The organism is Nocardia asteroides (assembly GCF_900637185.1).
Taxonomy (GTDB): Bacteria; Actinomycetota; Actinomycetes; order Mycobacteriales; family Mycobacteriaceae; genus Nocardia; species Nocardia asteroides.
In genome coordinates this window covers 57,672-111,621 of the sequence record NZ_LR134352.1, presented here as the reverse complement: position 1 = coordinate 111,621, position 53,950 = coordinate 57,672, and the positions used below count along the sequence as shown (strand labels likewise).

Genomic DNA, 53,950 nt, shown 5'->3' with positions numbered 1-53,950 from the left:
TTCGATCGCGCCGCTCCCGTCACCCGTAAAAGGATTCCGGTGGGTCTTTTCACCGCGAATTCACAGCGATTCCGGTAGCTGTGACAACGATCATCGCCGCAGGTAGCCAGCGCTGTTGTGTGGATGGTGGTTTGGTGTGCGGCACCGACGTGATACGACTGTGATTGTGCTCGAGGAGCAGAGAGTTCGAACACACAGGCACGTGGAAAATCTTCTGGTAATCGTCACAATGTTTCGATGAATTCGTGTGTAGCGTTCGGGAATGCCGTTTGATCGCAGAGGAAGTGGGTTCGGCGTCGAGATCGGAGTTCGATGATGATCGGTCGCGCAGTCTGCGCTCGAATCGCCGGAATAGTGCTGGCCGCGCTGGCAGGCACGCTGGTGGTGGCGCCGGCGGCGGGGGCGGACGCGGTGGCGCGCATCGAGGATCGGCGCGTCGAGCCCGATCGCACGATCGACGTGGGCGTCTACTCGCCCGCGATGGACACCGTGACGCGCGTGCGGATTCTGCGCGCGGCCGATCCCTCGGCGCCCGCGCCGACGCTGTATCTGCTCAACGGGGTCGGCGGCGGCGCCGACGGAAACTGGCTCGACCGCACCGATGTCGTGCAGTTCTTCCACGACAAGCAGGTCAACGTGGTGATCCCGTTCGGCGGCGCCGGCAGCTATTTCGCCGACTGGCGGGCCGACGATCCGGTGCTGGGCAAGCAGCGCTGGACCACCTTCCTCACCCGCGAACTGCCGCCGGTGATCGATGCCGAGTTCAACGGCACCGGCGCGAATGCCATTGCGGGACTGTCCATGGCGGGCACCTCGGTGTTCCAACTCGCGCTCGCCGAGCCCGGCCTGTACCGCGCCATCGGCTCCTACAGCGGCTGCGTGCGCACGAGTGACATTCGCGGACAGGCGATCGTGAGCGCCGTCGTCGGCAGCAGGCTCGGCAATGTCCGCAACATGTGGGGCCCGCCCACCGACCCGGCGTGGTCGGCGCACGACCCGTATCTGCACGCCGAAACCCTGCGCGGCACCGCGGTGTATCTGTCCTCGGGCAACGGCATTCCGGGCCCGTTCGACACCGTCGAACCGGGCGACGACCCGGTGCAGCGGACCCTCGAGATGCTCTTCGGCGCCTCGCTCGAGGCCGTCACCGCCACCTGCACCCAGCAGCTGCGCGACCGGTTGCAGACCCTCGGCATCCCGGCCACTGTCGACCTGCGCGCCAACGGCACCCACTCGTGGGGCTACTGGGAGCAGGATCTGCACAAGTCGTGGCCCCTGTTCGAGGCGGCGCTGCGGCGCTGAGCGCGGCCCGAGCGCGATGTCCGAAATTCGCTCGCGTCACCAGCGCGGATCGGGCAGGCTCGATCGCGACGAACACGTGAACTCACTCACGAACAGCCTGTGACGACCGTCACCGATCCCGGTAGGGATGTCGGCGGCGGCGTCGCGGCGTGCACACTGGAGGGTGTGAGTCAGCGTCGTCCGGAAATAGTGCCCCACCGTATCGCGGTGCTGTCGGTGCATACCTCGCCGCTGGCGCAACCCGGCACCGGCGACGCGGGCGGCATGAACGTCTACGTCCTGCAGACCGCGCTCGAGCTGGCCAAACGCGGCACCGAGGTGGAGATCTTCACCCGCGCGACCTCGTCCGATCTGCCGCCGGTCGCCGAAGCCGGACCCGGTGTGCTGGTGCGCCACGTGGTCGCCGGTCCGTTCGAGGGCCTGGACAAGAACGACCTGCCCACCCAGCTGTGCCCGTTCACCGCCGAGGTGCTGCGCCAGGAGGCGCGCCACCTGCCCGGCCACTACGACCTCGTGCACTCGCACTACTGGCTCTCCGGCCAGGTCGGCTGGCTGGCCAGGGACCGCTGGCGGGTGCCGCTGGTGCACACCGCGCACACCCTGGCCGCGGTCAAGAACGCCGCGCTCGCCGAGGGTGACGCCCCCGAACCGGAGACCAGGGTGATCGGCGAGAAGCAGGTCATCGCCGAGGCCGACCGGCTCGTCGCCAACACCGGCGACGAAGCGCGTCAGCTCGTCGACCTGTACGGCGCCTCGCCCGATCGCATCGATGTGGTGCCGCCCGGCGCCGACCTCACCCGCTACCACCCCGGCGACAAGCTCGCCGCCCGCGCTGAGCTGGGCCTGCGGGCCGACGAGCAGGTCGTGGCCTTCGTCGGCCGCATCCAGCCGCTCAAGGCCCCCGATGTGCTGGTCCGCGCGGCCGCGGCCCTGCTGCGCCGCGATCCGAGCCGCAAGCTGCGGGTGCTGATCGTCGGCGGACCCTCCGGCAGCGGCCTGGCCCGCCCGGACGCGCTGATCGAGCTCGCCGCCGACCTCGGCATCACCGAGCAGGTCACCTTCCTGCCGCCGCAGCCCGCCGACCGGCTCGTGCGGGTTTACCGCGCGGCCGACGTGGTCGCCGTGCCCAGCTACAACGAATCCTTCGGCCTGGTCGCCATCGAGGCCCAGGCCAGCGGCACCCCGGTGCTGGCCGCCGATGTGGGCGGCCTCGGCACCGCGGTGCGCCATCGCGAATCCGGCCTGCTGGTGCCCGGTCACCGCACCCAGGACTGGGCCGACGCGCTCGGCTCGCTGCTCGACGATCCCGCGCGGCTGGCGCGGATGGGCACGGCCGCGGTCGCGCACGCGAGCAGCTTCTCCTGGGCGCACACCGCCGAGGGCCTGCTCGACAGCTACGCTGCGGCGATGGCCGGATTCCGCGCCGAACGCGGTCGGATCGCCCTGCTCGCGGGTGAGACCGGCCAGGCCAGATCACGGGCGCTGTGGCGGCGCCGGACGGGAGTACGCAGGTGAGCGCCGTATCGCAGGTGATCGACGAGACGCTGCGCGATCGCGAGATCGAATACACCCGGCCCGCCGACGACACCTTCATCGTCGTGCTGCCGGGCGAGCGCAAGCTCAAGACCACGGTGATGCTCACCGTCGGCAAGCACGGCGTGCGCATCGAATCGTTCGTCTGCCGCAAGCCCGACGAGAACTTCCAGGGCGTCTACAAGTACCTGCTGCGCCGCAACCGCCGCCTCTACGGCGTGGCGTACACCCTGGACAACGTGGGCGACATCTACCTGGTGGGCCGCACCTCGGCCGAATCGGTCACCCCCGACGAGCTCGACCGGATCTTCGGCCAGATCCTGGAAGCCGTCGACAACGACTTCAACATGCTGCTCGAGCTGGGCTTCGCCGAATCCATCCGCAAGGAATGGAAGTGGCGCGTCTCGCGCGGCGAATCGCTCAAGAATCTGCGGGCCTTCGAGCACCTGATCGACGAGGCCGACCAGGTCTGAACGGCCCGGTGCTGGGCGTGAGCAGCGGATTCGCCCAGCACCGGTGTCACGTCAGCAGTTCGTCGGCACCGGTTCGCCGCGGAAGCGGGACTCCACGTACTTCCAGGCGTCCACGAAGCCGGCCGCCGCGGCCGTCATGTGCTCGGAGATCTCGATCGTGGTGAGCTGCACCGGGGCGCCCTTGCTGCAGAAGTGCGCGACCGACTCGGCGACCGGACCGTACGGGGTCAGGGTGTCGTACTTGCCCTGCCAGATGTAGGTCGGCGCGGTGGGGGCGCCGGTGAAGTGCACGAGGCTGTTCTCGCGCAGCACACCGCGGGCCACCTGGCTGGTCATCAGTTCCTTGGACGCCGCCATCTGCTCGGCGTTGCGGAAGACGCCGTGGAACAGCAGGAATCGGCGGCACGCGTCCTTGGTGAACTCACGGAACCACAGGCCGTTCTCGTTGAGCTGGTCCGACACCGGCACCTGCTCGGGGTACTCGCGCTCGATGCCCATGGCGGCGGCGAAGGCCAGCCCGAAGCCCGGGTGCGGGGCGAAGCCGAGCGCGTCGGCCATCAGTTCCAGGTCGGCGGGGATGCCGCCGGCGACCACGGCCGCGAGCTTCAGCTCGGGCGCGTAGGTGGGCTGCAGCGCACCGGCCCACGCGGTGGCCATGCCGCCGCCGGAGTAGCCGGCCAGCGCCACCGGCGAGTTGCCGACGCCCAGCTCGGCGACCTTCTGCACGGCGCGCACGCTGTCCAGGGTGACCATGCCACTGAGCTTGGCGGCGCCGTAGGCGACCGTCGGGCCCAGGTAGTCCGGCACCGAGATGGCCCAGCCGCGCTGCAGCGGCAGCATGGCGCCGGGCGCGTCCTGGAGCTCGCCGTTGAACAGCGACTGCGAGGGGTTGCAGCGGGTGCCGATGGAGTTGATCAGCGCCTGGTACGACACCAGCGGCGGGTTCTTCACGCCGATCGGCATGAGCACCGTGGTGACGCCCATGATCGCGTTGCCCTGCGAGTTGGTGGAGCGGAACGCGATCTGCCAGCCCTCGGTGCCGGGGTAGAGCATGGTGTCGATGCGACGGGTGCGGACGACGTCGCCGGGCGCCAGCGCCGCGATGTCACTCGGTGCCGTGAAGAACGGATCCGGATCGGGAGTCGGATACAACGGGTTCGCGCCCGCTGGTGCGGCGAGGAACCCCACCGACAGCAGGCTCAACACCAGTACAACGAATTTCGACACAGCTATCCTTCATCAAAGTAGTGCTGCCCAACTGACCAGACCCGACCCGCGTCGAAGTATCTAACGAAAACGGCCCGCGCGTACCGACCAGTAGTCAAAGTGTCGCGTGCCACAAACTGTGAATTTTCACATCATTCGGTCCGGGCAGCCCCGGCACGCTGGGTTGATAGCACAAACGCACGTCAGGAGGACGGACCGAGGATGACAGCGCTCGCGCTCGATATCGGGGCGACGAAATTCGCTGCGGCACTCGTCGATCCGGACTACACGCTTCGCGGGGTGCGGCAGGCGCCCTCGGCAACCGCCGAGCCATGGGCGGTGTGCCGGGATCTGCTGCTCGCTGTGGCGGGGGACAACCCGGTGCGCGCGGTGGGGATCGGGTCGGCCGGTCCGATCGACGTCCCGGCCGGGACCGCGGCCCCGCTGAACCTGCCGCCGTGGCGGGACGGGTTCGCCGTCGTCGCGCACGTGCAGGCGCTGTTCCCTTCCGCCGTAGTGCGTTTCGCGATCGACGGCGCCTGTCTGGTGCTGGCCGAGCATCGCGTCGGCGGGTTGCGTGGGGTGGCGAACGGCCTCGCGCTGACGGTGTCGTCCGGGGTCGGTGGCGGGATCGTCGCCGACGGGCGAGTCCTGGTGGGGCGCACCGGAAACGGCGGTCATCTCGGGCACATCGTCGTCCCCGGTGACGACACCCCGTGCGGCTGTGGCGGTTTCGGCTGCGTGGAAGCCGTCGCCAGCGGGATGTCGGCGGCGCGCTGGGCGCGGGCGCGGGGGTGGACCGGCGCCACCGGGGCCGAGCTGGCCGAGGCGGCGCTGCGGGGCGAGGCGGTGCCGCTGGCCGCCATGGCCCGCGCGGGCACCGCGCTCGGGCAGGCGGTGTCGTCGGCGGCCGCCCTGCTCGACGTCGACCGGGTGGTCATCGGCGGTGGTTTCGCCCGGTCCGGTCCGCCACTGTGGGACCCGCTGCGCGCGGCCGTCGCCCGGCACGCGCGGCTGGAATTCCTGCGTGAGCTCACCGTCGAGCCGTCGGCCCTGACCGACGGCGCCACCCTCGTCGGCGCCGGGGTGCTGGCCGTCGACGCCCGGTGACCTCCGGCGCCGACGCGACCCATCGGTCGTCGGGTTCGACGAGGTGGCCTGCGCCCCGGCCCCGGCGAAATGCCAGAATGACCCCATGACCTACACCCTCGTGCTGCTGCGCCACGGCGAGAGCGAATGGAATGCCCTCAACTTGTTCACCGGCTGGGTGGATGTGCACCTGACCGACAAGGGCATCGCCGAGGGCAAGCGGGCCGGCGAGCTGCTCGCCGAGCACGACGTGCTGCCCGACATCGTCTACACCTCGCTGCTGCGTCGCGCGATCAGCACCGCCAACAACGCGCTCGACGCCGCCGACCGGCACTGGATCCCGGTCATCCGCGACTGGCGCCTCAACGAGCGGCACTACGGCGACCTGCAGGGCAAGAACAAGGAGCAGGTCCGCGAGCAGTACGGCCAGGACCAGTTCATGCTGTGGCGGCGCAGCTACGACACCCCGCCGCCGCCGATCGCCGACGACAACGAGTACAGCCAGGAAGGCGACCCGCGCTACGCGGGCATCGAGGTCCCCAAGACCGAGTGCCTCAAGGATGTCGTCGCCCGGATGATCCCGTACTGGGAGACCACCATCGCCCCCGAGCTGCTGACCGGCAAGACCGTCCTGGTCGCCGCCCACGGCAACTCGCTGCGCGCGCTGGTGAAGCACCTCGACAACATCTCCGACGAGGACATCTCCAGCCTGAACATCCCCACCGGCATCCCGCTGCGCTACGAGCTGGACGAGAACCTGCGTCCGGTCAAGCCGGCCGAGTACCTGGACCCGGAGGCCGCCGCCGCCGGCGCCGCCGCCGTCGCCAACCAGGGCGGCAAGTAGTAGTTCCCCCGAACCGGCCCCGCATCGTGTCCACGGTGCGGGGCCGGTTTTCTAATCGCACAGCGCATGGGTCAGCAGCGCGCCGATATCCTGCGCGGACGGCGTCCCGGTGTAGGTGAACGTGACCGCCCGCCCGCCCTCGGTCGCCCCGGCCACGGTGGTGAACCCGCGGACCCCACCCACATGGCCGACGAACCGCGTCCCACACGGCAGCTGCGCGTACCCCACCCCGAGCCCGTAGGACATCCCGTCCCCGCTGCCCATATCGACACCGTCGAGCATCTGCCCCAGTTGCGCGAGCGGCACCACCCGGCCCGCCCGCAGCGCCGTGAAGAACCGATTGAGGTCGGCCCCGGTGCTGACCAGCGCACCCGACGCCCACGGCACCGACGGCTCCATCGAGGTCTCCTCCGCCACACCGGTGTAGCCCGACGGATGCGGCTCGCGCAGCCCGGTCTCGCCGGTGGCCGGGAGATAGGTCCCCGACAGCCCCAGCGGCGTGAAGATCCGGTCGCCCAGCTCGTCGCCGTACCTGTTCCCGGTCACCGCCTCGATCAGCATCCCGGCCACGAGATAGTTGGCATTCGTGTACTCGAAGCGCGCACCCGGGCTGAACCGCGCCGGGTTCCGCAGGACGAGCGCGATCTCCTCCGTGGGCGTGAAGGTGCGGCCCAGCTCGACCGCCGTGTGCTCGTCGATCCCGTCCGGCGCGGTCGGCTCCGGCAGCCCGCTCCGGTGCCCCAGCAGCTGACGGACGGTGATCATCCGCCCGTCGATGCCGTCACCGGTGAGCAGACCCGGTAGGTACGTGTCCACCGGCAAGTCCAGGTCGACCCGCCCCTCGGCCACCAGTTGCAGGACAACCGCCGCGGTGAACGTCTTGGTGACACTGCCGATCCGCACATGCTGCGCCGAACCCACCGGCATCGGCGTCCCCGTCGCGAGCTCGGCAACACCCGCGGCGAGGACCGAGGTGCCGCCGTCAGCGGTGAGCGTGGCGAGCGCGCCGACCGCCCCTGCACGGACCAGTTCGTCGAGATCGCCCTGAACGCTGTCCGCACGGTGCGAAGGTGCCGCGGTCACGCCGACCGTGCACGCGGGCAACAGCGCCGCCACGACACAGATCGCGAGAACCAGAACTCGAGTACGCATGCCCCGACGGTAGAAACCCCCGCCCGCCACCCGCATCGGTCCGCAGTACGGCCCCACCCCGAACCCCAGTACTACCGGCGCGGCGAATTACCGAGCGCCACCCCCGAATTCGACATCCCACCACACCGATGTCACACCCACCCCCGCTACATCGTCACCTCGGCAGACGCCACGAACACCGCGCCCGCCGAAGGAGCCCCACCATGAACATCGCCTACCTCATCGTCACCGTCATCGCCGCCCTCTGGGTCGGCTTCTCGGCCCTCTCACTCCTCCGCCGAGCCCCCTTCGTCGTCGACCCCCTCATCGACTACGGTGTCCCCCGAACCTGGTGGACCCCCCTCGGCCTGGCCAAGGCCGCAGGCGCCCTCGGCTTGATCATCGGCCTCTGGATCCCCCTCGTCGGCATCACCGCCGCCATCGCCCTGATCCTCTACTTCACCGGCGCGGTAATCACCGTCCTCCGAGCCCACTCCTACAAGACCGTAGCCTTCCCGATCCTCTACCTGGCCCCGGTAGCCACAGCCCTAGGTCTGGGCCTGATCGCTTGAGCAACCCTGGTCTGGCGATCCTGGACATCGCCAGACCAGGGGACAGCCCGTGTGGAGAACTCAACCCTCGGTCACAGCTATTTCTGTCCCATTACCATTTCGATGAGGTCGTCGCTCATCTCGGTCGCTCTGCGGCATGAATAGTCCTCGTCGGGCAGTGGCAGCAGGCCATCGCTGTAGTAGACCATCAGGCGGAGCTCGTTCAATTCAACCTTGGTTGAGCACAGGTACTTTCCGGCCTGCGCGGGCGCTTCCCGCCACCCCGATATCTCTGCCGGATAACCTGAAATAGCTACTTTTCTTGTCGGTGGAAGTCCTGCTTCGTTGGCTGATACCTCTGATGGATTGTAGAGGGCGACAAATACCTTCGAATGCTCCGCGACGGTTCTTTTGTATTCGCACCCCGGAATATTGTTGTATTCCATTGTCGGTCGGCCTGGAGTCCGCATTGAATATTGTTCAACGAAACCGGAAACCAGATCTGTACACGGGTCGAATGTTAAAGGAACATCGTTGCTTTTGACCGAAGTGGATTCGGTCACGCCACATGCCACCAGTCCACCCATCGCGGCGGTGACCAAGGCGGGGGCGATGCGGCGTGACATTGGTCCGTTGTCACCGCTACCGCTCGATCATTCGCACAAGGTCTTCACCCATTTTCGCGGCATTCCGGCAGGAATAGTCCTCGTCGGGCAGTTGCAGCAGTCCGTCGCTGTAGAAGATGTACAGGGAGTCGGTGGCCAACTGGATCTGGATCGAGCAGTTCGGCTTTCCGGCCTGTCCCGGTCTTTCGTGCCAGCTCAACATCTCGGCGGAGCGTCCGCCGATCGTCAGCTTGCGCCTGGGTGGATGTTCGAGCTCATCGGCGGAGCCGAGGCGGGCATCGTTGAGCGCGATGACTACTTCGGAGTACTCCGATACGCTTCGCTCGAACCGGCATCCGGCGGCGTCTCGAAGCGACATCAAAGGCTCTTTCACGGGGGTGCCCGGCGCCTTCAATTGGTACTCTTCGACAAATCTGGACCCCAGATCCGTACACGGGTCGAAATCCACTGAAATCGATACTGTCGTCGTGGGGGCCTCGCTGGATACGTCCGGGCTCGCTGAGCAACCCACGGACATAGCGCAGATCGGTACCGCCGCAAGGGCTACGCCGCTCCATCTCCATTTTCCGAGTGGTCGCTTCATGTCACCCCGCCTTTCCTGTGACATATGCCTTCACCTTGGCCGGGTCGGAAATCAAGCCGCTGTTCAGCTCGTTCGAATGTGATCGACCGTATTCGGTGACATATCCCGCCAGTCCACGGTCGGCCAGGGTGTTGTTCAGTGCGGTGACCGCTGCTCCCGACATGCCGCCGATATCGACGATGCGTCCGTTCGAATCGAGATAGTCGATGCGGTTTCCGTTGGCATCGACGCCGTATGCGGGCAAGGTTCCATCCTTCATCATCTCCTGGAGGATGACGCTCCGGACTTCGTTCTCGGAACGGGTGGTCAGCGCTTCGCGATTCGGCGGTACGATACCTTCCTTTTCGGGCTCCGGGTTCCACTTCTCCATCGCCGCGTTGTACCCCTCGTCCTTGATGACTCCGAATACTTCGTTTCCGATCACTCCGGCGGGGGATTTTCCTGGAATTTCCAGATTGTCCAGGGTGAGCGACTTCACGATATCCGCGGCTTGCTGTCGGTTCTCGAAAGTCTTCGTCTTCTCGTCGAAGCTCGTCTGCGCATTCTGCTCGTCCTGCCAGGTCAGGGCGTTGTTGATGGCATTCGTGTAACGACCGTCGAGCTCAGCCAACTTGGGCGCGTTGTTCTGCAGCCATTCGGATGGATTGCTGCCACCTTCGGTCAACGCGCGGCCGATCATATTGGCCTCATATTCTTGACGGCTCACCTCGAGCATGAGACGTCCGCCGTCGGATTGGCCGGCGAGGAACAACAGGCGATTCGCATCGGTCTCCGACAGCTCGGCCAGCCGATTGTTCACGCCGGGCACGCTCGGATCGTCGACAAGCTTGGTCTCCTCGGCATGGCCCGAGATATACGAGTCGATGTTGTTTCCCATGATGTGTGCCATGGAATCGGCGAGCTTCGGGTTGGTGTTGAAGGCATCCACGCTTCGGTTGAAGACCGTCTTGCCGTCTTCATCCTTCAGCTCCGGACGCTCCGACGCGGATCCGTCGGGCGCGTCGCCGGTCGGTGCGAAGTAGTCGGGTAGCGCGGCCAGCGCCTCGTTCGCCCGCAGCCCCTCCTCGCCGGGCTTCTTGGTGTCCTCGGCGATCCAGTCGAGCAATCCTGATGCGGCCTGGCCGTCGTCCGGCCAATTGCTCCGGAAGACGGTGTTGCGGAATTCTTCCGCGTCGAACGGGCGGTCGTTCTTGTACTCGGAGCCGATGTCCGGGGTGGCGGGCAGGTCGTTGCCGGTCAGCAGGGAGTAGCTCACGTCGTCGTTGCGGGTAGCGACGTCGAGGAAACGCTGTGCGCCCTCTTTCATCTCGTCTTTGGAGCCGTCGGGGAAGCCGGGCGGCATCTGGCCGCTCATGTTCTTGTCGACGTTGTTGAGGTAGGACATCATGCTTTCGCTCTGGCGGCCCAGTTCGACGCCGAGCTGCTTGCCGGGCTGCATCCCTTGGTCGGACTGGCCGAGCAGCTCGCTGAACTGGCCCAATTCCTGATACCGACCAACCAGCTGATTGTCGCCGTTGTAGGCGCCGGTGAAGTCCTCGGCTCGGCCGGAGATGAGATTCTGCATGTCGGGCGGCAGGTTGGCGTAGGAGCCCTTGGACCCGTTGCTGGTGCCCACCTTCTCGTTGGTCATCGCGAGAATGGTGTTGGCGAGGTTGTTGCGCTGGCCCGCGGCGGTGGTGTCGCCGGCGTTCTCTCGTGCCAGGAGCTGTTCGTTCAGGCCGAGAATGCCGTCCTTGCCCGCGGATTGGAAGAAGGACTTGTAATAGTCCTGCGTGCTCTGCGGGAGCGTGTTGACTTCGTTGCCCGCCGCCAGCTGATCGACCTCGAACTGGGTCAGCGCGGGCTGCGGCATCTGGGCGAGGATCTCGTCGATCTTCGCCTTGTCGTGGTTCTTGACCGCCTCGGCGAGTTCGGCGCCGTCGTCCTTGCCGAAGCGCCCGGCCTGAGTGTCGGCCGCGCTGACGTCGAGGCTCGAACCGAGCAGGTCGCCCGCCGATCTGATCTCGGTCGCCTGGCCGGTGATGGCCTGGACGGCTTTGGTGACCGCGTCCTCGAAGGGGTACAGCGCGTTGTTGATCAAGGTTTGATGGTCGCGGCGCACGTCGGCTTCGACGTTGTCGTAGTCCATCACCTTCCACACGTCGTCGACAGTCATCCCGAGGGCCTGGGCGTCGGCGACCTTGCCCAGCAGCGTCGTGCGATGCGAGATGACGTTGTTCACCTCGTCGTTGAGGACGGTGACGAGCTCGTCGACCTCGAGTGCGAGCTTCTCGACCTGGACTCGGTCGTCGGCGACACGGTCGTAGGCCGCCAGATAGGCCGCGCCCGACCAGCTGGCCTGCATGTCCCGCATGTGGGTCATGGTCGTGTCGGCGCACACCACCAAGGCCCCGCGCGCCGCAGCGACCTGGCCGGCCCAGGTCTTGACCGCCTCCAGGTCCCACTTCTCGACCGCCGAACGCTTATGCACTGTGGATGTCCAGTTCCGAGAGCTTCTTGCCGAACTCTTCGTCGGTCATCTGCAGGTTGTCGGCACAGGTGGTGCACAGGGTGGCCACCTGCTTGTAGCGCTCGGCAGCGCGCAGGAAGGCGCCCTCGACAGCCAGGGCCGCCTGGGCAGCCGCTTCGGGGATCAGGAAGGTCGCGTCGTTCGTGCCGTCCGGGAGAGAGGCATCCAGCGAGCTCGCGCCCGAGCGGACGTCCAGCGCGTCGATGCTTTCGCCCGCGTTGGTGAGTTTCACCGAGAGCGCGCGTATCTGGTCGATATCGGCCTTGAGCATGGGTCTCCCATAGTTGACGACTCTTCGACGGAAGGATCTAGCCGCGTGGCGTACCAGTGTCTTCAGCTGATCCGCGGTGCCAGGTCGGGGTGATCGAGCGGCGTGAAATCGCAGCGGATACCGGTCGACGTGGAACGCCACACCGAGTGGCTCCTGCTTCGTCGGCCGGTCGCGACATTATTTCCCCCGTCTCGATGTCCCCGGCGTGGAGGCTACCAGTCGGTGGGTGCGTCGTCGTGGGCAGGAACGGGCGCTGGGTCCAGAGGTGTCGGGCGCGGCGAACGACCTGTTCGGCGGGTTGGTGGCTGGTCGAACATGGGCAGTGTCGTGGGTGGGGATTGAGCGCTAGGATGCCGAGGTACATCGTTGGGAGGGGAGCCCAAGTGGCTATCGGACAGGATGCTGCCGCGCAGCTGTGGAATGCGTCGGCGTCGGGGCAGTTGACGATGTCGCCGGATGCTGCGCGGGAAGTGGCGCAGTCGTATCTGCTGTTCGCAGTAAAATGCGGTGAATGGTCCGACGAGGCTGGACGTTTGCAGGACATACACGGATTCGGTGGATTGAACTCCTCCAAGTCCCTGCAGCAAGGCTTTTCGGACAAGGCGGCCGCGGCGAGGCAAGTGCTCGAGCAGCTGGAATCTGCGGCAACGAAGATGGCAGAGGGTTACCTGCAAGCCGCAGGAATCCTGGCCGAATCCGACCAGCTCTACGCGGACGCGTTGAGCAAGAACGCTGGGCAGGCATGATGTTGAAATCCGTAACGGTCACCTGCTGTCTTCTTGTCGCGCTAACCGCGTCCGCGTGCAATTCGTCGACGGAACCCGATAAGAACGAGCCCTCGAGCGCCGGGAACACGGAGAGTTCGGCCATGACGCAGGCGGCGCGTCCGACGCTGACCGACGCGAAACTGCAGCCTCCCCAGCAAGACAACAAGTACACGCAGACCACTGGTCGGCCGAAGGTTGTCTTCGATCCGTGTACCTGGATCAGCGACGCCGATATCGAGTCCGTGGGCTTTCGCCCCGGATCCCGTAAGCGTGGCGACGACCTCATCGCCGAGTACACCTTCCTGACCTGCGACTTCCGTACGCCAGACAGCGCGATGTCGCTCGGTCTGGACTCCGGAAACATCACGTGGGAAGAAGACCTCCAGAAGAACGGGCGGGTCCTGGAGCCGACCACAGTGAACGGCCGCCAGGCAGGGCTGATCCGGGGCGAGCAAGGTGATGAATCGTTGTGCAGGGTGCACCTGCGGACCAAGGTCGGAGTCGTCTTCGTTCGCACCCACAGTCTCGGGCTCGGCCGGAGTCAAAACCTCGACCCTTGCGCCAACATCATGGAAATCGCCTCGGTTGTAGAGAAATCCATCGGCAAGGAGAACTGACCATGGCAGACGGGGGGTTGGCACAGAATCCGCTGGCGCCGCTCTTGGCGGGGTTACCGGGTATGGGGGAGCGGGTCAGCGGGCAGCAGCAGCAGGCCGGTGCCGAAAAACAACAGGAATCGCTCAGCCATGACGGTACAGATCCGGCGTACATCACTGAGTTCGAGCCCTACGAGGGGATGTCGCACGAGGACATCTACAACGCTGTCCAGCAGATGCAGCCGGGGGTTATGCAGCACTTCGGCGATAGATGGGTCGCGATGTTTGTGGAGATGTCCGGCGCTGCGACGGGCTTGATGGTGCAGACGGCGCGCGCTGCGGCGAGTTTGGAAGGTGCATTCGCATCGGCTGGGCAGGCAGCAGGTAGGCAGTTCAGCGCCGACGTAGCAGATGTGTACACCGTATTGTCGACGGTCGGCCATCGTGTGAAGGCCGCGGCCTATGGTGCGGAGGCGGTCAAAGCGGCCGTGCCCGCACCGGCTGCTGCGACCACCGCCGACACCTCACTGACGCCGGTGCTGATCCTGGCTGATCTCGCGGCGCCCGGGAACGCGGCAGAGGCGGGTCGGCAGAAGGAAGAGGCACGTCAGCAGGCGATAACAACGATGAACCTGACCTACATGCCGACCTATGGCCCCGCCGGCGAAAATGTGCCCACCTTCGTCGCACCCACCCAGCCCGGCGCCCTCGACACCACCGATCCCGGAACCGGCGGCAACGGCGGCTCGAACAACAACAACAACGGTGGCACCACGGGCGGGGGCACCGAGAACCCCACCGACGAGGGCGCTACCGAGAACCCGGGTACGACCGAGGAGTCCACGGATCCGGGGACGACCGACGAGGACGACACCACGGCGGCGGGCACCGATTCCGGGAACAGCAACGGCGCCAACAACTCTCAGGGGCAGAACGGCAGCACCACCAATCCGGCGAGTACCAATCCGTCCGGGACGTCGCCCGCGTCGACCGCGCTGGGGACCGGTGGCGGGTCGCGCGGAACCGGTGGCGGCGGTGGGGGATCCAATCCGGGCGGCAGTACGCCCGGTCAGGGGAGTCCTACCCCGGGTAAGGCGGCGGCGGGGCAAAACCTCGCGGCCGCAGGCGGATCCGGTGCGGGTGGATCGGCGGCAGGCCGTGCTTCGGGTATGCCCATGATGGGTGCGCCCGGTGCGCGCGGCGGTGGCAAGGGCGACGACGATGATGAGCACAAGGCCCCCGACTATCTGCGCGGGGTACAGCCCGAATTGTTCGGCGACGACGTGCTCGCGGTGCCGGGAGCGATCGGCTCCGACGCACCGTCGACGCGCCTCGCGGAGCAGCAGGACGGTTCGGCGGAGGCCCCGTGAGCTGGACTTTCACCGCCGACGAGTTCTACCACGTCTGGCAGGAGGAGACCGGTGAGGACCGGTATCCGTTCCCGCTGACGAAGTGGTCGGCGGCACCGACCCAGGGCGAATTCGAGCAGCTCGCCAGGGCCGCCGCCCAACGCTGGCCCACCGGCGCCGACCCGGACCTGACCGCGGTGCTCCGGCACGCGGCCGAGCCGGATACCGCGATGGCCGTCTTCGACGCCGTCGGGCCCCGTCTGCGTGCTTATGGCGCGCGGACGGGGGAGCGCGGGGTGGTGCTGCGGCAGTACGACGACAACAGTGTCGAGGTGTTCTCGGGGAGTGCGGGGATGGTGGCGCGGGCGTTCGCGTCGTTCCTCGGGGAGTTGCCCGCGGGGCAGGCCGGGCATCTGGTCGAGGATGTGGACCGGCTGGCCGCGCACTACGAATCCTGGCAGCGCTCAGCCGATTCCGTCGCCTCGCGCATGGATCGGCTGGCCAAGGCCGAGCGGGCCTCGTCCGGGTACATCGAGGCGAAGGTGGGTCTGCACGCTCCGCGCGCGACGCCCGCGCGGTATCTCACCTGGATCGATGTGGCCGAGGACGGGCGCTACCTCACCTACCGCCGCTACCAGGACCTGCACATCGAACCGGTGGGCAAACAGCGCCTGATTGATGCGATCGAGTCCATCGCCACGCCTGCCCGGCACGACGACTGATCTGGAAGGGTGCGTCGGCCCGCCTGTCAGCAGGAGGGCGGCCGGCCTGGACGACTCGAAGGCTCTCGCGGCGGTGTACCTGGACGCCGTGATGTCACGTCAGTCGTCGGTCACGGCGAAGGCTGCCGAGAGCGGGGGCAGCATGGCGCGGGCGTCGGCCCCGGCGAACCAGAGGCCGACGGTGAAGACCGAGGTGGCTTCCAGGTATCTCGCCCGGTGCAGGCCGCCCGCGGGGAACGGTTGCAGCGCGAGGTCTTCGGCCAGTTCCGCCACCGTGGCGACGGCGGCGGGGTCGTCGCCGCAGAGCGGGACGGCCAGCCGCGCCCCGTCGAAGACCCGTTCGGTGCCCGCCCATACCTCGGCCGCGAGCAGGTTGAAGGCCTTGACCACGTGGGCTTTCGGCGCGGCGGCGGCGATGCGTTCGGCGACGGCGTCCTCACTCAGGACGAAACCGGTGACACCGTCGGGGGCGGCCGTGTCGGGTTGGAAGGCATTGGTGCAGTCGATGACGACCTTGCCCGCCAGCGCGGGGCCGTGGGTGTCGAGCAGGTCGGTGAGGGCGGTGACGGGCACCGCCAACAGGACCACGTCGGCGCGGGTGATCGCCGTGGCGATATCGCCGGCGCAGACGGCGTGGCCGTCGGGCGGGCTGATGCGGGTCGCGAGTTCGCGTGCCGAGTCGGCGTCGCGGGCGCCGACGCGCACGTCGTGGCCCGCCGCCGCCCAGCCGCCGCCGAGCGCGGCCGCCATCGCGCCCGCGCCGATGATTCCGATTCGCATGTCTTCTCCCGTGCTTCGCAGGTGCCGTGGCCGTGCGGCCCCGACGGGATCGACGCTAGAAACTCCGATAGGCACCCGCGGGTGCCTATCGCCGGTGGCAGGCTGGTTCGCATGACCGCCGCACCGGCCGAACGGGCCGAGTACCCGCCCTACGGCGACTTCGAGGCCGACTGCCCGGCCAGGATGGGTGTCGACCTGTTCGGGAATTCCTGGCTGCCCGTGCTCGTGTACATGCTGCGCGACGGTCCGCTTCGTCACAGTGACCTCCGCACGGCCGCGGGCGGGATCAGCCAGAAGATGCTCACCCAGACGCTGCGGCGGATGGAACAGATGACACTCGTACGCAGGCATCGCTACGCCGAGGCGCCGCCGCGGGTGGAGTACGAACTCACCGCGGCGGGCCGGGATCTGCTGCAGCCGATTTATGCGCTCGGCGCATGGGTCGAGCGGCACGGGCCCGCGGTGACCACCGCGATGTACGGCGACCCGCCGGACTGACACGCCCGGGGCGGCCCCAGGTGCCCGCCGGGTGAACGGCGCGAGAACACCACGCCAAGGGCCTGTGACCTGCGCGAAACTTCGACGACCCGGCACCGGTACGTCGGTCGGCACTCGTACGATCAATGCTGTGAGTGTTCCGCAGGCCGTGCTGTTGGCAGTCCTCGCGGCTGTCGTCGGGCTGGCAGTCGGTGGCCTGCTGATCCCGTTCGTCAACGCCAGGCACGCCGCCCGCACGCAGGAAGACACCGGGCTGACGATGTCGCAGGTGCTCGATCTGATCGTGCTGGCGTCCGAGAGCGGCATCGCCGTGGTCGACGAGTACCGCGACGTGGTGCTGGTGAATCCACGCGCCGAGGAACTCGGCCTGGTTCGCAACCGGCTGCTCGACGAGCGGGCCTGGGCCGCGGTGGAGAAGGTGCTGGCCACCGGGGAGTCCGCCGAGTACGACCTCACCGCCAAGAACCCGCTGCCCGGCCGCGGCCGCATCGCCGTGCGTGGCGTGGCCCGCAAGCTCTCGCGCGAGGAGACCAGCTTCGTCGTGCTGTTCGCCGACGACGACTCCGAGCAGGCGCGCATGGAGGCCACCCGGCGCGATTTCGTCGCCAACGTCAGCCACGAGCTCAAGACCCCGGTCGGCGCGATGAGCCTGCTGGCGGAGGCGATGCTGGAATCGGCCGACGACCCGGAAGCGGTCCGGCACTTCGGCTCGCGCGTGCTCGCCGAGTCGCGGCGCCTGGGCAAGATGGTGACCGAGCTGATCGCGCTCTCGCGCCTGCAGGGCGCCGAGAAGCTGCCGGATCTGGCCGTCGTCGACGTGGACACGGTGGTGCAGCAGGCGGTCGACCGCTCGCGCACCGCCGCCGAGGCCGCGGGCATCACCGTCAGCACCGACCGGCCCAGCGGGCTGGAAGTGCTCGGCGACGAGACGTTGCTGGTGACCGCGCTGTCGAACCTGGTGGAGAACGCCATCGCGTACTCGCCGCAGGGCTCGCACGTGTCGGTGAGCCGGTCGCTGCGCGGCGATCACGTCGCCATGGCGGTCACCGACCGCGGCATCGGCATCGCCAAGGAAGACCAGGAGCGGGTGTTCGAGCGGTTCTTCCGCTCGGACAAGGCCCGGTCCCGGTCCACCGGCGGCACCGGACTCGGACTCGCCATCGTCAAGCACGTGGCGGCCAACCACAACGGTGAGATCACCCTGTGGAGCAAACTGGGCACCGGCTCGACGTTCACGCTGCGCATCCCCGCCCATCTGGAAACCGATGGGGACGAGGACGCGGAGCCGACGCCGGAGCTCGCCACGAGAGAAACCATCGCCCAGCGCCCCGCCGCTGGACGAACGAACGGTGTGGAGGCACGCAGATGACGAGTGTGTTGATCGTCGAAGACGAGGAGTCGCTGGCCGATCCGCTGGCGTTCCTGCTGCGCAAGGAAGGCTTCGACGTCACCGTCGTCGGTGACGGCCCGTCCGCGCTGGCCGAGTTCGACCGCTCCGGCGCCGACATCGTGCTGCTCGACCTGATGCTGCCCGGCATGAGCGGCACCGACGTGTGCAAGCAGCTGCGCACCCGCAGCGGCGTGCCGGTGATCATGGTGACCGCGCGCGACAGCGAGATCGACAAGGTCGTCGGCCTGGAACTGGGCGCCGACGACTACGTCACCAAGCCGTACTCGGCGCGCGAGCTGATCGCCCGCATCCGCGCCGTGCTGCGCCGCGGCGCCGGCGACGAACTGGACTCCGGCAGCGAGAACGGCGTGCTCGAGGCCGGTCCGGTGCGGATGGATGTGGACCGGCACACGGTGCACGTCAACGGCGGGCAGGTCACCCTGCCGCTCAAGGAGTTCGACCTGCTCGAATACCTGCTGCGCAACTCCGGTCGCGTGCTCACCCGCGGTCAGCTCATCGACCGCGTCTGGGGCGCCGACTACGTGGGCGACACCAAGACCCTCGACGTGCACGTCAAGCGCCTGCGCTCCAAGATCGAGGCCGACCCGGCCAAGCCGGAACACCTGGTGACCGTCCGCGGCCTGGGCTACAAACTGGAAGCCTGAGCACCAAAGACAGCGTCCCCGCCAGAAAGTGTGCGGGGACGCTGTCGTTCAAGTGACGGAACAACTGATCCGGCGAGAACATGGGTAACTCACCGGGTACGCCCAGAATCAGAGGCGCACGACACGTAAGACCTGCACGTGCCGTGAGTCGCACCCGAGTCCAGGCAAGAGTCGCGGGGAGGCGGGCTAGATCGCGCTCCAGGCGACGCCGAGCGGGGTGTCGATCTTCTTCAGCGGGATCCAGCCGTAGGCGTCTTCCTGCATGCAGTCGTAGATCGGCACGTCGGCGCCGTTGCCGCGGCAGGCGATGGTGGTGCTGGTGCCCTGCGCGCTGACGATGATGTACTTGCCGTTCTTGGCCGCGTCGACGGCCGCGAAATCGGTGTAGTTCACGAAGCTCGACGTGAAGTCGGCGTACTTGGCCGGATCACCGTTCGGTTCGGCGTGGGCCAGGCCGGTCATGGAGAGGGTGGCGCCGATCACGAGGGTCGCCAGGGAGAGCGCTTTCTTCGACATGAACAGCCACTTAACCCCATGTCGGTGAAGTCCGCATGACCCACAGATGAACCACCTGGTTACGAGGTTTTCACGCGGACTGATCCGAAATGTGAGCTTCGGGATGCAAGCGCTCGGCCTCGACGGTCGCCGGGTGCACCGCGATCAGGCCGAGGCCTTCCCGCCGCTTGCACAGCTTGGCCAGTTCCTCGTACGCGGGCGCGCCGAGCAGTTCGCGCAGCTCGGGGCCGTAGGACTGCCACACCGGCTTGCTGCCGACGTGCGCATCGGGGGAGCCGGTGCAGTACCAGTCGAGGTCAAGGCCACCGGGTCCCCAGCCGCGCCGGTCGTACTCGGTGACCACGGTGCGCAGGATCTGCTCGCCGTCGGGCCGTTCCACCCAGTCCTGGGTGCGGCGGATCGGCAGCTGCCAGCACACGTCGGGCTTCACCTCGAGCGGCTCGATGCCCTTGCGCACGGCCATGATGTGCAGCGCGCAGCCCGCGCCGCCGGCGAAACCGGGGCGGTTGAGGAAGATGCAGGCGCCGTCGAAGCGGCGGGTGCGCAGGGCAGGCTCGTCCTCGAGTTCGTCGAGCTCGAGGTAACCCTTCTTGACCACCTTGCCCTTCTCGGTGGCCTCACCCATCAGTTGCCAGTCCTGCGGTGTGAGCATCTTCACAGCACCGGCCAGGCGCTTGCGGTCGTCCTTGTCGGCGAGGAAGGCGCCGTGCGAGCAGCACCCGTCATCGGGACGGTCGGCGATGATGCCCTGACAGGCGGGGGTGCCGAACACGCAGGACCAGCGGGAGAGCAGCCAGGTCAGATCGGCGACGATCTGGTGCTCGTCGTTTGCTGGGTCGGTGAACTCGATCCATTCGCGTGGGAAGTCGAGCTCGACCTCCGGGCTCGGTTCGATCTTTCGCCCAGGTCGGAGCCCGGTCTCCGCGGTGCCAGATGCGCCTTCGGTCACAACTTGTGACGCTAACAGTTCAGTCGCCTGGCCTGTAGTACCGGATCACCAAGTACCGTATTCCTGTGCGGCTTGGTGTTCTCGATGTCGGAAGCAATACCGTTCACCTGCTCGTGGTGGACGCGCATCGTGGTGGTCACCCGATGCCGATGAGCTCGACGAAGTCGGCGTTACGCCTGTCCGAGAACATGGATGTCGACGGTCGCATCACCGACGCGGGCGAGGCCAGGCTGATCGCCACCATCGCCGAATTCGCCGATCTGGCGCGCAACTCCAAGTGTGTCGAGCTGATGCCGTTCGCCACCTCGGCCCTGCGCGAGGCCACCAATTCCGAGGAAGTGCTGGCCCGGGTGCGCGCCATGACCGGCGTCGACCTGCAGGTCCTCTCCGGTGACGACGAGGCTCGCCTGACCTTCCTTGCCGTGCGCCGCTGGTTCGGCTGGAGCGCGGGCCGCATCATCAACCTCGACATCGGCGGCGGCTCGCTGGAGATGTCCAACGGTGGTGACGAGGAGCCCGATGTGGCCTTGTCGCTGCAGCTCGGCGCGGGCAGGCTGACCAGGCAGTGGCTGAGCGACGACCCGCCGGGCAAGCGCAAGATCGCCGTCCTGCGCGACTGGCTCGACGCCGAACTCGTCGTCCCGACGAAGACCATGCTCGAGGCGGGCAAACCGGACCTGGCCGTCGGCACCTCGAAGACGTTCCGCTCGCTGGCCAGGCTGACCGGGGCGGCACCCTCGGCCGCCGGTCCGCGGGTGCGCCGTACACTGACCAGCTCCGGTTTGCGGCAGCTGATCGCGTTCATCTCCCGGATGACCGCGGCGGACCGTGCCGAGCTGGAAGGTGTGAGTTCGGACCGGTCCCAGCAGTTGGTGGCCGGCGCACTGGTCGCGGAGGCGAGTATGCGGGCGTTGTCGCTCGACAGCATCGAGATCTGCCCATGGGCGCTGCGTGAAGGCCTGATCCTGCGCAAGCTGGATACCGAGTCGAACGGAGGGCCGGTCGAGGTCCCGCCGGTCGCATCGGTGGCGAGAGCGGAGTCGGCATGAGTGGAGAAGATTCCAAACAGCTATCGGTCGCCGAGCTGCTGGCGCGCAATGCCGCGCAGGGCGCCACGCCGTCCAGCGGTGGCGGCGGCCGGCGCCGCCGCAGCGGGCGCGGGCTCTCGGTCAACGACCTGACGGGCGAGAACGCCGCCGTCCGCCCGAATTCGCACGCGGCCCCCGCGCCGGAGCCGCCCGCCTACCAGCCGCCGCTTGCGCCCGCTCCCAGCTACGAACCGCCCGCCGCGCCCGCGCCCTATCCGCCGCCCGGCCCGGCCGAGCCCGCCTTCTCGCCCATGTCGGGGCCGATCACCCGCTTCGACCCGCATTCGGGCTTCTCCGCTCCTGACCCGCACGATCCGCTCGGCGTGGCCGGGCAGCGTCCGGCCAACGATCCGTTCGGGCCCTTCCGCGCCGAGGCGCGCGACGCGGGGACCCGCAGCCCGGGCCGTCTCGGTGCGCCCGGTTCCGCGCAGCCGGTCGATCCCGGTATCGCGGAGATGTTCGGTTCCGGCGCGCAGCCCGCCGTCGGCGGTGGACGCAGGCGCAAGCCGGATCCGGAGGAGACGCCGGAACCACCGGCGGCGCCACCGGTCACCGGTGGCCGCGCCGCTCGGCGCCGGGCCGCCGAAGCCGCGGAGGCCGCCGAGGAAGCCGCCGCCGCCGATTCCGCGAGTTTCGCGCCGACCGGGTACGACGCGTTCGGCTCGGCTCCGGAGCCGCCGCGCGGCCCGAGCACCGCGTCGCCGTTCGGGCCCTATCAGCCCTTCGACGCGTCCGAGGTCGCCCCCAGCTATGGGCAGCGCCCGGATCCGGCGCCCGGTTTCGGCGGGCCCGGCTTCGGCCAGCGCCCGGACGACAACATCGCCCAGGCCTACGCGCCGATGCCGGGTGCCCCCGCACCACAGCGTGGCACCGGCTGGCCGCCCGCGCCCGAGTCCGATCAGCGTCCGTCGCTGGACCGCAGGCGCTCGGCGCCCGAGGCGGAGAAGTCCGGCGGGCTGCCCTCGTGGTCGGCGCGCAGGCACCGGCCCGACGCCGCGCCCGCAGCCCCGGAGAGCGGCGGATTCCCGACCGCGGCCTGGTCGCCGGTCAGCCAGGAGCAGCCGCTGATCGCGGGCCAGTCGGTGGCCGGTGACCTGCTGCGCCAGCGGGCCGACCAGGACGACAACGCCGACGCGCGCACCGAGGTCTACCGCGTCGGCGGCAAGCGCGGCGGCGCCGACCCGGACACCGACGACTACGCCGAGTCCGAGTACACCGACCGCGACTACGTCGACAACGACTACTCCGACAGCGACTACGCCGATGGCGAGTACGACACCGGCGACTTCGACGAATACGACGACGACTACGAACCCGAGCCCAAGCCGAGCCGGGCGAGCAGGCGGGCGGCCGCGACCAAGGCCGCCGCGTCCAAGATGGCGGGCCGGGCCCGCTCGCGCGCGGCGAGCCGGGTCGCGGCGAGCCGGGCGTCGGGTCGCGCGGGCAGCCGGATGTCGCGGCTGACGGCGGGCGCCGGCGACGACGCCAACCGCAGGCAGTGGATGATCCTGGCCGGCCAGAGCGTCGGCGCGGCGATCGCGGGAATGTTGCTGTTCAAGGGTTTCGAGACGATGTGGGAAACCCTGCCGTGGGTGGCGCTGGCGCTGGCCATGGTGGTGATCCTCGGGCTGGTGGCCCTGGTGCGGGTGCTGCGCCGCACCGACGACATCTTCAGCACTGTGATCGCCGTCGTCGTGGGCGTCTTCGTGACGCTGGGACCGCTAGCCTTTCTCCTCAGTACCAGCTGAACGCAGGGAGTGGCTGTGGGGAACGCGCGGGCGGACATCGCGATCGGACTGTCGACGGCATCGGTGTATCCGGAGAACACTCAGGCGGCGTTCCGGTACGCGGCCGAATTGGGTTACGACGGTGTCGAATTGATGGTCTGGGCCGAGCCGGCCAGCCAGGACATCGCGACCGTGCAGTCCTACGTGAAGCGCTACGGCGTACCGGTCCTCGCCGTGCACGCGCCGTGTCTGCTGATCTCCCAGCGGGTCTGGGGCGCCGACCCGGTGGCCAAGCTGGAGCGCAGCGTGCGTACCGCGCAGGCGCTCGGCGCCGACACCGTGGTGGTGCATCCGCCGTTCCGCTGGCAGCGCCGCTACGCCAAGGGTTTCGCCGACCAGGTGGGCGAGCTGGAAGCGCACTACCCGATCAAGGTCGCGGTGGAGAACATGTTCCCGATGCGGGCCGACACGCTGTTCCGGCAGGGCTCGGTGCGCAGGCTGGAACGCCGGGCCGGGCCGGGCGCGGCGGTGAGCGCGTTCAGCCCGTCGTTCGATCCGACCGACATCGGCTTCGAGCACTACACCCTCGACCTGTCGCACACCGCGACCGCCGGCGCCGACGCGCTGGAACTGGCCCGGCGGATGGGCGAGGGCCTGGTCCACCTGCACCTGGCCGACGGCCGTGGCGCGGCCCACGACGAGCACCTGGTCCCCGGCGAGGGCACCCAGCCGTGCGCGCAGCTGTGCGAGCACCTGGTGCACACCGGTTTCACCGGGCACGCGGTGGCCGAGATCAACACCCAGACCGCGCGCACCACCGCCGAGCGCTCGGCGCTGCTCGGCCGCACGCTGGATTTCGCGCGCAGGCACCTCACCGGCGCCACCCACGCCGACCGCAGCTGAGTCATCGGCTATGTCACACCGCCTGAGTATGGTGGTCTGCATAGCATGCTTGTACGCTGTACGAATCCGCACATGACCAGCGACCAGGAGTGACCATGACGCGAGAACTCGCGACCGACGCGCCGTTCAGCCAGGTGGTCGACCTGACCGAGCTCACCACCACCGACGCGGCCACCGGCCGCTACGTCGGCATCATCGCGCCGACCTGGACCATCGGTCCCAAGGTGCACGGCGGCACCATGGTCGCCGCCAGCGCCGCCGCGGCCACCCGGTGGCTCACCGAGGCCGACCCGGCCCTGGCGCAGATGGCCCCGATCGCGGGCAGCTCCGACTTCCTCGGCGCCCCCGACCCGGGCGAGGTGGAATACGCGGTCACCATCCGCAAGAAGGGCCGCCAGATCTGCCTGGCCGACGCGGAGCTGATCCAGGACGGGCGCACCCTCGTGCGCACCGCCTTCACCTTCGGTCACCTCGACGCGGACGGCACCCGCTGGAGCGACACCGCCACCGACATGCCCGCCGAGCCCGACGCCACCGCGCTCGAATACACCCCCGATTCGCCGATGGGCAAGATCGTGCACGTCGGCGAGGTGTCGCGGGTGTACCTCGACGCGAAGTGGGCCGACTTCGCCCGCGGCGAGACCGGCGAGCCGCGCGCCCGGCTGTGGATCCGCCCGCTCGACGGCGACGAGTCCGACCCGCGCGTGCGCGCCGCCTTCGCCATGATGGCCGCCGACATGAGCCCGCCGGTGCCGATCAACCTGGGCCAGTTCGGCTGGTCGCCGACCGTCCAGATGACCACCTACCTGCGCCGCGTCCCCGCCCCGGGCTGGCTGCGCGTCATCGCGACCGCCCGTGAGGTCGGTCAGCGGATGTTCGACGAGGATCAGCTGGTCATCGACTCCACCGGCGCCGTGGTCGCCCAGAGTCGCCAGTTGGCGCTGATCCCGGCGGCGCGCTGAGGAGTACCGCACCACTAACCTGGAGCCATGACGAGAATTGCGGTAATCGGTGGCGGGCGGATCGGTGAGGCGCTGGTCGCCGGATTGCTGGAATCCGGCAGGGCGACCAAGGATCTGGTCGTCGTCGAGTCGCAGCCCGCTCGTGCGGCGCAGCTGGCCGAGCGGTTCAAGATCCGGGTGACCGGTTCGGTGGCCGACGCGGTCGTCGGCGCCGACATCGTCGTCGTTGCGGTCAAGCCGGGCGATGTCGACGCGGTGCTCACCGAACTGTCCAAGGCTGATCTGGACAGCGGCCGCGAGCAGGTGCTGGTCTCGCTGGCCGCCGGTGTGTCCACCGCGCGCCTGGAGTCCAAGCTGCCCGCCGGTTTCCCGGTGGTCCGGGTCATGTCGAACACCCCGATGCTGGTCGGCCAGGGTATGAGCGCGCTCGCGCCCGGCCGCTACGCCGACCCGGAGCAGCTCGAGCTCGTCGGCGAGATGCTCGAGGCCGTCGGTAAGGTGGTGACGGTGGCCGAAACGCAGATGGACGCGGTCACCGCGGTGTCGGGCTCTGGACCGGCGTATTTCTTCCTCGTCGTCGAGGCGATGGTCGATGCCGGCGTGAGCCTGGGGCTGACGCGCGATGTGGCCACCCAGCTGGTCGTGCAGACCATGATCGGCTCGGCCGCGCTGCTGGACGAGACCGGGCAGAGCGCGGTCGATCTGCGGGCCGCGGTCACCTCGCCCGCGGGTACCACGGCGGCGGCCCTGCGGGTGCTCGAGCGGGGCGCGGTGCGCTCGGCGTTCCTGGAAGCGCTGCACGCATCGAAACAACGCTCCGCGGAACAGGGCGCGTCGAACGAATGACGATCGGGTACCCGGGATGAAAACCGATTTCTCACACCCGTCGCAGTAATCCCACTGGTCCCGCTAAGCTCGTAGAAGCACGTGCGTGTCTGTTCCGCCGGTGGGGAAGCCGGCGGCGCGGACGTGCCGGAGGTCAATGGTGCCATGATGGCTGCGAACAGAATGTCTAGCAATTCACCGGCGTCGGGCGGCGGATCGGGTTCTTCCGCTCCGCGGGTCGGCTCCACGCAGGGACAACCGGTGATCGGCGGTGGCACTCAGTTTCTCACCGTCGCCGAAGTCGCCGATCTCATGCGGGTGTCGAAGATGACGGTGTACCGGCTCGTGCACTCGGGTGAACTGCCCGCCGTGCGCGTCGGCCGATCGTTCCGGGTGCACGCGAAGGCGGTGCACGACTACCTGGAGACGTCGTACTTCGACGCCGGCTGACGTAGGCCGCTAGGTACAAGGGCGGTTTCGTCGCTGCTCGGGTGTCCCGGTAGCATGAACCCTCGGTTCGTGTCCGCCTGCCGGTGGCACCGCTTCGTGGTGTCCGGTGCGCGCCGGCGGCGCGGGCACCAGACGACGCACGCGACACCGCGTGTGTATGCCGAGTAGAGAAACGCGAGGAAACCCTATGGGTTCTGTGATCAAGAAGCGCCGCAAGCGTATGTCGAAGAAGAAGCACCGCAAGCTGCTTCGCCGCACGCGTGTGCAGCGGCGCAAACTCGGCAAGTAAGCCTGCGCGCCACGCGAGCCCGTCACCGTCGAGGTGGCGGGCTCGCGTTTTGAAATGGGCAGATTTGTGAATCTCGCCATGCGATGACGAGTCGTCCTCGTTAAAAGCTTGTTGATCGTGTCGGTGGGTGGCGCGAATGCGGCTACTCTGGTACGCGGGAAAACATGAGAAGCAGGGGGCTTTGAGTGGGGCCAGGTCCGAGTTCCGATACACGGGAGCGACACGTACCGAAGGTAGTGCTGGTGACCGGAGCCAGCCGCTTCTTCGGCGGTAACGTCGCGTCCCGGCTCGCCGCGGAACCGGGCGTCGAGCGCGTCATCGCGGTCGACACGATGACCCCCAGCCGGGAGCTGCGCCGCCGGATGGGCAGCGCCGAGTTCGTGCGCGCCGATATCAGGAATCCGCTGATCCGCAAGGTCGTGGAGAACAACGACGTGGACACCGTCGTGCACGCGGCCGTGCTCACCCGTCCGCCCGCCGGTGGCGGTCGCGCGGTGATGAAGGATCTCAACGTCCTCGGGGCGATGCAGTTGCTCGCCGTGTGCCAGAAGGCGCCGTCGGTGCGCCGCGTGGTCGTCCGGTCGTCCTCGGCGGTGTACGGCTGCAGTGCCAAGGACCCGGCGAAATTCACCGAGGAAATGGGCGCGCGTACCCCACCGTCCGGTTGGTTCGCGCGCGACATGATCGATATCGAGGCGCTGGTGCGCGGAATGGCGCGGCGCAGGCCTGATATTTCGGCGTCGATTCTGCGTTTCGCGCCGATCGTGGGTCCGCGGCTGGCTGATCGCGGCGTGCAATATCTGCGTTCGCCGATCACGCCCACCGTGCTCGGACGCGAAGCCAGACTGCAATTGCTGCACGAGGAAGACGCGGTCGCCGTGCTGGTGCACGCGGCATTTCGGGCACATGGCGGCACGGTGAATATCGCGGGCGACGGCGCACTGGCCATGTCGCAGGCGATCCGCCGCGCCGGGCGGATCGTGGCGCCGGTGCCGTTCTTCGTTTTCCGCACAGTCGGGCGCACGCTGATGGGCCCGGTCATGCGCGGATTCAGCGGTGAACAACCCGACTACTTCTACTTCGGTTGCGGGCTGGATACCACCCGCATGCGGACCGAACTCGGTTTCATCCCACGCTGGACCACGGTCCAGGCATTCGACGACTTCATCGCGGGCGCAGCGTTGCGGCCCGTCTTCGATCCGTCCTGGATCGACGCCGCGGAAACCAAACTGCTCGGCCTCATCGGGGCCGATTCGGGAGCGCATACATGAACGAGGGAGCGAAAGTCATTCGTCTCGACGTGAATGTCGAGACCCGGCAGCGACCACCCGCACGACGATGGCCCGACCAGCCCACGCAGGCCACCCCGGTCACCTCGCTGAGCGATCGCAGGCCCGGTATGCCGACCAGGCCGCCCAAGACGCTGTCCGAGATCGTCCGCGACGCGGCGGCCGGGCAGGTCCGCAACGCCGCCGAATTCGCCCGGCGCAGGCTCACCGGCGACTACTCGGTCGACGAGTTCGGCTACGACGAGCACCTGCTCGAGTCGGTCATCCTGCCCGCCCTGCGGCCGCTGTCCGACATCTGGTTCCGGGTCGAGACCACGGGCATCGAGAACATCCCCGCCACCGGCGGCGCGCTGATCGTGGCCAACCACGCGGGCACCGTGCCGCTCGACGGCCTGATGCTGCAGCTGGCCATCCACGACAAGCACCCGAGCCACCGCGCCCTGCGCCTGCTGGCCGCCGATCTGATCTTCGAGCTGCCGCTGCTCGGCGCGCTCGCCCGCAAGGCCGGGCACACCCTGGCCTGCCATCCCGACGCCGAACGCCTGCTGCGCTCCGGCCAGATCGCCGGGGTGTTCCCCGAGGGCTTCAAGGGCGTCGGCAAGAACTACGCCGATCGCTACAAGCTGCAGCGCTTCGGCCGCGGCGGGTTCGTCTCGGCGGCGGTGCGCACCGGCGTGCCGATCATCCCGTGCTCGATCGTCGGTTCCGAGGAGATCTACCCGAAGCTGGCCGACATCAAGCCGCTGGCCCGCCTGCTCGGCCTGCCGTACTTCCCGGTGACCCCCACGTTCCCGCACCTGGGCCCGCTGGGCGCCGTCCCGCTGCCGTCGAAGTGGTACATCGAATTCGGCGAGCCCATCGCGACCACGGCATTCGAGCCCGAGGACGCCGACGACCCGATGACGATGTTCGAGGTCACCGACCAGGTCCGCGAGACCATCCAGCAGACCCTCTACAAGTTGCTGGCCAAGCGCCGCAACACCGTCCTGGGGTAGCTCAGCGCTCGCGGTGGCGGGCCACCGCCGCCGCGACCGCGCCACCGGCCGCGCCCAGCGCGAGCGCGGTGGGGACGCCGATCTTGGCGGCCTTGCGGCCGGTGCGGAAATCGCGGATCTCCCAGCCGCGGTTCTTGGCCACCTCGCGCAGGTCCGAATCCGGGTTGATCGCGACCGCGGTGCCGACCAGCGACAGCATCGGCACATCGTTGTGGCTGTCGGAGTAGGCCGTGCAGCGCTTGAGGTTGAGGCCCTCGCGGATGGCCAGGGTGCGCACCGCGTGCGCCTTGCCGAGGCCGTGCAGGATGTCGCCGACCAGCCGTCCGGTGAACTTGCCGTCGACACTTTCGGCCACCGTGCCCAGCGCGCCGGTGAGCCCGAGCCGCTTGGCGATGACATTGGCCAGCTCCACCGGCGTCGCGGTGACCAGCCACACCTGCTGGCCCGCGTCCAGGTGCATCTGGGCGAGCGCGCGGGTGCCGGGCCAGATCTTGTCGGCGATGATCTCGTCGTAGATCTCCTCGCCGAGCGCGGCGAGTTCGGCGGTCGGCCTGCCGGCGATGAAGCTGAGTGCCTTCTCCCGGCCCGAGGCCATGTCGGAGGAGTTCTCCTTGCCGGTGACCCGGAACTTCACCTGCTTCCAGGCGACGTCGACCAGGTCGGAGGTCTTGAAGTATTTGCGCGCGGCCAGGCCGCGGGCGAAGTGCACGATCGAGGCGCCCTGGACCAGGGTGTTGTCGACGTCGAAGAACGCCGCCGCCGTCAGGTCGCGGGGGACCTCGGGGCCCTCGGTCTCGCCCTGTTCGGCCAGTTCGGACTCGTGCAGGGTGAGCGCGGCGTCGGCACTGGCCTCACCGGCCAGATTGGCGCGCAGCTCCTCCTCGCTCGGCCCGAACGGGCTGCGGGGCAGCCGTGCGAACTGTTCCTGCAGTTCCTGGCCCAGGCGGCTGGGTTGCCACCGCGCAGGGAACTCCCCGAATCGCCCTGCGACGAATCCGGCCCTAGCCACCTTCGAACGTTCCGGCACCAGTACCCTCCGCTAGTCGCGCGAACCATGTCCACACTAACCGGATTCACCGACAAGCCGCTGCGGGCTCGGGGATTAAATAGGGCTCATGATCAATCCCACACCCACCGTGACCCTGTTGACGCGCGCCGGCTGCCATCTGTGCACCGTGGCACTGGCGCAATTGGAGACGATCTGTGGTGATTTCGGTCTCCCGGTTCGCACCCTCGACGTGGACGAAGCCGCGGCGACCGACCCCGGACTGCGCGCCGAATACGGCGATCGGCTGCCAGTGGTCCTGTTGGACGGCCGTGAACACAGCTATTTCGACGTCGATGAGCCCCGTTTGCGGGCAGACCTGAGTCGTTTCGCTGGTCGCGACGGAAAATGAGGCCAATTTCACCGACTTTGTGAACGCCTGCACAAGCGGTTACGGTGGTGGCACGCAATCCGCACCGCCGCACGCAGCAGCGGCGGTGACCGGGTTTGTACAGCCCCCCATGGCACGGTCGCTCTCGCGACGCAGTGACCCACACCGGTGAACGAACGACAGGAACCGGACCGCGATCAGGCCCGGCACGAGGAGCCGACGACGTGACAGAGCAGCATGAGACGCCAGGTGGCGTCTCCGGCAAGGCTCTTCAGAGGGACATCCCCCAGGCCACGGTGACTCGTCTTGCTACTTATCTCCGGGTTCTCGCCGGGTTGGCCGACGAGGGTGTAGCCATCGTATCGAGTGAGGAACTGGCTGTCGCGGCGGGTGTCAATTCGGCCAAGCTGCGCAAGGATCTTTCCTTCCTCGGACCCAACGGTGTGCGGGGTGTCGGCTATGACGTAGCCAAGTTGCGCACCAGGATCGAAGATGTGCTCGGTCTGTCGCAGGGACATCGGGTGGTGCTGATCGGTGCGGGCAATCTGGGCCGCGCCCTGGTCGGCTACGGCGGTTTCGGGGTACGTGGCTTCACCGTGGTCGGGATCTTCGACAACGACTCCGCGGTGATCGGCCAGTCGTACGCCGGACTCGTCGTGCGCGATGTCGAGCACCTCACCGCGCAGATCCCGGCGCTCGCGCCGACCATCGCGGTCCTCGCCGTGCCCGACGAGGCCGCCCAGGACGTGTGCGACCGGCTCGTCGCGGTCGGCCTGCCGTCCATCCTGAGCTTCGCCCCGTGTGAACTGCGCGCGCCCGCCCACGTGGAGGTCCGCCGCGTCGACCTGGCGATGGAGCTGCAGATGCTCTCCTTCGACGCCGCCCGCAACGACGCGCCGGCCCTGCCCGAGGTCGCGCAGGCCGGCTCCGGCCGGATCGCGCGCCGGGTGCCCGCGCCGAACCATCCCGCCCTCACGCACCCCGCGCCGGTCGAACCGGCGCGCGGCAGGCCCACGCGACGCACCGCGCCGCACTCGGCCACCCCGCATTCGGCAACGGAGCCAAGCACCAAGGGATCGGTGATCACGCCATGAGCGTCCTGCTCGTCGGAATTTCTCATCGGAGTGCGCCGGTCTCGGTGCTCGAGAAGGTCGCGATCAGTGAGGCCGACCGCCCCAAGCTGGTCGACCGGCTGCTCGCCTCCAGCCACGTGTCCGAGGCGATGATCGTCTCCACCTGCAACCGCGTCGAGGTCTACGCCGTGGTCGACGCCTTCCACGGCGGGCTCGGCGAGGTCAGCGAACTGCTCACCAAGCATTCCGGGCTGCCGCTGGGCGATCTGACTCGGCACGCCTACGTCCGCTACAGCGAGGCCGCCGCCGAGCATCTGTTCGCGGTCGCCAGCGGCCTGGACTCGATGGTCGTCGGCGAGCAGCAGGTGCTCAGCCAGATCCGCAGCGCCTACGCCAGCGCCGACGGGCAGCAGGCGGTCGGGCGCACCCTGCACGAGCTGGCCCAGCACGGGCTGCGGGTCGGCAAGCGGGTGCACTCCGAGACCGGGATCGACCGGGCCGGCGCATCGGTGGTGTCGGTGGCGCTGGACCGCGCGAGCGGCGTCGTCGGAGCGCTCGCGGGCCGGACCGCGGTGGTCGTGGGCGCGGGCGCCATGGGCGGCCTGGCCGTCGCGCATCTGTCGCGGGCCGGGATCGGCCGCATCGTGGTCGTCAACCGCACCCTCGATCGCGCGCAGCGGCTGGCCGAGACCGGGCGCAGCATGCACGGGGTCGACGCCGAGGCCGTCGAGATGTCACGGCTCACCGAGGCCATGGCGGGCGCCGATGTCGTCATCACCTGTACCGGCGCGGTGGGCGCGGTCGTCACCCTGGCCGACACCCATCGCGCGCTGGCCGGGCGGGCCAACACCGAGGCCGCCGACCGTCCGCTGGTCTTCTGCGACCTCGGGCTGCCCCGCGACGTGGAGCACGCCGTGGCAGGCCTGCCGGGCGTCGCCGTCATCGACATCGAATCGCTGCAGCGCGATCCGGCCGCGGGCGCCGCGGCCGACGACACCGCCGCCGCGCGTCAGATCGTCGCCGACGAACTCGCCAAATACCTTGCCGGGCAACGCATGGCGGAGGTCACCCCCACGGTGGCCGCACTGCGTCAGCGTGCCGCCGAAGTGGTGGAAGCCGAACTGCTCCGCCTGGATTCGCGGCTGCCCGACCTGGCCGATCCGGCTCGCGACGAGGTGGCGCGCACCGTGCGCCGCGTCGTCGACAAGCTGCTGCACGCGCCGACGGTGCGCGTGAAGCAGCTGGCTTCGACGCCGGGCGGCGACAGCTACGCCGAGGCGCTGCGTGAGCTGTTCGAACTGAAACCCGGTGCGGTGCAAGCGGTTGCCGCTCCCATGGAGGTCGCTGCGGCGGAGTCCGCGCTGGCCGACGACTTCACCGCAGGACACCTCGGCGATGGGCAGGACTCATGACCACGACAGTGCAGGAAGAGGACACCGTGACCGCAGGCAGCATTCGTGCGCCGTGGCGGATCGGCACGCGCGGCAGCCTGCTCGCGCTGACGCAGGCCGGCACCATCCGTGATGCGCTGATCGCAGCAGGCCAGCCCGCCGAACTTATCGTCATCAAGACGCCGGGCGACCTGTCGTCGGACCCGGTGCAGAAGATCGGCGTCGGCGTGTTCACCTCGGCGCTGCGGGACGAGCTCGCCGCGGGCGGCATCGACATCGCGGTGCACTCCTACAAGGACCTGCCCACCGCGCAGGATCCGCGCTTCACCATCGCCGCGATCCCGCCCCGCGAGGACCCGCGTGACGCGCTGGTCGCCCGCGACGGCCTGGTGTTGGGCGAGCTGCCCGCGGGCGCCAAGGTGGGCACCTCGGCGCCGCGCCGCGCCGCCCAGTTGCGCGCGCTCGGTCTCGGCCTGGACATCGTCCCGCTGCGCGGCAACATCGACTCCCGGCTGCGCAAGGTGAGCGAGGGCGAACTCGACGCCATCGTCATCGCCAGGGCCGGACTGTCCCGCATCGAACGGACCGACGCGATCACCGAGTCGCTCGAGCCGGTGCAGATGCTGCCCGCCCCCTCGCAGGGCGCCCTCGCGGTCGAATGCCGCAGCGACGACCCGGAACTGATCGAGATCCTGTCCGATCTGGACGACGCGTCGACCCGGGCCGCGGTCGTGGCCGAGCGGGCCCTGCTCGGCGAGCTCGAGGCTGGCTGCACCGCCCCGATCGGCGCGATCGCCGAGGTCGTCGAGTCGATCGACGAGGACGGGCGGATCTTCGAGGAACTGTCGCTGCGGGCCTGTGCCGCCGCGATCGACGGTTCCGACGTGCTGCGCGCCTCGATCGTCGGCGCGCCCGCCGATGCCGCCGAGCTCGGCCGCACGCTGGCGCGCGAACTGCTGGATCTGGGCGCTCGCGCACTGCTGAGCGTCGCGGACGAGCCGGAACCGGAGGTCGGTTCCCCCACACAGGCGGTGAACACCCCCGCCCCAGACTTCACCAATTCCAGCCCGATGGAGAACAACCGATGAGCAGCCGAGCCACCAAGAAGCAACCAGGGCGGATCCTTTTCGTCGGATCCGGCCCCGGCGACCCGGCCCTGCTGACCGTGCGCGCCCGTGAGGTGCTCGAGCGGGCGACGCTGGCGTTCACCGACCCCGATGTCGACAAGGGTGTGCTGGCCCTGATCGGCCTCGCCGTCGAACCGGGCGAGGACGGCGAGCGTCCGGTGGACGTGCGTCCGGCCCTCGGCGAGCCGGCCGAGGTGGCCAAGACGCTGATCGCCGAGGCCCGCGGCGGCCACGACGTGGTGCGCGTCGTCGCCGGTGATCCGCTGACCACCGATTCGGTGATCAACGAGGTCAACGCCGTCACCCGCTCGCACATGGTGTTCGAGGTGCTGCCGGGCCTGCCCAACGGCTCCGCCGTGCCCAGCTACGCGGGCATCGCTCTCGGTTCCGGGCACACCGAGGCCGATGTGCGCGGCGAGGTCGACTGGGCGGCGCTGGCCGCCGCGCCCGGCCCGCTGGTGCTCAACGCCACCTCCGGCCACCTGGCCGAGACCGCGAGCGCGCTGGTGGAGCACGGGCTGGCTCCGCAGACGCCGGTCGCGGTGACCGTGCGCGGCACCACCCGTCAGCAGCGCACCATCGAGGCCACCCTGGCCACCCTGAACAACGCCGCCTCCGAGCTGGTCGGGCCGCTGGTCGTGACGGTGGGCAAGGAAGTCGACAAGCGCTCGAAGATGTCGTGGTGGGAGTCGCGTGCCCTCTACGGCTGGACCGTGCTGGTGCCCCGCACCAAGGACCAGGCCGGCGAGATGAGCGAGCGGCTGGTGACCCACGGCGCCATCCCGATGGAGGTGCCGACCATCGCGGTCGAGCCGCCGCGCAGCCCCGCGCAGATGGAACGCGCGGTGAAGGGCCTGGTCGACGGCCGCTACCAGTGGGTGGTGTTCACCTCCACCAACGCGGTGCGCGCGGTGTGGGAGAAGTTCGCCGAGTTCGGTCTGGACGCGCGGGCGTTCTCCGGTGTGAAGATCGCCTGCGTGGGCGAGGCCACCGCGGAGAAGGTGCGCTCGTTCGGCATCAACCCGGAGCTGGTGCCGAGCGGGGAGCAGTCCTCCGAGGGCCTGCTCGCCGACTTCCCGCCCTATGACGACGTGTTCGACCCGGTCAACCGGGTGCTGCTGCCGCGCGCCGACATCGCCACCGAGACCCTGGCCGAGGGCCTGCGTGAGCGCGGCTGGGAGATCGACGACGTCACCGCCTACCGCACCGTGCGCGCGTCCCCGCCGCCCGCGGAGACCCGCGAGATGATCAAGACCGGCGGTTTCGACGCGGTACTGTTCACCTCGTCCTCCACGGTGCGCAACCTGGTGGGCATCGCGGGCAAGCCGCACGCGCGCACCATCGTGGCCTGCATCGGCCCGAAGACGGCCGAGACCGCCATCGAGTTCGGTCTGCGCGTGGACGTGCAGCCGGAGACCGCGCAGGTGGGTCCGCTGGTGGAGGCGCTGGCCGAGCACGCCTCGCGTCTGCGCGCCGAGGGCCTGCTGCCGCCGCCGCGGAAGAAGAGCCGCCGCAGCAGCAGCCGCTAGCCCACGAAGACCCGAAGGCCCGCCCGGTGTGGCGGGCCTTCGGTGTATCGAGATCACCGGCTGTAGCGCAGCAGCGTGCGCACCAGCCGGCAGGTGGCATCCGACGGCGGCCGCAGCTCGATCTGTTCGGCGGTGCGGCGGATGACGTCGTTGGTGGCCCGATTCGGCAGGTACACCCCGGAATCGAGCAACGCGATGGTCAAGCGCATGGCCTTGAGCCGCCGGTTGTGCGCGATGTACCAGCGGCGCGGGCGCCCCGCGGGCAGCCGCTTCTTCTCCAGTGGCACATACGGTGCGGTGATGAACCCGGACTTCGACGTTGCGGCAATGGCGTTCATGGCGTCCTCCCGTCGCGAATGGGTCCCGCCCCCGATCGTCGGGAACCCTCGAACACGCTTTCGATTATATCGAGGGGGTCCGACAAGTTTCGCCAATCTCTCGCGGAAGCCATTGGGCTCCAGTGGGATTCGATGTTATCCACAGGCTCGCCGCGGCCTGTCGCCGGGCGGCTGTCGGACCCCTGTGGTCTAGTGGGCTCTTTTCGATGACCAAGCCGATCACCGCGGTGGCGGCCTCGATCCTGATCGAGGACGGCCTGCTCGACCTCGCCGAACCCGTCGACCGGCTGCTGCCCGAACTCGCCGGCCGTCGCGTGCTGCGTCACCCCGCCGCCGACATCACCGACACCGTCCCGGCCCGGCGCCCGATCACGGTCGAGGACCTGCTCACCTTCCGGCTCGGCTGGGGCATGGACTTCGCCGACTTCTCGCCCAAGCCGTTCGACGCGGCCTGGGCCGAGCGCGGCCTCGGCTGGGGCCCGCCGACGCCGGCGGAACTGCCCGCGTCCGATATCTGGCTGGAGCGGCTCGGCACCCTGCCGCTGCAATATCAGCCGGGGGAGCGCTGGCTCTATCACGTCGGCGCCCCGATCCTCGGTTTCCTGGTGGCCAGGGCGGCGGGGATGCCGCTGTCGGCGGTGTTGTCCGAGCGCGTGTTCGGCCCGCTCGGGATGACCGATACCGGCTTCTCCGTTCCGGCGAACGAACTCGGCCGCTTCGGGCCGCATTTCACCGAGCGCGACGGCGCCCGCGTCGTCTTCGATCCCGCCGACGGACAGTGGAGTAGCCCACCGGCTTTCGAGGGCGGCGGTGACGGCCTGGTCTCCACCCTGGCCGACTATCACCGGTTCGCCCTGATGTTGCGCGGCGGCGGCGCGCTCGACGGCGTCCGGATCCTGTCCGAGCGTTCCGTGGCCGCGCTGACGGCCGATCACCTCACCGCCGAGCAACTCGCTCGCGGCGGACCGGCGCCGGGTGGCGACGCGGGCTGGGGTTACGGCGTCGGAGTCCAGCTCAGCGACCTGCCGGACGGTCCGCGCGCGGGCGCCTACGGCTGGTCCGGCGGCCTCGGGTCGACCTGGTCCAACGACGGTGCGGTGACCGGCATCCTGCTCACCAACCAGTCGTGGAGCTCGGCGGGACCGCTCCCGGTGTTTGCCACGTTCGAGTCGATCTTGGGCGAGCTCGGCCGTGCGAGCGGAGGGGCGTAGGCGCCGACGCGAGGCCGTGCGCACAGGCGTACTCTGCGGATTATGACCGCTTTCGACCGCCCGCGGCGGTTGCGCAGGACACCCGCTTTGCGTCGGCTCGTCGCCGAGACCACGCTCGAGCCGCGTCAGCTGGTGCTGCCGATGTTCGTCGCCGACGGCATCGACGAACCGCGTGAGATCAGCTCCATGCCCGGCGTCTACCAGCACTCGCTGGACTCGCTGCGCAAGGCGGCCGTCGAAGCGGTGACCGCGGGCGTCGGCGGCCTCATGCTGTTCGGTGTGCCGCTGCCGGAGGACAAGGACGCCACCGGCAGCCAGGCCAGCGATCCGCACGGCATCCTCAACCGTGGCCTGCGCACGCTCGCCGAGGAAGTCGGTGACGCGACCGTCGTCATGGCCGACACCTGTCTGGACGAGTTCACCGATCACGGGCACTGCGGCGTCCTCGGCGCCGACGGCTCGGTCGACAACGACGCCACCCTGCACCGCTACGTCGAGATGGCGCTGGCCCAGGCCGAGGCGGGCGCCGATCTGCTCGGTACCAGCGGCATGATGGACGGCCAGGTCGGCGCGATCCGGCGCGGCCTCGACGCGGTCGGCCACACCGACACCGCCATCCTCGCCTACGCCGCCAAGTACGCCTCCGCGTTCTACGGCCCGTTCCGGGAGGCCGTCGGCTCGTCGCTGGAAGGCGATCGCCGCACCTATCAGCAGGACCCGGCCAACCGCCGCGAATCGCTGCGCGAACTCGACCTCGACCTGGCCGAGGGCGCCGACATCGTGATGGTGAAGCCCGCGATGTCCTATCTCGACATCCTGCGCGACGTCGCCGACCGCTCCACCGTGCCGGTCGCCGCGTACCAGATCTCCGGTGAGTACGCGATGATCACCGCCGCCGCCGAGCGCGGCTGGATCGACCGCAAGGGCGCGATCCTGGAGTCGCTGATCGGCATCCGCCGGGCCGGTGCCGACATCGTGCTCACCTACTGGGCGACGGAGGCGGCACACTGGCTGTCGTGATCGTTCCACCGCACAAGCCCGAAACCCCGCCGATGCCCGAGGACGTCGGGACCGCACGCCAGCTGTGGTGGGCGGTGTCCGGACTCGGTGTCGTGTACACCGTCGCCGGTATCGCCACCATGACCGGCCGGCGCGACGAGCTGAGCAAGCAGTTCCTCGACGAGATGCACAAGACCGACCCCAACTTCCCCGCGTCGACGGTGGATCTGATGGTGCTGGTCGCGTTCGGCCTGACCGCGCTGGTCGGGCTGGCCCTGGTCGGGCTCACCGTACTGTTCGCCCAGCAGCTCGGGCGCGGCAAATCGTGGGCGCGCACCGTGCTGACGATCGTCGCGATCTGGCTCGGGCTCGGCGCGGTCGCCACCATGGTCGCGTTCACCGGTGACGCCGGGGTGGCCACGATGGTGGCCGGCGGCACCTCGATCGTGCAGGGTGTGCTCGCGGTCGGCGCGGCCTATCTGAGTTACCGGCCGGACTCCACCCGGTACTTCCAGATGAACCGTCGGTGAACCGGCGGTTGCCCGCCACCGTCATTGGCCCCTGACACCGCACAGTGTATGGTGAGCATGGTCACAGCGATTTGGGGTAATCCCTGTGAGGTAGCCGGTTGGAATCGGGGGATTCGGAGGCAATGATGCGCGTGGTGATCGAACAGCCACACAGCCTGCGGCGTGACCTTTTGGTCATCGGGCTGATGGTTCTGCTGGCAGTGGTCACCATCGCGCTCGTCCTGTTGCCGAGTCTGGTCGGCTGATCCACCGGCGCTGCGGCGTCGCGGTTCCCTCATGGTGCTGTTCTCCGAGTCCGGCGCGCACTGGCGCGCAGTCGTCTACGGCCCGCTGCTGTGCGCGGTCATCCTGCTGGTGGAGTGGCTGGCGGGCAGCACCGTCCACTGGTTCGCGCTGGCGTTCTGCGCGCTCGCGATCGGCGGCTTCACCGTGCTGCAGGTGATCGCGGGCCGCACGCACGCGCGCGTCGAGCTCACGCCGACCACCCTGCATCAGGGCGTGGAGTCGGTCCCGCTCGCCGAGATCGCGACCGTGCTGCCCGCCGATGACGACGACGCGCCGCAGGCCCGGGCGCTCGGCGCGCTGAGCGGGGTACCGCGCCGTCGCCGTGGCATCGGGTTGCGGCTGGTGGACGGGCGGATCGTGCAGGCCTGGGCGGTCGACCATCCCGGGCTGCGGGCCGCGCTGACCTCCGCCCTGGCAGGATCGCAGGGATGAGACGCTGGATCGCCACGGCGCTGTTCGAGCTCGGCCTGGCCGTGATCTGCCTGGCCGGCGCGGTGTACAGCTGGAGCCATGCCCGGCGGGTGACCGCCTTCGTCACCTCCGACGAGCACCCCGGATTCGAGGCGGTGCGCTATGCGCCGCCACTGCTCATCCTGGCCACGGCGCTGGTGGTGGTGGCCGGGGTGCTGGTCATCGACGTCGTCGCCAAGATCGCCCGCGGACCTGTAGCGCGGCAGGCGTCCGAACCGATGCAGTGAGTGAAGCCGAATCCCGATGTGCGCGTTGGGGTTCGGAACACATCTCGACCGCTCGCAGCGCGAGCAGCACGGAGGAACACCCGATGACCAAGCTCACCGCAGGATTCTGTACGGCGGCCGCGGCCGCGGCGGCGATCGCCCTGGCGGCGGCGCCCGCGCAGGCGGCGGGCCTGCCCCTGACCCCCATGACCGCCGAGCCGGCCGCCGGCGGCTTCGCCCCGGAGACCGGCTCGAGCGGTATCTACAACGGCATCATGTGCCAGCTGCACACGATGTCGGCCGATATCCCCTGCATGTACACCTAACCGGCCCACTGCTGGTAGACGTCGACGACGCGGCCGCCGCGCGTACCCGGCGCGTTCAGGTAGACGGACACGGTGCCGTCGGGATGGCTCGCCGCCTCCGTCACCACCTGACGCAGGGTCGCGTGGATGCCGCCGTCGGCGTCGCGGTAGAGCATGGTGTCGCCGTGCAGGCCGGCGCCGATCCGGTTGGCGGGCACGATCATCGCGGTGAGCGCGGGAATCGGCCCCGCGCCGAGTGCGACGGTCTCCTCGTGGCTGAGCTGGGCGCCGATCCGATCCGGGTGGATCTGGGGAGCGAGGGCGGTGGCCGGACCCGCGCCGAGGACCACTCCGGCCGCGACGATGCCCGTACCGAGGGCAGTGCTGGTGACGCCGAAACGCATGAAATACCCTTCCGCTGATTACCGATGTCGGACCACTGGGGTGCCAGAGCAGCCCGCAGCGTAGCCGCAGGCCAGGACGTCGTGATCGAATTCGTCCGCGCGCGAGGGCGGCGTGTCGGGCGTGTCGCCGGTGGGTCGCTGCGGTCTGGGTCACTGTGCTCCACCCTGTCGTCCGGCGCGCCGAGGCGAGCTGAGAGACTGGAATCCGTGAGTTCTTCTCCGCGCGCGACCAGGTCATCGGTGCCGGTTTCCGCCCAGCTCTTCGAGCGGGCTGCTTCGGTGATCCCGGGTGGTGTCAATTCCCCGGTCCGTGCGTTCAATTCGGTCGGCGGGACGCCCCGGTTCATCGCGTCGGCGAACGGCTACACCCTGGTCGACGCCGACGGCAACGAGTACGTGGATCTGGTCTGTTCGTGGGGCCCGATGATCCTGGGCCACGCGCATCCCGCCGTCGTCGAGGCGGTGCAGCGCGCGGCCACCGGCGGGCTGTCCTTCGGCGCGCCCACCGAGGCCGAGATCGAGCTGGCCGAGGCCATCGCGGCCCGGGTCGAGCCGGTCGAGCGGGTGCGGTTGGTGAACTCCGGCACCGAGGCCACGATGAGCGCGGTGCGGCTGGCGCGCGGCTTCACCGGCCGGTCCAAGATCGTGAAGTTCTCCGGCTGCTATCACGGCCACGTCGACGCCCTGCTGGCCGACGCGGGCTCGGGCGTGGCGACGCTGGGTCTGCCGACCTCGCCCGGTGTCACCGGCGCGCAGGCCGCCGACACCATCGTGCTGCCCTACAACGACCTCGCCGCCGTCGCGGCCGCCTTCGAGGCCAATCCCGGTCAGATCGCGTGCGTGATCACCGAGGCCGCCGCGGGCAATATGGGCGCGGTCGCGCCGCTGCCCGGTTTCAACGAGGGACTGCGCACGCTCGCGCACGACAACGGCGCGCTGCTGATCATGGACGAGGTGATGACCGGGTTCCGCGTCAGCGCGTCCGGTTGGTACGGCCGCGAAGGTGTCGCGGGTGACCTCTACACCTTCGGCAAGGTGATGAGCGGTGGCCTGCCCGCCGCCGCGTTCGGCGGTCGCGCCGAGATCATGAACAACCTGGCCCCGCTCGGCCCGGTCTACCAGGCGGGCACCCTGTCCGGTAACCCCGTCGCCGTCGCGGCGGGCCTGGCGACGCTGCGCGCGGCCGACGCCGAGGTGTACGCGGCGCTGGACCGCAACGCCGATCGGCTCGGCACGCTCTTCGCGAAAGCCCTGACCGAAGCCGGGGTCGAGCATCAAGTGCAGTTCGCAGGCAATATGGTGAGCGTGTTCTTCGCCGATCGCCCGGTGACCGACTACGCGGCCGCCAAGGCGAGTCAGACCTGGCGTTACCCAGCCTTCTTCCACGCCCTGCTCGACGCGGGCGTGTACGCGCCGCCGAGCGCGTTCGAGGCATGGTTCGTCTCCGCGGCGCTCGACGAGGACGCGTTCGACCGTATCGCCGCCGCTCTGCCCGCCGCCGCCCTCGCGGCCGCGGCCGCAACCCCCGAAGGATCGCAAGCGTGAGCTCCGACCAGCCCGACGCAGAATTCCCCACCCCGGTCGTGGAGGACGAGGCGCCGCATCCGGCGCCCGCCGCCGCGCCGCCCGCCATCGACGACGATCCCGCCACCGTCGAAACCATCGTGCACGTACTGCGCCACGGCGAGGTGCACAATCCCAACGGCATCCTGTACGGCCGCCTGCCCGGCTTCAGCCTCTCGGTGACCGGCCGGTCGCAGGCCGCCGCCGTGGCCCGCTCGCTGGCCGACCACGACGTCTCCCTGGTGATCGCCTCCCCGCTGCAGCGCGCCCAGGAGACCGCGGCCCCGATCGCCGCCGCGCACGACGTCATCGTGCGCACCGACGAGAACCTCATCGAGGCGGGCAACACCTTCGAGGGTCTGCGCGTCTCGGTCGGTGACGGCGCCCTGCGCAAGCCGCGGCACTGGTGGAAGCTGCGCGATCCGTTCACCCCGTCCTGGGGCGAGCCGTACCTGCAGATCGCGCACCGGATGCTGGCGGCGGTCAACAAGGCGCGCGTCGAGGGCGCCGGCCACGAGGTGGTGCTGGTCTCGCATCAGCTGCCCGTGTGGACGCTGCGCCGTTTCCTGCAGGGTCAGCGCCTGTGGCACGACCCGCGCAACCGGCAGTGCTCGCTGGCCTCGCTGACCTCGCTCGTCTACCACGGGGATACCCTGGTGGACATCGTGTACTCCGAACCAGCGGGCGCCTCCGACCCTTCGGTTCACGGCGCATGAGACGCTCCACCGCGTCGGTCACCGCCCGCAGCCACCGGCTGCGGGCGCTCACTGCCGTTCTGTCCGCGCTGTTCGTGATCGTCGCCGCCGCGGGCTGTTCGACCGGTACCGATGCGGTGGCAACCGGTGGTGGCACCTTCGAATTCGTCTCACCCGGTGGTAAAACCGATATCTACTACGATCCGCCCGCCAGTCGCGGAACGATCGGCAAGCTCTCGGGGCCCGATCTGATGCACGAGGGAAAGACCGTCTCGGTCGACGATTTCCCGAACCAGATCGTGGTCGTGAATCTGTGGGGACAGTGGTGCGGCCCGTGCCGCGCCGAGTCACCCGCGCTCGAAAAGGTCTACGCGGCGACCAAAGACAAGGGCGTCGCGTTCCTGGGTATCAACGTCCGCGATCACCAGCGCGACAAGGCCCAGGACTTCGTGGTGGACAACAAGATCGAATACCCGTCCATCTACGACCCGTCGATGCGAACCTTGCTCGCCCTCGGCGGAAACTTTCCCACCAGTGTCATTCCGACCACGTTGATCCTGGATCGTCAACACCGGGTCGCCGCGGTCTTCCTTCGCTCGCTATTGGCCGAAGATCTGCAGCCCGTGGTCGAGCGCATCGCCGCCGAGGAGAAGCAGTGAGCCGTCGTCGTCCCGGAAATCTGACCGCGTGTCGTCCCCGCCAGGGCGCGCGCCGTATGGGCGCGGGCTGGACCGTCGACGATCGTTGGGCGGGCATCGCGACCGTCCCGCGCAGCGTCGCCGGTGCCGGCCTGTTCGATTTCGGTCCGGCGGAGCCGGCCGAGACCGAGCGCACCCTGTCGTTGCCCCGCGACGAGCAGCGTGACGAGGACAGCACCGAGTGATGGTGCTCGCCGCAGTCGGGGATTCCTTCCAGCAGACCGCGGCATCGGGTCCGTTGCTGTTGGCGCTGGGTGCCTGCCTGCTCGCGGGCCTGGTGTCGTTCGCTTCACCGTGTGTCGTGCCGTTGGTGCCGGGGTACCTGTCCTATCTGGCCGGGTTGGTCGGGGCCGAGGCGCCACCGGCCACCGCCGCGCAGGCGAGCACGCTCACCGCCACGCGCAGGAGCGCGAAGATGCGGGTGGCCGGTGCCGCCGGATTGTTCGTCGCCGGGTTCACGGTGGTGTTCGTGCTGGCCACGGCCACCGTGTTCGGCGTGATCCAGACCCTCAACGTCAACCGGGAGTTGCTGCAGCGCATCGGCGGTGTGGTGACCATCCTGATGGGTCTGGTGTTCATCGGCCTGGTGCCCGCGCTGCAGCGCGACACCAGGATGGAGCCGCGCCGGTTCACCAGCATCGTCGGCGCGCCCCTGCTCGGCGGGGTGTTCGCGCTGGGCTGGACGCCGTGTCTGGGCCCGACGCTGTCCGGGGTGATGGCGGTGTCCGCGGGCACCGAGGGCACCACCGCGGTGCGCGGGGTGGTGCTGATCGTGGCGTACTGCCTGGGGCTGGGGCTGCCGTTCGTGGTGCTGGCGTTCGGGTCGGCCGGTGCGTTGCGCGGGGTGGGCTGGTTGCGGCGCAATTCGCGCACCATCCAGGTAATCGGGGGTGTTCTGCTCGTCGCCGTCGGCGTCGCGCTGGTCACGGGGGCATGGGACCAGTTCGTCGGCTGGGTGCGTGACGGGTTCGTCTCCGAGGTGACTCTCCCGATCTGATGACTGACACACTGACTACGCCGACCACCCCCACTCCGCCCGTCCGGCAGTCGCTGCCGGGCCGGGCCTGGGCCCTGGTCCGCAATACCTGGCGCGGCCTCACCAGCATGCGCACCGCCCTGGTGCTGCTGTTCCTGCTGGCCCTGGCCGCTATTCCCGGCGCGCTGCTGCCGCAGCGCAGCCTGAACACGCAGAAGGTCGAGCAGTACATCGCCGACCGCCCGACCCTCGGGCCGTGGATGGACCGGTTCGAGCTGTTCGACGTGTTCGGCAGCTTCTGGTTCACCGCCATCTACGTGCTGCTGTTCATCTCCCTGGTCGGCTGCATCCTGCCGCGCTGCTGGGACCACTACCGGGCCCTGCGCACGCCCCCGGTCGCCGCGCCGCGCAACCTCGGGCGGCTGCCGCACCACTTCAGCGAGACCGTCGACGACGACGCCGCGACCGTCGTCGAGCAGGCCCGCGGGCAGCTGCGCGGCTGGCGCACCGAGGTGCGGCCGGGCAAGCGCGACGGCGAGATCACGCTGTCGGCCGAGAAGGGCTACCTGCGCGAGTTCGGCAACCTGGTCTTCCACCTGTCGCTGGTCGGCCTGCTGGCCTCGATCGCGCTGGGCAAGCTGTTCGGTTACGAGGGCAATGTCATCGTGATCGCCGACAACGGGCCCGGTTTCTGCACCACCTCGCCCGCGGTGTTCGACTCGTTCCGCGCGGGCAATGTCAACGACGGCACCGGGATGACCCCGCTGTGCGTGCGGGTCAAGGACTTCAAGGCCGACTACCTGCCCAGCGGCCAGGCCGAGATGTTCACCTCGAACATCGAGTACCAGGCGGGCGAGGACCTGAGCACCGACACCTGGCGCAGCCAGGAACTGCGGGTGAACCATCCGCTGCGCGTCGCCGGTGACCGCGTCTACCTGCAGGGTCACGGGTTCGCGCCGACGTTTACCGTCACCTTCCCGAACGGGCAGACCCGCACCGAGACCATCCAGTGGCGTCCCGACGACGCCCGGACCTTCCTGTCCAGCGGCGTGCTGCGCATCGACCCGCCCGGCGGCATGTACGCCACCGACGAGGAACGCCGCCAGAACCAGATCGCCATCGAGGGCCTGTTCGCCCCGACGGCGCTGTTCCACGGCAGCCTGCTCACCTCGTCGTTCCCGACCATGGACGACCCGGCGGTCGCCGTCGACATCTACCGCGGCAACACCGGCCTCGACACCGGCCGCTCGCAGTCGCTGTTCGCGCTCGACCCGGAGATGATCAAGCAGGGCAGGCTCACCAAGGAGGCGCGGGTCAACCTGCGGCCCGGTGAGTCCACCACGCTGCCCAGCGGCGCGAAGGTCACCTTCGACGGTGCCAAGGAGTTCGTGAACCTCCAGGTCTCGCACGACCCGTGGCAGCAGTGGGTGCTGGTCAGTTCGCTCACGATGATGGCGGGCCTGCTGGTGTCGCTGCTGGTGAAACGGCGCCGGATCTGGATCCGGGCGTACCCGTCCGAGCCCGCGGCAGGTACCGTGGATCAACGACGGACCGTAGTAGAGATGGGCGGTCTGGCCAGAAGCGATCAGGCGGGCTGGGGCGGCGAATTCGACCGGCTGCGCGCGCGGGTACTGGACGCGGAAACGGAGAACTGATGCCGATCGACGAAACGCTGGCACGCTACAGCGACTTCGCCTTTATGTCGGCCATGGCGATCTACGCCCTGGCGCTGGTGTTGTTGCTGGTGCAGTACGCCTCGGCGCGGGCCAAGCAGGTCGCGGCGCGCGAACTGGTCACCGCGGGCGCGCCCGCCGACCCGTCGCTGCCCGGCCGCATCGAGACCCCGTCGTCGCGGCCGCTGGCCGAGCGGCTCGGCAACATGGCGTTCTCGGTGCTGCTGGTCGGCGCGGCGCTGCACGTGGGCTCGATCGTGCTGCGCGGTTTCGCCACGCACCGGTTCCCGCTGGGCAACATGTACGAGTTCACCACCATGGCCACCGCGGCCGCCGTGGTGATCGGCCTGTACTTCCTGCGCGACCAGCGCTACCGGTCCATGTGGGTCTTCCTGCTGGTGCCCGTGCTGATCCTGATGTTCCTGGCCGGCACCGTCCTCTACGCCGACGCCGCCCCGGTCGTCCCCGCGCTGCGGTCGTTCTGGCTGCCGATCCACGTCACCATCGTCAGCATCGGCAGCGGTGTCTTCCTGGTCTCCGGCGTCGCCAGCCTCCTGTACCTGTACCGCATGCGCCAGCCCGCGGGCGAGGAGTCGAGCTCCCTCTTCGGCACCATCGCCCGCCGCCTCCCCGACGCCCGCACCCTCGACCAGCTCGCCTACAAAACCACCATCATCGGCTTCCCCCTCTTCGGCGCGGGCGTCATCCTCGGCGCCATCTGGGCCGAAGCCGCCTGGGGCCGCTTCTGGGGCTGGGACCCCAAGGAAACCTGCTCCTTCATCGCCTGGGTCCTCTACGCCGCCTACCTCCACGCCCGAGCCACCTCGGGCTGGCGCGACACCAAAGCCGCCTGGATCAACATCGCCGGCTTCGTCGCCATGCTCTTCAACTTGTTCATCATCAACATGGTGATCTCGGGGTTGCACAGCTACGCCGGTCTGAACTGAACTACCCGACCAGGATTCGGGGCTTTCGACTTCCGCCGATCGGTGGTCGTGTGATGCGCGGGTTAGCGTGGTGCCGTGGGACGCAAGGTGATGACCAGGCTGATCCTTGAAGTCGAATCGGGGTTTTCCGAACTCGGGTATGTGCGGATCCCGGTGGAAGGGCTGTCGCGTGATTCGGATGAGGGCGAACGTATCGTCTTGGCGTGCGGTGACGTCGATGCGCTGAATCTGCGGCGCCAGATTCGGATCGCGGTGTTCAGGCGAAGTTCCGGCGCTCATCAAGTCTTCGGGCAGATCGCGCTGGTATGCGACGCGGTCGCCGACGTATTCGACTCCCTTCCCGATGCTGCCCGCCTGCACGCGAATCTAGGTTTCGAGGTGCCGGGCACCGTTGTGGAGACTTCACTGACCGACCTCATCGGTGTCGAGCGTCATTTCGCACCACAGATTTTCGACGTCGATGATGTCGCCCGCGTGGTGAGTGGCCTGGTCCGCGTCGTTTCGGAGCGTGGCAGTACGTGGTTCGCCGAGTGGTCGACGTTCGACAGCATTCTCTCCGCCGCCTGCCATCGACGGCGAGTGTCGTTCGCGCGGTGGAACATAGACCCCGTCGCCTTTCGCGCGGCGATCGTGCTCGGTGTGTGTAATGGCGAGTTTCAGGCTGTGTCGCGGGCGATGGATTGGTATCGCGGCCGATGGACCGGAATGAACAGTAGCGACTCGCGGGAACGGGCCAGGGCGCTGGATGAACACCTGCGGGAGATCAGCGTGGAATATCGGGAGTTCCGACGATCTCTGAGGGGATAGCCCTGCGCGGTCGGCGCCGAAACCGTTGTCGCACAAGCTTTGACCTCGACGCCCGGAGCATCGATAATGATCGGTTCGGCTCGAGGTGGGGCCGGTTATCGGGCGGAGGATTCCGGGTGGGAAAGCTTATTTCGGTGATGGTGGCTGTGGCGGGGATGGTTGTCGGGGGAGTTGGGGTCGCGGGGCGGAGGGGGGTGACGACGGGCTTCACGGGGTGATCGTCATGGATCGGGCGGATTCCTCGCACGTCGTGTCGGCGGTGAACTATCCGAGCTGGGAGGACGCGGAGGCGAGTGCGCGGGGGTTGTGTGACCGGCCGGATTGTGTGGTCGTCGCGCGGTTCGTCGATGAATGCGCGTCGCTGGCGGTGACCGGGCGGGACAAGCGTGGGCGCAGCGGCGACTATCGGGTGCGCATCGCGGCGACCGCTCAGGAGGCGGAAGCGGCGGCGGTCGCGGCGGCCAGGGAGCTCGGGCCGGGGCCGGTGCTGGCCAAGACGTACTGCACCGGCGAGCAGGGCTGAGCCGGGGACGCAGGCCCCGCGATCGGGGCCTGCGGACGGGTCAGCAGTAGTAGCAGATCTTGTTGGCCGGGAGTTCCACGTGGCAGTTCAGGCACACGGGCTTGCGGACCGGTTCCGGCTTGGGCACGGTGACGGTGCGGCGGGCGGCGGCGGTGCGCTTGGGCTTGACGGCGGCCTCGGCCGCTTCGGCGGCGGCGAGGTCCTGGGAGGTCTGGTGGCGCAGCGCCGCGACCTTCGGGGGGAGGGTGGGCAGGCCACCGTCGGCGGGGAGGTCGGTGGCGTAGTGCTGGTAGCACTGCCAGCGGGCGGCGGCGGCGTGCATCTCCAGATCGTCGGGGATGGGCAGGCCCGCGAGTTCGAGGATGTAGCGGTAGCCGGTGCCCACCGTCTGGTTCTTGCGCACGCACAGCGCGCTCAGCGGCGGCTCGTTGTTCTTGTGACAGTGCTCGGCGACCCGGTCCAGCACGACGGGCAGCCAGTGCTGCCATTTGACCTGCGTGCGGATCCCGGATTCCTCCTGGACCAGCTCGGCCAGCTCCGTGTTGACGATGAAGTTGTTGAACCTGGTCGCGGTGTCCGCGAGCACCTCGTGTGCCGCGCGAGTCCACGCCGACCGTGCCTCGGTGAACGTCACGGCGCTGCCGTCGGCCGCGCGCCAGGTGGTCGGAATGGAACTCTGCTGCACATCGATCACCGGAATACGTTATCTACCCGGGTTTTTCGCGGTGCATCGGGGGGTATGTGGGAAAGGTCACGTCCGAGCTACAGGTCGGACTGGCCGGAATCGTCGCGGTGCTGCTTGTTCAGGCGCCACAGGAATTCCGGGTCGTCGTCGGGGCCGAGGATCGGTCTACGCGAAGGGGGACCGGAATACGGGCGGGGCTTCTCCGGGCCGAACGCCTTCCAGCACAACACCGCGACGGCCACGATCGCGATGAGTGCCAACAGGTACGTCACGTCGCTCACCTCCTGCTATCGAGGGTAGCCGTGTCCGTGCCATGTGCACATCCGCAACAGAAGGGAAATTTCCGGCGAACGCGAGCCCGCGGACGGACTCGCGCCTGCCGGTCGGGTCAGCGCGGAGCTGCCTCGGTGGTGAGCGATTTGAGCAACTGCAGAACCTCGGACTCGCGGAATCGGCGATGCCCGCCCGGAGTGCGCAGCGAACCGAGCCTGCCCGCATGGGCCCACCGAGTGACGGTCTTGGGGTCTACGTGGAACATGGCGGCCACTTGGCCTGGTGTCAGCAGAGTGTCCTGGCCGCCGACGGTGATCGCAGTCATAGCTAACCTCTCCGTTCTCGACAGTTCCCTCATCAGATGGCGTCATCGTCGCACTGCGACCCCCACGTAGTCGAACCACCTACTGTTGGTAAAGGGGAAGTAATAGACAAAAGCCGCGAACGGGGCCGCATCGGGCCAGGCCGCGACGGGGTTAGGCTGTTGGGCGTGAGTGAAGCAACTGGTCAGCAAGGTTCTGGCGCGGGGAAGCGGCTGTTCCGCAATCTGGCGCTCTACACGCTGGCCCGCCTCGGGCTCGTCGTGGTGATCGCCGCGCTCATCATCGGCATCGCCAAGCTCATCGGCGTGGAGATCCCGATCATCGTAGCGGCGCTGTTCGCGCTGATCGTCGCGATGCCGCTGTCGCTGACCCTGTTCAAGAAACTGCGCACCAAGGTGAACGAGGACATCGCCGTCGTCGACGCGCGCCGCCGCCAGGACAAGGCGCAGCTGCGGGCCCGATTGCGGGGTGACGACGACGGGTCCGCTGCGTGAAATACCTCGATCGCAGCGCCCCGCGTGACTGGGTCGACAACGCCGTCCGGCTGATCGACGCGGATTCCCAGCGCTCGGCCGACACCCACCTGTTGCGGTATCCGCTGCCCGCCGCCTGGCCGGTGCAGCTGTACCTCAAGGACGAGTCGACCCACATCACCGGCAGCCTCAAGCACCGGCTGGCCCGTTCGCTATTTCTGTACGCGATCTGCAACGGCTGGGTCACCGAGGGCACCACGGTGATCGAGGCGTCGTCGGGGTCGACGGCGGTGAGCGAGGCCTATTTCGCGAACCTGCTCGGACTGGATTTCGTGGCGGTGATGCCGGCGAGCACCTCACCGCAGAAGATCGCGCTGATCGAGGCCCAGGGCGGCCGGTGCCATTTCGTGGAGCGCGGGCCGGAGATGTACACCGAGGCCAAGCGCCTGGCCGCCGAGACCGGCGGGCATTTCATGGACCAGTTCACCCACGCCGAGCGCGCGACCGACTGGCGCGGCAACAACAACATCGCCGAATCCATCTTCCAGCAGCTGGCGCTGGAGACCCACCCGATCCCGGAGTGGATCGTGGTCGGCGCGGGCACCGGCGGCACCAGCGCCACCATCGGCCGCTACATCCGCTATCGCAGGCATGCCACGCGGCTGGCCGTGGTGGACCCGGAGCACTCGGCGTTCTTCGGCGGGTACGAGACCGGGGACGCGGGCTACGAGACCGGGATGCCGTCGCGGATCGAGGGCATCGGCAGGCCGCGGGTGGAGCCGTCGTTCGTGGGGCAGGTGGTCGACCGGATGGTCGTCGTTCCCGACGCCGCCTCGGTGGCCACCGCCCGGCATGCCAGCGTGGCGCTCGGGCGTCGCGTGGGCGGGTCGACGGGGACGAACCTGTGGGGCGCGTTCCACCTGGTCTCCGAACTGCTCGCCGAGGGCCGCAGCGGCAGCGTGGTGACGCTGCTGTGCGACGGTGGCGACCGCTACGCGGGCACGTACTTCGACGACGCGTGGGTCGCCAGTCAGCACCTCGACCTCGCCGGGCCCACCGCCGTACTCACCGAATTCCTCGGCACCGGCCGCTGGCACGGCTGACGGCGAAACCTGACCGGAGATGTCAGGTTTCGCTGCCAGGATCGGTGGTCATGACGACCCGCTACTACACCGCCGCCAGTCTCGACGGCTACATCGCCGACCCCGACAACTCGCTGGACTGGCTGATGGCCGTGACCGATGCCGAGCCGGCCACCGGCGATATCGACGAGTTCCTGCGCGAGGTCGGTGTCCTGTGTCTGGGTGCGACGACCTACGAGTGGATGGCGGCCAACGATCCGCCCGGGCACTGGGGTGAGAACTACGGCGATCGGCCCGCCTGGGTGTTCACGCACCGTGAGCTGCCCGCGATTCCCGACGCGCGGGTGCGTTTCGTCCAGGGGCCGGTGGCGTCGATACATGCCGAGATGGTGGCCGCGGCGGGGGATCGCGACATCTGGATTCTGGGCGGTGGTGAGCTCGCCGGGCAGTTCGCCGACGCGGGCCTGCTCGACGAGGTGATCGTCGGCGTCACGCCGGTGACGCTGGGCGGTGGTGCGCCGTTGCTGCCGCGCCGAATCCTGGCCGATCGGCTGCGGCTGGTGGATGTCGCGCGGATGGGGCAGTTCGCGAAGCTGGTCTACCGGCTGAGCTGATTCGTCAATTTTTGTTGACAACTCGGGGGATCGTCAATCAAAATTGACGCCATGACCGATGCAACGACGCTCGCCTCGGCGGCGGGCAATCCCGATCCGGCGGTCGGCCTGCGGGCGGTACTCGCGCTGCGCAGGCTGGCCGACCGGCTCGAAACCATCCAGGTGGCCAATGCCAGAGCCAACGGCTGGTCCTGGCAGGCGATTGCCGAAGCGCTCGAGGTGAGCAAGCAGGCGGTGCATCAGAAACACAACCGGAAGGGCGGTACCCGCTGATGTTCGAGAAGTTCAGCCGAGATGCCAGGGTGGCGGTCGTGAGCGCCCAGGACGAGGCCAAAGACCTGGGCGCCGACCGGATCGGGCCGGAGCACGTGCTGCTCGGCGTCGTGTCGAACGCCGGCCCCGCCCTCCGGACCGTGCTCGACGCGCGCGGCATCACCGCCGACAGCGTGCGCGCCGTACTCGCCCGTGGCACCACCGCCACCCCGCTGGGCGCCGACGACGCCGCGGCGCTGCGTTCGATCGGCATCGACCTCGACGCGGTCCAGGCCAGCATCGCCGAGAACTTCGGGGCGGCGGCGTGGGAGCAGGCCGAACCGGAGAGCAAGCGCGGTGTTCTCGGGCGGATGCTCGGCGCCGGGCACATCCCGTTCACGCGGACGGCCAAGAAGACGCTCGAACTCGCGCTGCGCGAAGCCATTCACCGCAAGGATCGCGAGATCTCCACGACCTACCTGCTGCTCGGGATCCTGCGGGCCGCCGATCCGGCCACCACCGACCTGCTCGGCGGTCGCGACGGCGCCGCCGCGTTGCGCGCCGACCTCTACGGACTACTCGACCGGGCCGCGTGAATTCTGTACCGGGTGTGTGTCAGACCCGCCGCAATGTCCGTTTCCGGGCCTAGCATGGCTCTATGCAGCTAGCCATTCGACTGGTCATCAACGCCATTGCCATCTGGGCCGCGGCGGCGTGGATCGACAAGATCGACATCCTGGTCCCGGCCGACTGGGGAAACTGGGGCAAGGCCCTGGTGATCCTGATCGTCGCGGCGGTGTTCACCGCGGTGAACGCCCTCATCAAGCCGATCGTCAAACTCCTGTCCCTGCCGTTCGTGATCCTCACGCTCGGGCTGTTCCTGCTGCTGGTGAACGCGGGCATGCTGTGGCTGACCGCGAAGATCACCGAACTGTCCGACTACGGTCTGCGCGTCGACGGTTTCTGGGCGGCGTTCTGGGGCGGTGTGATCATCTCGCTGGTCAACTGGGTCCTCGGCATCATCGTCCCGGACGGCGACGACTAGCCGGTGCGCCGGCCGGGCTCAGCCGAGCCCGACCGCCAGCGCGCTCAGCGCCGACCAGGCCAGCAGTGCCAGCCCGGAATCGCGCAGGGCGGGAATCAGTTCCAGCCCGCCCTTGCCCGAGCGCACCGGCGCGTTGGCGCGGATCGCCAGCGGCAACGCCAGCAGTCCGGCCAGCGCGAACGGCGTGCGCGCCACCAGCGCCACGCTGATCACGAACGGCGCGGCCAGCAGCACCAGGTGCAGGGTGCGGGTGCGCGCGTCGCCGAGTTTCACCGCGAGGGTGACCTTTCCGGCCTCGGTGTCGGTGGGGATGTCGCGCAGGTTGTTGGCCACCAGGACGGCGCTGGAGAACGCGCCGACGCCGATCGCCAGCAACAGCCCCACCCAGTCGACCCGCAGCGCCTGCACGTACTGGGTGCCGAGGACCGCGACCAGGCCGAAGAACACGAACACCGCGATCTCACCGAAACCGCTGTAGCCGTACGGCTTGCTACCGCCGGTGTAGAACCAGGCGCCGGCCAGGCACAGCGCGCCGATCAGCACCAGCCACCAGGCGGTGGTCACGGCCAGCACCAGGCCGGCCACCGCGCCGATCGCCAGGCTGAGCACGGCGGCGGTGCGGACGGCCGTGGGGGAGGCCAGTTTGGAGCCGACCAGCCGCAGCGGGCCGACCCGCACGTCGTCGGTGCCGCGGATGCCGTCGGAGTAATCGTTGGCGTAGTTCACACCGACGATCAGGGCCAGCGAAACCAGCAGCGCCAGTATCGCTTTCCACCAGACGGCGCCGTCGATCGACGCGGCCGCGCCGGTGCCCGCGATGACCGGTGCGATCGCGTTGGGCAGCGTCCGCGGCCGGGCGCCCTCGATCCATTCCGCTGCTGTAGCCATGGATCGAAGCCTAGCCCCGGTGCCGAGACTAGGCGGATTCGGCGATCGTCTTCAGCCGGGCCAGGCCCTTGTCGAAGTCCTTGCCGATCAGGTTGTCGATCGGGAACACCTTGCCCAGCATGCCCATCAGGCCCGAGTGGGTGCCGGTCATCCGCCAGGTGACCTCGGTGCCGCCCGCGGTGGGCGTGAGGGTGAAGGTGACGAAGTTGGTGGCCTTGAACGGCTTCTCGAAGACCAGCTCGATGCCGATCTCGCGCTCGGCGTCGGCCTTGATCTCCATCGCGCCCGCGCCGGCCTTGCGGTTGCCGCG

65 protein-coding genes (1 of these 65 running past the window's edge) are annotated in these 53,950 nt (G+C 68.9%); 48 read left to right on the top strand and 17 right to left on the bottom strand.

Features of this window, described 5'->3' with window-relative positions; all coding sequences use genetic code 11:
* Window positions 1–312 precede the first annotated feature (312 nt).
* The 3 genes from EL493_RS00600 (at window position 313) to EL493_RS00590 (ending at window position 3,308) form a co-directional block, all read left to right on the top strand.
* Entirely contained in the window at window positions 313–1,302 is a 990-nt protein-coding gene (locus tag EL493_RS00600; protein WP_074965386.1) for an alpha/beta hydrolase, read from the top strand.
* A 156-nt stretch (window positions 1,303–1,458) separates the two neighbouring features.
* Complete coding sequence (gene mshA / locus EL493_RS00595; protein WP_030201245.1) at window positions 1,459–2,817, top strand: D-inositol-3-phosphate glycosyltransferase; 1,359 nt, start codon at window positions 1,459–1,461, stop codon at window positions 2,815–2,817.
* Window positions 2,814–3,308, top strand: coding sequence for a type III secretion system chaperone family protein (locus EL493_RS00590; protein WP_022566171.1), 495 nt, complete (start codon window positions 2,814–2,816; stop codon window positions 3,306–3,308). Before mshA ends, EL493_RS00590 begins: the two co-directional genes overlap by 4 nt.
* Before the next feature lie 51 nt (window positions 3,309–3,359).
* Here EL493_RS00590 and EL493_RS00585 read toward each other — a convergent pair whose 3' ends face one another.
* The gene (locus tag EL493_RS00585; RefSeq protein ID WP_019049488.1) at window positions 3,360–4,535 is read right to left on the bottom strand and encodes a lipase family protein; all 1,176 of its coding nucleotides are present in this window, start codon (window positions 4,533–4,535) and stop codon (window positions 3,360–3,362) included.
* Window positions 4,536–4,736: 201 nt separating this feature from the next.
* Here EL493_RS00585 and EL493_RS00580 point away from each other — a divergent pair, with 201 nt between their 5' ends.
* Window positions 4,737–5,624: an ROK family protein gene (locus EL493_RS00580; protein ID WP_019049487.1), complete on the top strand. Its 888-nt coding sequence runs from the start codon at window positions 4,737–4,739 to the stop codon at window positions 5,622–5,624.
* Window positions 5,625–5,709: 85 nt separating this feature from the next.
* Complete coding sequence (locus EL493_RS00575) at window positions 5,710–6,447, top strand: phosphoglyceromutase (RefSeq protein WP_019049486.1); 738 nt, start codon at window positions 5,710–5,712, stop codon at window positions 6,445–6,447.
* 51 nt (window positions 6,448–6,498) lie between these two features.
* Here EL493_RS00575 and EL493_RS00570 read toward each other — a convergent pair whose 3' ends face one another.
* On the bottom strand, window positions 6,499–7,599 hold the full coding sequence (locus EL493_RS00570; RefSeq protein ID WP_030201242.1) for a serine hydrolase domain-containing protein: 1,101 nt from the start codon (window positions 7,597–7,599) through the stop codon (window positions 6,499–6,501).
* A 203-nt stretch (window positions 7,600–7,802) separates the two neighbouring features.
* Here EL493_RS00570 and EL493_RS00565 point away from each other — a divergent pair, with 203 nt between their 5' ends.
* The gene (locus EL493_RS00565; RefSeq protein ID WP_019049484.1) at window positions 7,803–8,150 is read left to right on the top strand and encodes a DoxX family protein; all 348 of its coding nucleotides are present in this window, start codon (window positions 7,803–7,805) and stop codon (window positions 8,148–8,150) included.
* 77 nt (window positions 8,151–8,227) lie between these two features.
* Here EL493_RS00565 and EL493_RS00560 read toward each other — a convergent pair whose 3' ends face one another.
* The 4 genes from EL493_RS00560 to EL493_RS00545 form a co-directional block, all read right to left on the bottom strand.
* The gene (locus tag EL493_RS00560; protein WP_022566173.1) at window positions 8,228–8,755 is read right to left on the bottom strand and encodes a DUF3558 domain-containing protein; all 528 of its coding nucleotides are present in this window, start codon (window positions 8,753–8,755) and stop codon (window positions 8,228–8,230) included.
* 16 nt (window positions 8,756–8,771) lie between these two features.
* Window positions 8,772–9,272 carry a DUF3558 family protein gene (locus EL493_RS00555; RefSeq protein WP_074965387.1) on the bottom strand — a complete coding sequence of 167 codons (501 nt, stop codon included), beginning with the start codon at window positions 9,270–9,272 and terminating at the stop codon, window positions 8,772–8,774.
* Window positions 9,273–9,339: 67 nt separating this feature from the next.
* Window positions 9,340–11,808, bottom strand: a complete 2,469-nt coding sequence (locus EL493_RS00550) for a TPR repeat region-containing protein (protein ID WP_030201240.1) — start codon at window positions 11,806–11,808, stop codon at window positions 9,340–9,342.
* Window positions 11,801–12,118 carry a hypothetical protein gene (locus EL493_RS00545; protein WP_019049480.1) on the bottom strand — a complete coding sequence of 106 codons (318 nt, stop codon included), beginning with the start codon at window positions 12,116–12,118 and terminating at the stop codon, window positions 11,801–11,803. Before EL493_RS00545 ends, EL493_RS00550 begins: the two co-directional genes overlap by 8 nt.
* A 383-nt stretch (window positions 12,119–12,501) precedes the next feature.
* Between EL493_RS00545 and EL493_RS32125 the strand changes: the two genes are divergently transcribed.
* Genes EL493_RS32125 through EL493_RS00530 form a run of 4 tightly spaced genes read left to right on the top strand, consistent with a single transcriptional unit; the run spans window position 12,502 to window position 15,552 of the window.
* Complete coding sequence (locus EL493_RS32125) at window positions 12,502–12,864, top strand: hypothetical protein (protein WP_019049479.1); 363 nt, start codon at window positions 12,502–12,504, stop codon at window positions 12,862–12,864.
* Entirely contained in the window at window positions 12,861–13,502 is a 642-nt protein-coding gene (locus EL493_RS00540; RefSeq protein WP_074965389.1) for a DUF3558 domain-containing protein, read from the top strand. The genes EL493_RS32125 and EL493_RS00540 overlap by 4 nt, the downstream gene beginning before the upstream one ends.
* Window positions 13,503–13,504: 2 nt before the next feature.
* Window positions 13,505–14,851, top strand: a complete 1,347-nt coding sequence (locus tag EL493_RS00535; RefSeq protein WP_022566175.1) for a hypothetical protein — start codon at window positions 13,505–13,507, stop codon at window positions 14,849–14,851.
* Window positions 14,848–15,552, top strand: coding sequence for an ESX secretion-associated protein EspG (locus EL493_RS00530; RefSeq protein ID WP_019049476.1), 705 nt, complete (start codon window positions 14,848–14,850; stop codon window positions 15,550–15,552). Before EL493_RS00535 ends, EL493_RS00530 begins: the two co-directional genes overlap by 4 nt.
* A gap of 99 nt (window positions 15,553–15,651) precedes the next feature.
* Here EL493_RS00530 and EL493_RS00525 read toward each other — a convergent pair whose 3' ends face one another.
* Window positions 15,652–16,332: an NADPH-dependent F420 reductase gene (locus EL493_RS00525; protein WP_019049475.1), complete on the bottom strand. Its 681-nt coding sequence runs from the start codon at window positions 16,330–16,332 to the stop codon at window positions 15,652–15,654.
* Window positions 16,333–16,443: 111 nt separating this feature from the next.
* On the opposite strand from EL493_RS00525, the gene EL493_RS00520 reads away from it, so the two are divergent.
* From EL493_RS00520 to EL493_RS00510, 3 genes are all read left to right on the top strand, one after another.
* Window positions 16,444–16,830, top strand: a complete 387-nt coding sequence (locus tag EL493_RS00520; RefSeq protein ID WP_019049474.1) for a winged helix-turn-helix transcriptional regulator — start codon at window positions 16,444–16,446, stop codon at window positions 16,828–16,830.
* A gap of 130 nt (window positions 16,831–16,960) precedes the next feature.
* Complete coding sequence (locus tag EL493_RS00515; RefSeq protein ID WP_019049473.1) at window positions 16,961–18,199, top strand: sensor histidine kinase; 1,239 nt, start codon at window positions 16,961–16,963, stop codon at window positions 18,197–18,199.
* Window positions 18,196–18,885 (top strand): response regulator transcription factor, encoded by a 690-nt coding sequence (locus EL493_RS00510; protein ID WP_019049472.1) that lies wholly within the window; start codon window positions 18,196–18,198, stop codon window positions 18,883–18,885. Before EL493_RS00515 ends, EL493_RS00510 begins: the two co-directional genes overlap by 4 nt.
* Before the next feature lie 186 nt (window positions 18,886–19,071).
* Here the strand turns inward: EL493_RS00510 and EL493_RS00505 are convergent, their stop codons facing one another.
* Complete coding sequence (locus EL493_RS00505; RefSeq protein ID WP_019049471.1) at window positions 19,072–19,401, bottom strand: hypothetical protein; 330 nt, start codon at window positions 19,399–19,401, stop codon at window positions 19,072–19,074.
* 70 nt (window positions 19,402–19,471) lie between these two features.
* A complete protein-coding gene (locus EL493_RS00500) occupies window positions 19,472–20,350 on the bottom strand; it encodes a hypothetical protein (protein ID WP_019049470.1) in 879 nt (292 codons plus the stop codon).
* Between the two features lie 65 nt (window positions 20,351–20,415).
* Here EL493_RS00500 and EL493_RS00495 point away from each other — a divergent pair, with 65 nt between their 5' ends.
* From EL493_RS00495 to EL493_RS00455, 9 genes are all read left to right on the top strand, one after another.
* Complete coding sequence (locus tag EL493_RS00495) at window positions 20,416–21,399, top strand: Ppx/GppA phosphatase family protein (RefSeq protein WP_036835077.1); 984 nt, start codon at window positions 20,416–20,418, stop codon at window positions 21,397–21,399.
* The gene (locus EL493_RS00490) at window positions 21,396–23,186 is read left to right on the top strand and encodes a hypothetical protein (RefSeq protein WP_019049468.1); all 1,791 of its coding nucleotides are present in this window, start codon (window positions 21,396–21,398) and stop codon (window positions 23,184–23,186) included. The genes EL493_RS00495 and EL493_RS00490 overlap by 4 nt, the downstream gene beginning before the upstream one ends.
* A 15-nt stretch (window positions 23,187–23,201) precedes the next feature.
* The gene (locus EL493_RS00485) at window positions 23,202–24,068 is read left to right on the top strand and encodes a sugar phosphate isomerase/epimerase family protein (RefSeq protein ID WP_019049467.1); all 867 of its coding nucleotides are present in this window, start codon (window positions 23,202–23,204) and stop codon (window positions 24,066–24,068) included.
* A 95-nt stretch (window positions 24,069–24,163) separates the two neighbouring features.
* A complete protein-coding gene (locus EL493_RS00480) occupies window positions 24,164–25,030 on the top strand; it encodes a thioesterase family protein (protein WP_019049466.1) in 867 nt (288 codons plus the stop codon).
* A 27-nt stretch (window positions 25,031–25,057) separates the two neighbouring features.
* Window positions 25,058–25,876, top strand: a complete 819-nt coding sequence (gene proC, locus EL493_RS00475; protein ID WP_022566178.1) for a pyrroline-5-carboxylate reductase — start codon at window positions 25,058–25,060, stop codon at window positions 25,874–25,876.
* Between the two features lie 162 nt (window positions 25,877–26,038).
* The gene (locus EL493_RS00470) at window positions 26,039–26,305 is read left to right on the top strand and encodes a helix-turn-helix domain-containing protein (protein ID WP_198040853.1); all 267 of its coding nucleotides are present in this window, start codon (window positions 26,039–26,041) and stop codon (window positions 26,303–26,305) included.
* 187 nt (window positions 26,306–26,492) lie between these two features.
* On the top strand, window positions 26,493–26,594 hold the full coding sequence (locus EL493_RS00465; RefSeq protein WP_003402602.1) for a 30S ribosomal protein bS22: 102 nt from the start codon (window positions 26,493–26,495) through the stop codon (window positions 26,592–26,594).
* Between the two features lie 236 nt (window positions 26,595–26,830).
* Window positions 26,831–27,865 carry an NAD-dependent epimerase/dehydratase family protein gene (locus tag EL493_RS00460; RefSeq protein ID WP_019049463.1) on the top strand — a complete coding sequence of 345 codons (1,035 nt, stop codon included), beginning with the start codon at window positions 26,831–26,833 and terminating at the stop codon, window positions 27,863–27,865.
* Complete coding sequence (locus EL493_RS00455) at window positions 27,862–28,878, top strand: lysophospholipid acyltransferase family protein (RefSeq protein WP_019049462.1); 1,017 nt, start codon at window positions 27,862–27,864, stop codon at window positions 28,876–28,878. The genes EL493_RS00460 and EL493_RS00455 overlap by 4 nt, the downstream gene beginning before the upstream one ends.
* A gap of 1 nt (window position 28,879) precedes the next feature.
* On the opposite strand, the gene EL493_RS00450 is transcribed toward EL493_RS00455, so the two are convergent.
* The gene (locus tag EL493_RS00450) at window positions 28,880–29,821 is read right to left on the bottom strand and encodes an HAD family hydrolase (RefSeq protein ID WP_051719443.1); all 942 of its coding nucleotides are present in this window, start codon (window positions 29,819–29,821) and stop codon (window positions 28,880–28,882) included.
* 172 nt (window positions 29,822–29,993) lie between these two features.
* Here EL493_RS00450 and EL493_RS00445 point away from each other — a divergent pair, with 172 nt between their 5' ends.
* The 5 genes from EL493_RS00445 (at window position 29,994) to EL493_RS00425 (ending at window position 35,374) form a co-directional block, all read left to right on the top strand.
* Entirely contained in the window at window positions 29,994–30,275 is a 282-nt protein-coding gene (locus tag EL493_RS00445; protein WP_019049460.1) for a glutaredoxin family protein, read from the top strand.
* A 203-nt stretch (window positions 30,276–30,478) separates the two neighbouring features.
* Window positions 30,479–31,348 carry a redox-sensing transcriptional repressor Rex gene (locus EL493_RS00440; protein WP_022566182.1) on the top strand — a complete coding sequence of 290 codons (870 nt, stop codon included), beginning with the start codon at window positions 30,479–30,481 and terminating at the stop codon, window positions 31,346–31,348.
* Window positions 31,345–32,739, top strand: a complete 1,395-nt coding sequence (locus tag EL493_RS00435) for a glutamyl-tRNA reductase (RefSeq protein ID WP_022566183.1) — start codon at window positions 31,345–31,347, stop codon at window positions 32,737–32,739. Before EL493_RS00440 ends, EL493_RS00435 begins: the two co-directional genes overlap by 4 nt.
* Window positions 32,736–33,806, top strand: coding sequence for a hydroxymethylbilane synthase (hemC, locus tag EL493_RS00430; protein ID WP_019049457.1), 1,071 nt, complete (start codon window positions 32,736–32,738; stop codon window positions 33,804–33,806). The genes EL493_RS00435 and hemC overlap by 4 nt, the downstream gene beginning before the upstream one ends.
* On the top strand, window positions 33,803–35,374 hold the full coding sequence (locus EL493_RS00425; protein WP_019049456.1) for a bifunctional uroporphyrinogen-III C-methyltransferase/uroporphyrinogen-III synthase: 1,572 nt from the start codon (window positions 33,803–33,805) through the stop codon (window positions 35,372–35,374). Before hemC ends, EL493_RS00425 begins: the two co-directional genes overlap by 4 nt.
* A gap of 53 nt (window positions 35,375–35,427) precedes the next feature.
* Here EL493_RS00425 and EL493_RS00420 read toward each other — a convergent pair whose 3' ends face one another.
* On the bottom strand, window positions 35,428–35,712 hold the full coding sequence (locus EL493_RS00420; RefSeq protein WP_019049455.1) for a hypothetical protein: 285 nt from the start codon (window positions 35,710–35,712) through the stop codon (window positions 35,428–35,430).
* Between the two features lie 206 nt (window positions 35,713–35,918).
* Between EL493_RS00420 and EL493_RS00415 the strand changes: the two genes are divergently transcribed.
* The 6 genes from EL493_RS00415 to EL493_RS00390 all read left to right on the top strand — a co-directional run bounded on the left by EL493_RS00415 (window position 35,919) and on the right by EL493_RS00390 (window position 39,740).
* Window positions 35,919–36,923 carry a serine hydrolase domain-containing protein gene (locus EL493_RS00415; RefSeq protein ID WP_019049454.1) on the top strand — a complete coding sequence of 335 codons (1,005 nt, stop codon included), beginning with the start codon at window positions 35,919–35,921 and terminating at the stop codon, window positions 36,921–36,923.
* Between the two features lie 42 nt (window positions 36,924–36,965).
* The gene (hemB, locus tag EL493_RS00410; protein WP_030201223.1) at window positions 36,966–37,943 is read left to right on the top strand and encodes a porphobilinogen synthase; all 978 of its coding nucleotides are present in this window, start codon (window positions 36,966–36,968) and stop codon (window positions 37,941–37,943) included.
* Window positions 37,940–38,452, top strand: a complete 513-nt coding sequence (locus EL493_RS00405; RefSeq protein WP_022566184.1) for a hypothetical protein — start codon at window positions 37,940–37,942, stop codon at window positions 38,450–38,452. The genes hemB and EL493_RS00405 overlap by 4 nt, the downstream gene beginning before the upstream one ends.
* A 276-nt stretch (window positions 38,453–38,728) precedes the next feature.
* Window positions 38,729–39,169, top strand: a complete 441-nt coding sequence (locus EL493_RS00400) for a hypothetical protein (protein ID WP_019049450.1) — start codon at window positions 38,729–38,731, stop codon at window positions 39,167–39,169.
* Entirely contained in the window at window positions 39,166–39,435 is a 270-nt protein-coding gene (locus EL493_RS00395; RefSeq protein WP_019049449.1) for a hypothetical protein, read from the top strand. The genes EL493_RS00400 and EL493_RS00395 overlap by 4 nt, the downstream gene beginning before the upstream one ends.
* An 83-nt stretch (window positions 39,436–39,518) precedes the next feature.
* Complete coding sequence (locus EL493_RS00390; RefSeq protein ID WP_019049448.1) at window positions 39,519–39,740, top strand: hypothetical protein; 222 nt, start codon at window positions 39,519–39,521, stop codon at window positions 39,738–39,740.
* Here the strand turns inward: EL493_RS00390 and EL493_RS00385 are convergent.
* Window positions 39,737–40,123, bottom strand: coding sequence for a hypothetical protein (locus EL493_RS00385; protein ID WP_019049447.1), 387 nt, complete (start codon window positions 40,121–40,123; stop codon window positions 39,737–39,739). The two genes, EL493_RS00390 and EL493_RS00385, sit on opposite strands and share 4 nt — an antisense overlap.
* 207 nt (window positions 40,124–40,330) lie before the next feature.
* Between EL493_RS00385 and hemL the strand changes: the two genes are divergently transcribed.
* The 9 genes from hemL to EL493_RS00340 all read left to right on the top strand — a co-directional run bounded on the left by hemL (window position 40,331) and on the right by EL493_RS00340 (window position 48,005).
* Window positions 40,331–41,668 carry a glutamate-1-semialdehyde 2,1-aminomutase gene (gene hemL, locus EL493_RS00380; protein ID WP_030201218.1) on the top strand — a complete coding sequence of 446 codons (1,338 nt, stop codon included), beginning with the start codon at window positions 40,331–40,333 and terminating at the stop codon, window positions 41,666–41,668.
* Complete coding sequence (locus EL493_RS00375) at window positions 41,665–42,402, top strand: histidine phosphatase family protein (protein WP_019049445.1); 738 nt, start codon at window positions 41,665–41,667, stop codon at window positions 42,400–42,402. The genes hemL and EL493_RS00375 overlap by 4 nt, the downstream gene beginning before the upstream one ends.
* Window positions 42,399–43,040, top strand: a complete 642-nt coding sequence (locus EL493_RS00370) for a TlpA disulfide reductase family protein (protein WP_019049444.1) — start codon at window positions 42,399–42,401, stop codon at window positions 43,038–43,040. The genes EL493_RS00375 and EL493_RS00370 overlap by 4 nt, the downstream gene beginning before the upstream one ends.
* The gene (locus EL493_RS00365) at window positions 43,037–43,264 is read left to right on the top strand and encodes a hypothetical protein (protein WP_126405499.1); all 228 of its coding nucleotides are present in this window, start codon (window positions 43,037–43,039) and stop codon (window positions 43,262–43,264) included. The genes EL493_RS00370 and EL493_RS00365 overlap by 4 nt, the downstream gene beginning before the upstream one ends.
* Entirely contained in the window at window positions 43,264–44,076 is an 813-nt protein-coding gene (locus EL493_RS00360) for a cytochrome c biogenesis CcdA family protein (RefSeq protein ID WP_019049442.1), read from the top strand. Before EL493_RS00365 ends, EL493_RS00360 begins: the two co-directional genes overlap by 1 nt.
* The gene (gene resB, locus EL493_RS00355; protein ID WP_019049441.1) at window positions 44,076–45,710 is read left to right on the top strand and encodes a cytochrome c biogenesis protein ResB; all 1,635 of its coding nucleotides are present in this window, start codon (window positions 44,076–44,078) and stop codon (window positions 45,708–45,710) included. Before EL493_RS00360 ends, resB begins: the two co-directional genes overlap by 1 nt.
* Entirely contained in the window at window positions 45,710–46,675 is a 966-nt protein-coding gene (ccsB, locus tag EL493_RS00350) for a c-type cytochrome biogenesis protein CcsB (protein WP_019049440.1), read from the top strand. The genes resB and ccsB overlap by 1 nt, the downstream gene beginning before the upstream one ends.
* A gap of 75 nt (window positions 46,676–46,750) precedes the next feature.
* Window positions 46,751–47,482: a hypothetical protein gene (locus EL493_RS00345; protein WP_019049439.1), complete on the top strand. Its 732-nt coding sequence runs from the start codon at window positions 46,751–46,753 to the stop codon at window positions 47,480–47,482.
* 223 nt (window positions 47,483–47,705) lie between these two features.
* The gene (locus tag EL493_RS00340; RefSeq protein WP_126405496.1) at window positions 47,706–48,005 is read left to right on the top strand and encodes a DUF4189 domain-containing protein; all 300 of its coding nucleotides are present in this window, start codon (window positions 47,706–47,708) and stop codon (window positions 48,003–48,005) included.
* A 40-nt stretch (window positions 48,006–48,045) separates the two neighbouring features.
* On the opposite strand, the gene EL493_RS00335 is transcribed toward EL493_RS00340, so the two are convergent.
* The 3 genes from EL493_RS00335 to EL493_RS00325 all read right to left on the bottom strand — a co-directional run bounded on the left by EL493_RS00335 (window position 48,046) and on the right by EL493_RS00325 (window position 49,288).
* Complete coding sequence (locus EL493_RS00335; RefSeq protein WP_022566187.1) at window positions 48,046–48,699, bottom strand: hypothetical protein; 654 nt, start codon at window positions 48,697–48,699, stop codon at window positions 48,046–48,048.
* Window positions 48,700–48,767: 68 nt separating this feature from the next.
* Complete coding sequence (locus EL493_RS00330) at window positions 48,768–48,962, bottom strand: hypothetical protein (protein ID WP_036835346.1); 195 nt, start codon at window positions 48,960–48,962, stop codon at window positions 48,768–48,770.
* A 116-nt stretch (window positions 48,963–49,078) separates the two neighbouring features.
* Complete coding sequence (locus EL493_RS00325) at window positions 49,079–49,288, bottom strand: BldC family transcriptional regulator (protein WP_019049435.1); 210 nt, start codon at window positions 49,286–49,288, stop codon at window positions 49,079–49,081.
* A 165-nt stretch (window positions 49,289–49,453) separates the two neighbouring features.
* Here EL493_RS00325 and EL493_RS00320 point away from each other — a divergent pair, with 165 nt between their 5' ends.
* The 6 genes from EL493_RS00320 to EL493_RS00295 all read left to right on the top strand — a co-directional run bounded on the left by EL493_RS00320 (window position 49,454) and on the right by EL493_RS00295 (window position 52,752).
* Window positions 49,454–49,780, top strand: coding sequence for a DUF4229 domain-containing protein (locus tag EL493_RS00320; protein WP_019049434.1), 327 nt, complete (start codon window positions 49,454–49,456; stop codon window positions 49,778–49,780).
* Window positions 49,777–50,862, top strand: coding sequence for an L-cysteine desulfhydrase Cds1 (gene cds1 / locus EL493_RS00315; RefSeq protein ID WP_019049433.1), 1,086 nt, complete (start codon window positions 49,777–49,779; stop codon window positions 50,860–50,862). The genes EL493_RS00320 and cds1 overlap by 4 nt, the downstream gene beginning before the upstream one ends.
* Window positions 50,863–50,912: 50 nt before the next feature.
* On the top strand, window positions 50,913–51,455 hold the full coding sequence (locus EL493_RS00310) for a dihydrofolate reductase family protein (protein WP_019049432.1): 543 nt from the start codon (window positions 50,913–50,915) through the stop codon (window positions 51,453–51,455).
* A gap of 51 nt (window positions 51,456–51,506) precedes the next feature.
* The gene (locus EL493_RS00305) at window positions 51,507–51,728 is read left to right on the top strand and encodes a hypothetical protein (RefSeq protein WP_019049431.1); all 222 of its coding nucleotides are present in this window, start codon (window positions 51,507–51,509) and stop codon (window positions 51,726–51,728) included.
* Window positions 51,728–52,303 (top strand): Clp protease N-terminal domain-containing protein, encoded by a 576-nt coding sequence (locus EL493_RS00300; protein ID WP_019049430.1) that lies wholly within the window; start codon window positions 51,728–51,730, stop codon window positions 52,301–52,303. Before EL493_RS00305 ends, EL493_RS00300 begins: the two co-directional genes overlap by 1 nt.
* 62 nt (window positions 52,304–52,365) lie before the next feature.
* Entirely contained in the window at window positions 52,366–52,752 is a 387-nt protein-coding gene (locus EL493_RS00295; RefSeq protein WP_019049429.1) for a phage holin family protein, read from the top strand.
* Window positions 52,753–52,770: 18 nt separating this feature from the next.
* On the opposite strand, the gene EL493_RS00290 is transcribed toward EL493_RS00295, so the two are convergent.
* Window positions 52,771–53,640: a 1,4-dihydroxy-2-naphthoate polyprenyltransferase gene (locus EL493_RS00290; RefSeq protein ID WP_019049428.1), complete on the bottom strand. Its 870-nt coding sequence runs from the start codon at window positions 53,638–53,640 to the stop codon at window positions 52,771–52,773.
* A gap of 28 nt (window positions 53,641–53,668) precedes the next feature.
* Window positions 53,669–53,950, bottom strand: partial view of an SRPBCC family protein gene (locus tag EL493_RS00285; protein ID WP_019049427.1) — the 3' portion only. 177 nt of this gene lie beyond the right edge of the window; only the last 282 of its 459 coding nucleotides appear in the window; the start codon falls outside the window, past its right edge — the gene reads right to left on this strand; the stop codon is at window positions 53,669–53,671.

Coding starts and splice junctions, on each gene's coding strand:
- EL493_RS00600 (WP_074965386.1), top strand. CDS start 313: ATGATGATCGGTCGCGCAGTCTGCGCTCGAATCGCCGGAATAGTGCTG.
- EL493_RS00580 (WP_019049487.1), top strand. CDS start 4,737: ATGACAGCGCTCGCGCTCGATATCGGGGCGACGAAATTCGCTGCGGCA.
- EL493_RS00575 (WP_019049486.1), top strand. CDS start 5,710: ATGACCTACACCCTCGTGCTGCTGCGCCACGGCGAGAGCGAATGGAAT.
- EL493_RS00570 (WP_030201242.1), bottom strand. CDS start 7,599: ATGCGTACTCGAGTTCTGGTTCTCGCGATCTGTGTCGTGGCGGCGCTG.
- EL493_RS00565 (WP_019049484.1), top strand. CDS start 7,803: ATGAACATCGCCTACCTCATCGTCACCGTCATCGCCGCCCTCTGGGTC.
- EL493_RS00560 (WP_022566173.1), bottom strand. CDS start 8,755: ATGTCACGCCGCATCGCCCCCGCCTTGGTCACCGCCGCGATGGGTGGA.
- EL493_RS00555 (WP_074965387.1), bottom strand. CDS start 9,272: ATGTCCGTGGGTTGCTCAGCGAGCCCGGACGTATCCAGCGAGGCCCCC.
- EL493_RS00545 (WP_019049480.1), bottom strand. CDS start 12,118: ATGCTCAAGGCCGATATCGACCAGATACGCGCGCTCTCGGTGAAACTC.
- EL493_RS00540 (WP_074965389.1), top strand. CDS start 12,861: ATGATGTTGAAATCCGTAACGGTCACCTGCTGTCTTCTTGTCGCGCTA.
- EL493_RS00535 (WP_022566175.1), top strand. CDS start 13,505: ATGGCAGACGGGGGGTTGGCACAGAATCCGCTGGCGCCGCTCTTGGCG.
- EL493_RS00525 (WP_019049475.1), bottom strand. CDS start 16,332: ATGCGAATCGGAATCATCGGCGCGGGCGCGATGGCGGCCGCGCTCGGC.
- EL493_RS00520 (WP_019049474.1), top strand. CDS start 16,444: ATGACCGCCGCACCGGCCGAACGGGCCGAGTACCCGCCCTACGGCGAC.
- EL493_RS00510 (WP_019049472.1), top strand. CDS start 18,196: ATGACGAGTGTGTTGATCGTCGAAGACGAGGAGTCGCTGGCCGATCCG.
- EL493_RS00505 (WP_019049471.1), bottom strand. CDS start 19,401: ATGTCGAAGAAAGCGCTCTCCCTGGCGACCCTCGTGATCGGCGCCACC.
- EL493_RS00490 (WP_019049468.1), top strand. CDS start 21,396: ATGAGTGGAGAAGATTCCAAACAGCTATCGGTCGCCGAGCTGCTGGCG.
- EL493_RS00480 (WP_019049466.1), top strand. CDS start 24,164: ATGACGCGAGAACTCGCGACCGACGCGCCGTTCAGCCAGGTGGTCGAC.
- proC (WP_022566178.1), top strand. CDS start 25,058: ATGACGAGAATTGCGGTAATCGGTGGCGGGCGGATCGGTGAGGCGCTG.
- EL493_RS00470 (WP_198040853.1), top strand. CDS start 26,039: ATGTCTAGCAATTCACCGGCGTCGGGCGGCGGATCGGGTTCTTCCGCT.
- EL493_RS00465 (WP_003402602.1), top strand. CDS start 26,493: ATGGGTTCTGTGATCAAGAAGCGCCGCAAGCGTATGTCGAAGAAGAAG.
- EL493_RS00455 (WP_019049462.1), top strand. CDS start 27,862: ATGAACGAGGGAGCGAAAGTCATTCGTCTCGACGTGAATGTCGAGACC.
- EL493_RS00445 (WP_019049460.1), top strand. CDS start 29,994: ATGATCAATCCCACACCCACCGTGACCCTGTTGACGCGCGCCGGCTGC.
- EL493_RS00435 (WP_022566183.1), top strand. CDS start 31,345: ATGAGCGTCCTGCTCGTCGGAATTTCTCATCGGAGTGCGCCGGTCTCG.
- hemC (WP_019049457.1), top strand. CDS start 32,736: ATGACCACGACAGTGCAGGAAGAGGACACCGTGACCGCAGGCAGCATT.
- EL493_RS00425 (WP_019049456.1), top strand. CDS start 33,803: ATGAGCAGCCGAGCCACCAAGAAGCAACCAGGGCGGATCCTTTTCGTC.
- EL493_RS00420 (WP_019049455.1), bottom strand. CDS start 35,712: ATGAACGCCATTGCCGCAACGTCGAAGTCCGGGTTCATCACCGCACCG.
- EL493_RS00415 (WP_019049454.1), top strand. CDS start 35,919: ATGACCAAGCCGATCACCGCGGTGGCGGCCTCGATCCTGATCGAGGAC.
- hemB (WP_030201223.1), top strand. CDS start 36,966: ATGACCGCTTTCGACCGCCCGCGGCGGTTGCGCAGGACACCCGCTTTG.
- EL493_RS00400 (WP_019049450.1), top strand. CDS start 38,729: ATGGTGCTGTTCTCCGAGTCCGGCGCGCACTGGCGCGCAGTCGTCTAC.
- EL493_RS00395 (WP_019049449.1), top strand. CDS start 39,166: ATGAGACGCTGGATCGCCACGGCGCTGTTCGAGCTCGGCCTGGCCGTG.
- EL493_RS00390 (WP_019049448.1), top strand. CDS start 39,519: ATGACCAAGCTCACCGCAGGATTCTGTACGGCGGCCGCGGCCGCGGCG.
- EL493_RS00385 (WP_019049447.1), bottom strand. CDS start 40,123: ATGCGTTTCGGCGTCACCAGCACTGCCCTCGGTACGGGCATCGTCGCG.
- EL493_RS00370 (WP_019049444.1), top strand. CDS start 42,399: ATGAGACGCTCCACCGCGTCGGTCACCGCCCGCAGCCACCGGCTGCGG.
- EL493_RS00360 (WP_019049442.1), top strand. CDS start 43,264: ATGGTGCTCGCCGCAGTCGGGGATTCCTTCCAGCAGACCGCGGCATCG.
- resB (WP_019049441.1), top strand. CDS start 44,076: ATGACTGACACACTGACTACGCCGACCACCCCCACTCCGCCCGTCCGG.
- ccsB (WP_019049440.1), top strand. CDS start 45,710: ATGCCGATCGACGAAACGCTGGCACGCTACAGCGACTTCGCCTTTATG.
- EL493_RS00340 (WP_126405496.1), top strand. CDS start 47,706: ATGGATCGGGCGGATTCCTCGCACGTCGTGTCGGCGGTGAACTATCCG.
- EL493_RS00325 (WP_019049435.1), bottom strand. CDS start 49,288: ATGACTGCGATCACCGTCGGCGGCCAGGACACTCTGCTGACACCAGGC.
- EL493_RS00310 (WP_019049432.1), top strand. CDS start 50,913: ATGACGACCCGCTACTACACCGCCGCCAGTCTCGACGGCTACATCGCC.
- EL493_RS00305 (WP_019049431.1), top strand. CDS start 51,507: ATGACCGATGCAACGACGCTCGCCTCGGCGGCGGGCAATCCCGATCCG.
- EL493_RS00300 (WP_019049430.1), top strand. CDS start 51,728: ATGTTCGAGAAGTTCAGCCGAGATGCCAGGGTGGCGGTCGTGAGCGCC.
- EL493_RS00295 (WP_019049429.1), top strand. CDS start 52,366: ATGCAGCTAGCCATTCGACTGGTCATCAACGCCATTGCCATCTGGGCC.
- EL493_RS00290 (WP_019049428.1), bottom strand. CDS start 53,640: ATGGCTACAGCAGCGGAATGGATCGAGGGCGCCCGGCCGCGGACGCTG.